A 57053-nucleotide genomic window follows, 5' to 3' on the forward strand; every position below is an offset into this window, starting at 1 on the left:
TTGTGAGGGGTATACCGTGCTCTTCCCTTTGCTAGCTTAAATCCCGTACGCCACAGACTTCATAGAGAAACAAGTATCCATTCTCTCCTCGGCGCCCCACCTGTGGATGAGTTCTTTCCATAGGGCATCAAAATCAATCTATGCAAGAAACGAGCAACATATTCCGGAGCAAACCTACCGTAGGATCAGTTTGTGGAGGAATGTGTTGCTCGTTTCCATTATTTCAAACGCCGAAAGAACTCATACACAGCAAGCGCCGCTTTTTTGTTCATTCCCTCAACACTTTCCAATTCTTCCAACTCCACCACTCGCATAGCATCCAAGTTCCCAAAATGCTTATACAGCGCTTTTCTTCGTTTCGGACCGATCCCCTCAATATGGTCGAGAACGGATTCTAAGTTCCGCTTTCCACGCAATCTACGATGGTAGGTAATAGCAAAGCGATGAGCTTCGTCACGTATTTGTTGGAGCAATTGTAATTCTGGCGTATGATGTTCTAAAATAATACTTTCTGACTCCCCTTCGACGAATACTTCTTCGATTCGTTTTGCCAAAGATATGACAGGTACATCAGTAACTCCCATAGCACGGATGACTGGTAATGCTGCATTTAACTGACCTTTACCACCATCAATAATAATCAAATCTGGCATAGGCCAATCTTTTTCATTACCGTAGCGTCGTTCCATAATCTCCGCCATGGAAGCAAAATCATCAGGCTTCCCTTGTACTGTTTTTAGCTTAAATCGACGATATTCTCGTTTCGCCGGCTTTCCACCTTCAAAGACCACCATGGATGCCACCGTTTCTGCCCCTTGCATATGAGAAATATCGTAACATTCCATACGCTCTGGCAATCTTGGCAAGTCGAGTACTTCTGCTAATTTTTTCACGGCCCCACCGGACTTATCTATTGTGTATTGCCACTGACGACGACGTTCTGCCAAGAAGTTCTGAGCATTTTCCTCTGCCATCTTGATAAGGTCTTTTTTATAGCCCCGTTGAGGTACAGATACGTCCACTTGTTGACCTTTCATAGAGGTGAACCATTCACTAAATAATTCACGGTCCACACTGTCCATAGGTAATAGCAATTCTTTAGGAATGAATGTAGATCCTCCATAATACTGTTTGATGAACTCCGTCATCACTAGCTCTGGGCTATCCCCTTCATGTTGGACAAAGTAATTTTCTCGTCCCAATAAACGACCACTGCGAATGAAAAACAGTTGAATACAAGCCATTGGACCATCGATGGCCATACCTAGTACATCCATATCGCCTCGCTGTGTGACCATGCGTTGCTTTTCTTGTACCTTTTGGATACTTAACAAGTCATCACGGTATTTTGCCGCTAACTCAAACTCCAGATCCTCTGAGGCTTGCTCCATCTTGGACGTAATCTCTTGGATCACTTGGACTTGTTTTCCTTCAAAAAGGGCTACAATGTCATCTATGTATTTGCGATAGGATTCTACCGTCACATAGTTCATGCAAGGACCTTCACAATAGTGCATATGATATTGCAAACAAGGTCGTTCTACTTTCATACTTTTACAAGTGCGCAATGGATAATAGGAACGCAAGATACGCAGTACATGATGTACCGCTGTAACGTCCGTGAAAGGTCCAAAATACTTGGCTCCGTCGCGTTCTAAGCGACGAGTCATAAACAAGCGGGGATACTCTTCTTGGACCGTCACTTTCACGTAAGGATATGTCTTGTCATCACGAAGCATAATATTATATTTCGGATGATGCTCCTTGATTAAAGTCGCCTCTAGGATAAGAGCTTCCATTTCTGTTTTCGTTTGGATCGTCTCCACATCCCACGCACGACGCATCATAGCGGTCACTTTCACGGAGCGATTCACATCTTGCTGCACATAAGATCTCACTCGATTGCGCAAGTTGATGGCCTTTCCCACATAGATGATGCGCTGGTACTTATCACGCCATAAGTAAACCCCTGGCGTGGTAGGTAGATGACTGACCTTTTCCAGTATATACGCTTGCTGTTCTAAATCTCCCATCATCATATCTTTCTGACTAGAGGCATTAAAATTCACTTCTTCTGCTTGCAACTGTGGATCTATGGGATTCATAGTATTTCCTCATCAACCAAAAGATGTTGTTCCATATAGTTCCTAGTTTTATCTAACACAGGACCTAAGAATTTACCCGTGTAACTTTCAGGCAAAGCAGCAATCTCCTCAGGTGTACCAGTACCCACAATGGTCCCCCCACGGAAACCACCTTCTGGACCTAAATCAATAATATGGTCTGCTGTTTTGATCACATCTAAATTATGCTCGATAACCACCACAGTATCCCCACCATCTGTGAGCTTTTGCAATACCTCTAAAAGCTTGCGGATATCTTCTACATGTAATCCAGTAGTCGGCTCATCCAGAATATATAAGGTTTTCCCTGTACTGCGCCGAGCCAGTTCAGTGGCTAGTTTAACCCGTTGTGCTTCCCCACCAGACAAGGTAGTCGCCGCTTGACCTAAGCGAATATAGCCTAAGCCCACCTCTTGTAAAGTTACCAATTTACGGTGAATTTTTGGGATAGCGCTAAAGAAATCTACCGCTTCATCCACGACCATGTCCAATACATCGGCAATGCTTTTACCTTTGTACTTCACTTCCATCGTCTCTCTATTGTATCGAGCTCCTTTACATACCTCACACGGTACATACACATCTGGTAAGAAATGCATTTCGATTTTGATGATACCATCACCACGACACGCTTCACAGCGACCGCCTTTGACATTAAAGCTAAAACGCCCTGCTTTATAGCCACGAATCTTCGCTTCATTGGTTTGACTATATAACTCACGGATGGCATCGAAGACCCCTGTATAGGTAGCAGGATTAGAACGTGGTGTTCTACCGATTGGACTTTGGTCAATGTTGATGATTTTATCCACATACTCTAAACCACGAATCTCCTTATGGGCTCCTACCTTATGATGACTTCTGTAGAGTGCATTGGCTACACCTTTATATAAAATTTCGTTGATCAATGTCGATTTACCGGATCCACTCACACCGGTCACAACAGTAAATAAACCGATAGGGAATTTCACATTCACTTGTTGTAGGTTGTTCTCTTTAGCTCCACGAATCTCTAAACAAGCTTTTGTTGGTTTTCTCCGTTCTTTTGGTAATGGAATATACTTTTGACCACTTAAATATTGACCAGTAATGGATTCTTTCACAGCCATTACCTCTGGTACTGTACCTTGCGCCACGATTTGGCCACCATGTTCACCTGCCGCAGGCCCAATATCTACCAAATAGTCCGCTGCTAGCATCGTATCTTCATCGTGCTCTACCACTAATAAGGTATTCCCTAAATCACGCAAACCTTTCAGTGTTTCAATTAAGCGGTCATTATCTCGTTGATGCAAGCCAATGGATGGTTCATCTAAAATATATAAGACCCCAACGAGTCCCGAACCAATTTGTGTGGCCAAACGAATTCGCTGTGCTTCCCCACCAGATAAGGTGCCGGCACTGCGGTTCATCGTCAAATAATCTAAGCCCACATTGTTCAGAAATCCTAGGCGAGCATTGATTTCTTTCAAAATTTGAGCCCCGATAAAAGCTTCTCGTTCCGTTAACTGTAGATTGCCAAAATAGTCCACCGCTTCACTAATGGTTAGCTGTGTCACTTCATCTATATTTTTATCCCCTACACGGATGGCAAGGGATTCTGGTTTCAAACGAGCACCCTTACAAGCTGTACATGGTTTAATAGACATATAGGATTCGAACTCTTCCCGCATGCTATCCGTAGTAGCCTCTGCATGACGGCGTTTCACCATTGGCAAAATACCTTCATATTCGGTATGGAATGTTTTTACCTCTCCACGCATATTTTCGTAGTCGAAAGTCACTTTCTCAGTACTACCATACATGATTTCTTTTTGTAAGGCTGTAGGTAGTTCTGAAAAACTTGCTTCTAGTGTATATCCATGCGCTTTCAACAAGCCCTCTAATTGACGCATGAACCACGCATTAGGATTCGAACTCAATGGGGCTACTCCCCCATCTATAAAAGGAACCGTTGGATCTGGAATGACACGATCTTCATCTACCTCCATGGTACTGCCTAATCCCAAACAGGATGGACAGGCACCAAAAGGACTGTTGAAAGAAAACATACGAGGTTCAATTTCTGGCAATGAAATGTGACCATTAGGACAGGTGAAATGAACACTGAATTGGTGGGCTGGGCCGTCTACCTCTTGAATGATAACAAAGCCTTCCCCATGATGAATGGCCGTTTCCAAAGAATCCGTTAAGCGGCTTTCTAAGCCTTCCTTAATAACAAGACGGTCCACAACAATTTCAATATTGTGTTTCTTATTTTTATCTAAATTAATTTCGTCCTCAAAGGTATGAATCTCTCCATTGATGCGAACGCGAGCAAATCCATTTTTACGAATTTGTTCCAACACTTTTTCATGGCGACCTTTTTTACCTCGCACCACTGGTGCCATCACCATAATCTTAGTACGTTCCGGCAATTTCATGACTAAGTCTGTTATTTGCTCAATAGTCTGTTGGGCAATCTCTTCTCCACAAGTAGGGCAGTAAGCTCGACCAATGCGAGCAAATAATAATCGCAAATAGTCATAAATTTCTGTCACCGTTCCCACCGTAGATCGAGGATTACGGCTCGTCGTTTTTTGGTCGATGGATATAGCCGGTGAAAGCCCCTCAATGTAATCTACATCAGGTTTATCCATTTGCCCTAAGAACTGGCGAGCATAAGCAGATAAGGACTCTACATATCTCCGTTGGCCTTCTGCATAAATCGTATCAAAGGCTAGGGATGATTTACCAGATCCACTTAATCCTGTTAATACGATGAATTGATTTCTTGGTAGAACCACGTCAATATTCTTCAAATTATGTTGACGGGCTCCTTTAATAATTAATTGATCTTTCAAAATAACTCCTATTCTTCATTCATGTCTGACCAAATTTGGCGCAATCTGCCCAATTCATCACGCAACTCTGCAGCTCGTTCAAACTCTAATTGTTTCGCCGCTGCTTTCATGAGGCGTGTAGTCTCTTCAATGGCATTGAATACATCTTCTTTCGTTTCGTACTGTATTTTCTGTGAAAGTTGCTCAACCGTTTCTGCCACCACTTCTGTCGGCGCTGTGCTGTCATACACCACAGGCGTTTCTACTTTAGGCTTGTGACCTTTTTTAGGTGCAGCAACTTCACCTTCTACTTTGGTCAACTCAATTAAGTCTTTTACTTCCTTGCACACTGTGCGTGGTGTAATACCATGTTCTGTATTGTAGGCCTCTTGCAAGGCACGACGACGTTCTGTTTCATCCATGGCGCGTTGCATAGAACCTGTAATACGGTCAGCATACATAATAACTTTCCCTTTTTCATTACGAGCCGCACGGCCTATGGTCTGAATCAAGGACGTATCACTGCGCAAGAAACCTTCCTTATCTGCATCTAGGATAGCCACTAAAGATACTTCTGGCATATCTAAGCCTTCCCGTAGTAAGTTAATTCCCACGAGAACATCAAAAACACCGGCCCGTAAATCACGGATAATATCGGCACGCTCAATGGTAGCAATGTCGGAGTGTAAATACCGTACACGAATACCCATTTCTTTTAGGTAATTCGTTAAGTCTTCCGCCATTTTTTTCGTCAATGTCGTTACTAACACACGTTCATCTGACTTGGCTCTATCTTTTATTTCCCCTAGTAAATCGTCCATCTGTCCTTTAATAGGTCGGATTTCGATAATAGGATCTAGCAAACCTGTTGGACGAATGATTTGTTCTGCCACATTCGTCTGTACTTCCATTTCATAGGGCCCTGGTGTAGCAGAAACATAGACAATTTGGTTGATTCTCTCCACAAACTCTTCAAATTTTAAAGGCCGATTATCCGCCGCCGATGGCAAGCGGAATCCGTAGTCGATCAAGTTATGTTTCCGAGCTTGGTCACCATTATACATGGCACGAATTTGTGGCAAGGTCACATGGGATTCATCAATGATGATAAGGAAATCATCTGTAAAATAGTCGATAAGGGTCATTGGCGCTTCTCCCGGTTGACGGTTAGACAACAGACGGGAGTAGTTTTCAATCCCCGAGCAATAACCCATTTCCTGCATCATTTCAATGTCATATCTTGTTCGTTGCTCCAATCTTTGCGCTTCTAAGAGACGGCCATTTTCATTAAAGTATGCCAAACGTTCAGCCAATTCTGTCTCGATGCGCCCAATGGCAAGGTCTAACTTTTCCTTCGTCGTTACATAGTGAGAAGCTGGATAGATAGCCACGTGTTTACGCTCTACAATCACATCACCTGTAAGCACATCAATTTCTACTAAACGATCGATTTCATCGCCAAACATTTCTACACGAATGGCTCTTTCACTGGTGCCAGCTGGGAAAATTTCCAACGTATCCCCTTGTACTCGGAAAGTACCTCGCACAAAGTTCATATCATTTCGGGTATATTGGATGGATACTAATTTACGAAGAATATCATCCCGGCTATATTCCTGACCTTGTCGCAGGGATACACAAAGCGTGCTATAGTCCTCTGGGTCCCCTAAGCCGTAGATACAGCTGACGGATGCGACGATGATTACATCTTTCCGCTCAAATAAGTTCATTGTCGCCGAGTGGCGCAATTTATCGATTTCTTCATTGATGGACGCATCTTTTTCAATATATGTATCTGTAGAGGCAATGTACGCCTCTGGTTGGTAATAATCGTAATAGGACACAAAGTATTCCACTGCATTCTTAGGGAAAAAACTTTTGAACTCACTAGCCAATTGGGCTGCTAATGTTTTATTGTGGGCAATGATCAAAGTCGGCTTTTGTACGGCCTCGATGAGTTTCGCCATGGTATATGTTTTTCCCGTACCTGTAGCACCTAGTAATACCTGTGCCCATTCCCCTCGTTCAATTCCCTCTGCCAAGGACTGGATGGCCTTTGGTTGGTCACCCATCGGTGAATAGGGGGCCTCTACTTGAAAAGGTATGCCTTCCTCAGGAAAATGATGCAATCCGCTCATAGTCCCTCCTTATATATCTATCTCTATAATCCTGAAAGTTCATTGTTAATTCTATATCTAGTAACTTCTATATTATATCACGAATGGTTATTTTATTGTACTGTATGTTCGATACAAATCAGACACAACGAGTAGACTGTACGCATCCCCTATATACAAAAAGAAAAGCTGAATCTAAGATCCAACTTTTCTCCATTGCTTATATAGTTTATCCTTTGCCACGAATCCGACGCAGTTCTTCTTCTGTGATAGGTGTATCCCCTTGTAAGGTTTGTGTCACGGTGTCATCCCCCTCTAACATTTCAATGAAGATGGCAATACCACAATCAGATAAATGATGAGTTTCATCACCATGATCATGTTCTAGAGAGTCCTTCATGTTCTCAGCAATACGATGGACAAAATTCCATTGCTCATCCGTATAACTTTCAATACGGCTAGCAATTTCTTTCCAATTACTTAAGAGTAAGCGTGTGAGAGGTCTGTACAAATCACCGCCTACAAATTCCATAATATCTACAGCACATTCAATACTGTCTCTATCGATACCATAACCATTCATCTCATTTTGGTCCACAACGTATTCATATAATTTATTTCTAGTCATGGTCCACTATTCTCCTTTGTCAAAAAGAGCATTAGCAAATTCTTTTGCATTGAAAGGACGCAAGTCATCCATTTGCTCACCCACGCCAATCCAACGCACAGGAACGCCCAACTCTTCTTTGATAGAGATAACTACACCACCTTTTGCGGTACCATCTAATTTGGTCACCACAATCCCTGTGACAGGTACTGCTTCACCAAATAGTTTTGCTTGACTCACCGCATTTTGACCTGTAGTGCCATCTAATACTAATAAGGTTTGATGCGGTGCACCTGGAATTTGTTTGTCTGCTACACGGCCGATTTTTTTCAATTCTTCCATAAGGTTCACTTTGGTGTGCAAGCGCCCTGCTGTATCTACAATGACTAAGTCTGCTTCTTTAGCAACTGCTGAGGCACAGGCATCGAATACCACTGCTGCTGGATCCGCACCTTCCTTATGTTTTACAATGGATACGCCTACACGGTCTGCCCAAATAGATAATTGTTCAGAGGCAGCTGCCCGGAATGTATCTCCTGCTGCAATAATTACTTTTTTACCTTGCTCTGCATAGTAATGAGCCAATTTAGCGATGGTTGTCGTTTTACCAACACCATTCACACCCACTACCAAGATTACTTCTGGTTTGTGGAGCTCCAATACTTCTTCTTGAGCTCCCAGCATTTCCGTAATGCGTTCTTCCATGAAAGGCATCACTTCGCCAGTATTATTGATAATCCCTTCCGTAACACCTCGGCGGATTTCTTTCATCAAATAGGCCGTTGTTTTAGGTCCTAAATCACCTACTAGCATAGTAGCTTCTAAATCATCTAAAAAATCATCATCGATTTCAGCATAACCAATAACGATGGTTTCTACTTTTTTTACAAAATTATTTTTTGTCTTTTCTAAACCTGCTTTCACACGGTCAAAAAAACTAAATGCCATAATCGTCATTCTCCTTTACTTCATCAAAGGCTACAGTTAATAAGCGAGACACACCTCGTTCCACCATAGTCACCCCTTGTAAGACATGGGCTGATTCCATGGTCCGCTTACGATGGGTTACCACGATAAATTGTGTGGCATTCCCCAAATTATGCAAATATTGGCTAAATCGTTCCACATTGGCATCATCTAAAGCGGCATCTACTTCGTCAAGTACACAGAATGGAGCTGGTCGATAATCCAGCAATGCAAACAATAAGGCAATGACCGTCAACGCTCGCTCCCCACCAGATAATAAGCTCAATTGTTGGCGCTTCTTTCCTGGCGGTTGGATATAAAAGTCAATGCCACTTTCTAAAATTAATTCTGGATTCGACACTACAATCTGCGCTGTACCGCCTCCAAACAATTGAGAGAATACATGCTGAAATTTCTCACGAATCTCTGTAAGAACTCCTTGTAGTTGCTCAGACATCGCCCCATCAATTTCAGCAATAACGCCTTCAAGTTGTTCTTTAGCTATCACTAAATCCTCTTTTTGTGCATGATAGAATGCTAGCTTTTCTTTCGCTTCTTCATATTCCACAATGGCATTAGGATTGATAGCTCCTAAGCTTTCAATCTGTTTTGCTAAGTTCGCCTGTTGTTGTTTCCACTCATGTACGGAGCCACCTAACTGTATATTCTGTGCCTCTTGTTTAGTATACCCTAAAGCGCCCAATTGTTCCAATGCTTGTTCGCCTTGTAGTTGATATTTTGTTAACCCTTCTTGTAGGTCCACTAGTTTTTTCTGCACAATTCGTTGACGCTGTTCTTGTTGATTTCGTTCTTCTTGCAATTGACTTAATTGCAATTCCCAAGTACGTACTTTTTCTTGTCCACCTTTACGAGCTTCTCCAATAGCTGCTACCCGTTTTTCTATTGCTTGTTTTTCTGATTCTAATGCTAAAGCTGGTTCACAACCTAAGCGTATGACGTCCTCACCTAATTGGCTTAACCGTCTATCTAAACTTGCAATATTTACTTCCTTATCTTTGATATATTGTTCTAATTGAGCTAATTCTTTTTTGCTTTGTTCTAACAACAATCTAGATTGTTCCCATCGTAAGCGTACTTCTTGCAATTCTTCATTTTGCTCACGTTCTAGGTCTTGTAAAGTTTGCTCTCGGGCAACCAAAGCTGTGACTTGCTCTTGATGTCCTTCTCGATTCTCTAACTGAGAAAGTTCATCTGCTAGCCTTTTAATATTCTCCCCTAAAGTTATTTGCTTATCTTGAACCTTTTGTACTTCCTCATGATAGGTCTGCACCATTCCACTTAAGTTAATTTGCTCTCCTTGGGAGCGTTGTTGCTCTTGCTGTAAGCTACGTAACTGCAATTCTTCTTGTTCATAAGTTTGACGTAATCCCTTACCAGACAGTGTTAAAGCTTCTATTTCTTTGTCTAGTCCTTGTAAAGTCTGTTGTAACACCTGTGCTGTATCTCGTAATACATGAATATCTTGCTGTAATGTGTCTTGCTCTTCTTTACGGGACAAGATAGACACTTTTTTTCGTTTTGTAGCACCACCTGTTAGAGCACCACCTGGTTGCAATTGCTCTCCTGTTAAGGTAACAATCCGCAATTGTTGATGATATTCTTTTTGCAATGCTAATCCATGGTCCAAGGTATCTACAATAAGAGTACGCCCTAATAGCTGATTAAATACGCCTGTATATTGTGTATCAAATTGAATGCAGTCTACACCTAATCCCAATACATAAGGCGATGTTAAGGCTTTATGATCGAGTCGTTTTCCTCGTACCATATCCATCGGTAAAAACGTAACTCGACCACCTTGTGTGCGTTTTAAGTATTGTACTGCTTCAGAAGCAATCTTTGCAGTCTCTGTGATAACTTGATGAATAGCACCACCTAAAGCAGTTTCAATGGCCACTAAGAATTTTTCTTCTACAGTGAATACATCACCAATAGCTCCACGAATATGAGAAGACCAAGTTTCTTTCGCTTGTAATACATTTTTTGTGCCTTCCAAATAACCTTCATGCAGCTCTTCCCAACTATGTAACAGTTCTAAACGACCTTCTTTAGCTTGCAGTGTTCTTTGTACTTCTACTAATTCCTGATTTTTTTGTCGGCGTGTATCCTCTAGCTGTTGTAATGATTGACGTGCTATCTCCAACGCTTCCTCTACTTTACTAACAACCTGTTGTTGCGCCTCTAATTGCCCTTGTGTTTCTTCTACAGATTGTTTTATATCTTGTAAAGTAGCCTTCAAACGTTGCGCATCATCTTTCTTTTGTGTTTCTAACTCTTCCGCTCTTGCTAATTGATGGCGAGCTTCTTCCAACTCACGAACAACACGAATATGACGCTCATGAGCATGTTGCTCCGCTATGCGCATACCATCTAAATTAGCCTTCACTTGACTAAGAGAGTCTCGAGTGCTTTGCAAATTAGATTCCGCTTGTTTTACATCTTGTCCAATGGATGTTAAGTTACTTTCTTGGTCTTTCAAAGATGTCAAGTCACAATCATATTGTTGTGCTTTAACTTTCAGTTCTTCCTTCCAAGTTCTTAACTGTTCTTCTCCACCTTTTAACTCTTCTACCATATTGGCTTCTTTTAAGCGAGCTACTTCAATTTGTCCAGTCAGTTCCCCTAATTTACCTTGTAAAGTGGCATATTCATCTTCCATACTTCGGTGGGTTTCACGAAATGATTGAAGCTCATTTTGTGTGGTTTTATAAGTCTCTTGAATTGTATCTAAGCTAGTTTCTAATTCTTCTTGCTCACGAAGGTAGGATAAGTTTTCATTTTCTTGGCGTGTAAATAAACGATCCGCCGTTTTATATTCATGAAAAGCAATAGCTCCATCATAGCTACGCTTATCCTGTGATAATGTATTGTACTCACGTGTTACATTAGCTTTCGCCTCTAATTCTACTAATTGATCTCCTAGCGTACTCATCACATCATCTAATCGTTCCATATTACGATCTGTACTATTGATACGCCGAATAGCATCTTCTTTATTCATTTTAAAGCGAGAGATACCCGCCACATCTTCAAATATTAAGCGACGTTCTTCTGGTTTACTATTCAAGATAGCATCGATACGATTCTGCCCGATGATGGCCATAGAATCTTTACCTAAGCCTGTATCAGCCAATAATAGATGAATATCTTTTAACCGGCAATTTCTCTTATTGATTTGGAATTCACTTTCACCATTGCGATACATACGGCGTGTGATAACAACTTCTGCTAATTCTTTGCCCAAAGTGCCATCACTGTTATCAAAAATTAAGTTTACCTCTGCCGTATTGTGAGGGCGACGAGCTTCTGTGCCAGAAAAAATAATATCTTCTGCTTTTTGTCCACGCAAATGGCGTACATTCGATTCCCCTAAAACCCAGCGAATCGCATCAGTAATATTACTTTTACCACTACCATTAGGGCCTACAATCCCAGTCATGCCTGGAGAAAAAGACACTACCGTTTTATCAGCAAAGGACTTGAATCCTTTCATTTCTAGTCGCAATAATTGCATGACTGCTTCCTTTCTATGTATACATAGGTATGTTTCAAATTTACACAATATAATATATTGTTCATACTATATCCTAACCTGACACCTATTTCCAACCTCTCATCACATACTCTCTCTACAGAATATTAGTTAATCCATTGTTGTATAACCATAACCCACTATTTAAAGAGGCAAGCTATATAGTATATGATCTATCATGACATGCAATACTCCAGTATTATTATTTTCCTGTTTTTCTTGCCAAGTCCATTCTATCTGCTTATATTCCTGTCCAAAATACTCTATATTTCTGTTCTTCAATCCACGTATCTTTGATGTGAAAGGTCTTGGATATTCTACAATGACCTTATGAATCACACCAAATACTTCTAGGTGTTCTTCTATGGTTTGCTGGATAGCTTGAAGCCATTCATAATTGACTACCAATTCTCCAAAGGCAGGAGCATAGGGTCCTCCTACAATACCACGACCAGCATCAAAATCTTCTGTACTTTGTAAACCTACACGTATGATCTGTGTACCTTTGCCTTCTAAATAGGATTTTAAAAAAGCACTATAGGCTACCGCTTGTTCTATTGTTAATGGTACATAACTACCTTCACGAACACGATCAGCTAGTTCTGTATCTTCAATGACAATCACAGGATAAATGCGACATAAGTCAGCCTGCAATTGACCGGCTTTCACCGCCGTTTTTACTAAAGTGGTCCAGGTTTCGCCAGGTAACCCAGGGAGTAATTGTATACCTAAAGTTATTCCTTCTTCACGTATCATTTTACACGCCTGTTCCACATCTTCTACCGTATGCCCTCGTTTAGCTTCTACTAGCATGGATTCCTCTAATGTTTGTACTCCTAATTCAATGGTTCTTACACCACTAGTAAAGAGCTCTTTCAATCGATCTTCTCTGATAGCATCAGGACGAGTAGACAAACGAATTCCTTGAACTATTCCTTGTTGAAATGCTTCTTTAGCTGGTTCCAATAATGTATCTTGCATTTCTTGTGGTATCGCCGTAAAGCTACCACCAAAGTAAGCTACTTCCCATTGTCCACTATATCCTTGTTCTGATACGGCTCTTTGTATGGAAGAACGAATGATTTCTGGACTGACCATCTCTTGTTGTCCTGATATACGTGGCTGATTACAAAATACACAAATATATGGGCAGCCAATATGAGGAATAAAAAATGGAAGTAATCTAGTTTTCTCTTTTTTGATAGTCCTCATGAAAGCCTCCTTTTATCTATACACCTACTATATGCATACCATCGTAACCTAAATACGTTTATTCGTCCTAGTACACCTCAATTTCTCGTACACGTGAAGGATATCCTCTATTGTACCATGAGAATGCCTACTCTCCTATGTATCACATAGAAAAAGGAGTGGTTCCCCACCCCTCAATCCTTACTATTGTATAAGCTTTTCATAAGCCTCTTTAGCTGCTGCTTGGGCTGCCACTTTTTTATTTCGCCCAGAACCTACACCTGATGGGACTCCATCGATGACTACTTCCATAGTAAAGAATTTATCATGATCCGGTCCCTCTTCATCGATAACATGATACCGTATCACACATTCCCCTTTTTGTTGTACTAACTCTTGGAGCAATGTTTTAAAATCTTTTCCTACTTTCCCGGAAAGTGCCATATTCATATATCCATGCAAATGACTCAAAACAAACTGTTTTCCCACATCATAACCACACTCTAGGTAGATAGCCCCTAAGACAGCCTCAAAAGTATCTGCCAAAATGGAGTTTCTATTGGCTCCACCACAATGCCGCTCGCCTCTACCTAAGCGTAAATATTTTCCTAAGTCTAGAGTACGACTACATTCTGCTAAAGAACCTTCACAGACGGTGCATGCTTTTAAACGGGTCAGTTCACCCTCAGTCATTTCTGGATATGTAGTAAATAAATATTCTCCTATAATAAGATCTAACACTGCATCCCCTAAAAACTCTAATCGTTCATTATGATATTCATGGGATAATTTATGTTCATTCGCATAGGAAGAATGTGTCAAAGCACGATTTAATGTACTTATATTGCGTAAAGGCAAATGTAAATTCGCAATAAGCTCGTGAAGTAATGCTTCACGAGCCTTGCTAGTTACTTTGCTACTTTTAGGAGCATTCACAATTACGCCTCGTAACGACGAACAACGATAGTTCCGTTGTGTCCACCAAAACCGAAGGAGTTAGAAAGAGCTACATCAACTTTCATATCACGAGCTCCATCAGATACATAATCTAAATCCAATTCTGGATCTGGATTATCAAGGTTAATTGTTGGATGCACTTTGCCAGTCTCAATAGCCATTGCCATAACAATTGCTTCAATAGCACCAGCAGCACCTAATAAGTGACCTGTCATAGATTTTGTGGAGTTTACTGCTAATTTACTAGCATGATCTCCAAATAATTGTTTGATTGCCAATGTTTCATTTGCATCATTGATGGATGTAGATGTACCATGGGCATTAATATAATCAACTTCTTCAGGTTTGATCCCTGCATCATTCAATGCTAATTCCATGCATTTGCGAGCTTGTGTACCACCTGGTGCTGGAGAAGAAATATGATATGCATCACCATTTGTACCATATCCCACTACTTCTGCGTAGATATGAGCACCACGTGCTTTTGCATGTTCTAATTCTTCTAATACAACGATACCAGAACCTTCGCCCATTACGAATCCATCGCGATCAGCTGCAAATGGACGAGATGCTTTTGTAGGTTCATCATTACGTGTAGACATAGCTTTCATAGATGCGAAACCAGCTACTGCTGCTGGAGAAACTGCCGCCTCTGTACCACCAGCAAACATTACGTCTGCTTGACCATGTGCAATCATGCGGAATGCTTCACCAATCGCATTTGTACCAGAAGTACACGCTGTAACAACAGTTTCTACTGGTCCTTTTAAGCCTAATTGAATAGATACACGACCAGATACCATGTTTGCAATCATCATAGGTACTGCAAATGGACTTACACGACCTGGACCTTTTTCAAATAAAGTCACATATACATCATGGATAGAATCAATACCACCAATACCAGTACCAACTACAGTACCACAACGATCTGCTTCTTCTTTGTCTAAATCTAAATCAGCATCTTTTTGCGCAAGCACTGCCGCTGCAATGGCAAATGCTGCAGAGCGGTCCATACGGCGCGCTTCTTTTTTATCAATTCCAAATTGTGTTGGATCGAAATCTTTAATTTCACCTGCAATACGAGTTGCATAATCACTTGCATCAAATCGAGTAATTGGACCGATACCAGATTCGCCACGTAGCAATGCATTGTAAAAGTCATCTTTACCGATTCCCACTGGTGTCACAGCACCTAAACCAGTAATAACAACACGTCTTTCCATTATTCCACCTCTTTATAATCTCATTTAATCAATGGCTGCTGCCTCTGAAACTAGGCGAGCAAAAATCTCTTTCACAGGTAATATGGAGTCTACTTTACGCATATTATTACCCGAGAACACTAATCCCGTTTCCACGTCACCTTGTTGAGCACGTGAAAGGGCTTTAATAATACAGAATTTGTGAGAACAATGCTTTAAGCATCGATGACACTCTGTAGGTGGCGGTACTGTACCGTCTAATACTGTTTCTGCAAACTTATTACGCAACGCTTGTCCTAGAAGTCCTACTGGACTTTGAATCAAGACAATATCATCTGGAGCATCTGCACGAACGTACATTTTTTTCAATTCATCAGAGGCATTACACTCCACACTAGCAGCAAAACGGCTTCCCATTTGCACTCCACTAGCACCGAGCTTAATCATCTCCACAATATCTGCTCCATCAAGAACCCCACCAGCACCGATGACTGGAATATTTTTCACAGCTACCACTACTTCAGGTACTAATTCACGAGAGGAGCGATCTGTACCTAAGTGACCACCTGCTTCACAACCTTCCACGATCACAGCGGAGGCTCCTAATCCTTCAGAAATACGAGCTAATTTAGGAGTGGATACGATTGGTACAATAGGTGTACCAGATTCACGACCTAAGGCAAACATATCTCTGGAAAATCCAGCGCCAGCTACTACGAGGTCAATACCCTCATCAATGGCCGTTTTTACAAGACCTAAAAATTCTGTAGCGGCTACCATTGCATTTATACCGATAATGCCCGTAGGCGATAATTTTCTTGCTAATTGTATTTCGTATCGTAATTCATCAAAAGGCATGCCAGATGCTGCAATCAGGCCGATACCACCTTCATTTGCAACTGCTGCAGCCAACCGAGCTGTAGACAATCGGATTGCCATTCCACCTTGAATTACCGGTACTTTGGCTACCAATTTCCCTATTTTAAGTTCAGGGAGTTTCACTATTATTCCTCCTATGTGCAAATCCACTCAGGGAGCCGAGGCCCCCTTTGTGGTGCATAAGTGCTTAGACTTATTTTGTAGAATCGATGTAATCAACTGTATCTTTTACAGTTTTGATTTTTTCAGCAACATCATCAGGGATTTCAATATTGAATTCCTCTTCAAATGCCATGATCAATTCAACGATGTCAAGAGAGTCAGCGCCCAAATCATCGATGAAAGTGGAATCGATAGCCACTTCAGATTCGTCAACGCCCAATTGTTCAACAACAATAGCTTTTACTTTGTCAAATGTGCTCATTACGTACACCTCCTTTCATGTAGTCTATGTATAGAATCTTGCGTTTACATCACCATTCCGCCGTCTACATTGAGAACTTGGCCAGTAATATAACTTGCAAAGTCAGACGCTAAAAACGTTACTACACTAGCAATTTCTTCCGGTTGACCCATGCGACCAAACGGCACAGTAGCTGCAATACCTTCTTTAATTTTTTCAGGTAACACATCTGTCATTGCTGTTTCAATAAATCCTGGTGCTACTGCATTTACAGTAATACCACGAGCTGCTAATTCTTTGGCACAAGTTTTGGTAAAGCCAATTACCCCTGCTTTAGCAGCAGCATAATTGGCCTGACCCACATTACCAGTAACACCAGATACAGATGTCATATTGATAATGCGACCAGCACGTTGTTTTACCATAAGCTTAGCAACTGCTTTAGTCACAAGGTATACACCTTTTAAGTTAATGTTTAATACTTCATCCCAATCGGAATCTTTCATGCGAATCAATAATCCGTCACGAGTGATGCCTGCATTATTTACAAGAATATCGATATGACCAAATGTCGCAATTGCTTCATCTACCATGGCTTGTACATCGTCTGCATCGCCTACATTAGCTTTAATTTTGATAGCCTTACGGCCCAATGCTTCAATTTTTTCAACAGTTTCTTGTGCTACTGCTTCATTACCAATAAAGTTTACAACTACATCTGCTCCAGCTTTTGCTAATTCAATAGCAGTGGCTTGTCCGATACCACGGGAAGCACCTGTAACTAAAGCTACTTTACCTGTTAAATTCATTTTATTCTCCTTGTAAGAATGCAATCGCTGCTGCTAAGGATGCTTCATCTTCAACATTGGCTAATTCCATTGCTTTGTTAATTTTTTTAGTGAATCCTGTTAACACTTTACCAGGACCTACTTCTACAAATCTTGTAGCACCAAAGTCTACCATTGTAGCTACACAATCTTCCCAAAGTACTGGTGCTGCCGCTTGTTTTACTAAGGCCGCTTTAATAGCAGCTCCATCTTTTAAGATTTCCCCAGTAATATTCGCTACAACTGGAATTTGAGCATCTTTCACTTCGATATTGTCTAATTCTTCTTGTAAACGTTTTGCTGCTGGTTCCATTAAACGACTGTGGAAAGGAGCGCTTACTGGCAACATAACAGCACGTTTAGCACCAGCTTCTTTCATTTTTTCAGCTGCTACTTCTACGGCTTTTGTAGCACCAGCAATCACGATTTGTCCTGGACAGTTGAAGTTAACCGCTTGCACAGAGCCTACAGTATCGTTTACTTCTCCACAGATGCGAACTACGTCTTCACGAGGTAATGCTAAGATCGCAGCCATTGCGCCTTCACCCAATGGTACAGCTTCTTGCATATATTCTCCACGTTTATGCACTACGTATACAGCATCTTTAAAATCAAGAACACCTGCTGCTACTAAGGCACTATATTCACCAAGGCTATGACCACCTACGATATCAGGTGTAAAGCCTTTTTCTTTTAAAATTTCATAGCACGCCACACTAGCTGTTAAAATCGCAGGTTGTGTGTTTGCTGTTTTTACTAATTCCGTATCTGGACCTTCAAAACATAATTGTGAAATAGAATATCCCAATGCTTCATCTGCTTGTGCAAAACGCTCTCTTACGATAGGATACGCTTCGTACAAGTCTTTCAACATACCCACTTTTTGAGACCCTTGACCAGGGAATACAAATGCTGTTTTCATAAGGTTTCCTCCTGCTTATCGGATAACAGATTTTAAGTTCAACATTACTTCTTCTGCTTCACGAACAATATCTTGAATGATTGTTGCGCAAGGTTTTACGTCTGTCAACATACCTGCAATTTGTCCAATCATAACGGAACCGTTTTTAGTTTCCCCTTCAATAGCAGCTTTTCTAAGTGTACCAGCACCTAGATTTTCAAGAGCTTCTTTTGGTGCTCCACTGAACTCAAGGGATTGATATTTACGAGCCAATAAGTTCTCAATAATACGAACTGGGTGACCTGTTGTCAAACCAGTCATTACTGTGGAACGATCTTTAGCTTTTAATACTGCGTCTTTATAATTTTCATGAGCAATACATTCTTCAGATACAACGAAACGAGAACCCATTTGGATAGCGCTAGCGCCCAATGCTAAGGCTGCTGCCATACCGCGACCATCAGCAATACCACCGGCTGCAATTACAGGTACATCCACTGCATCTACGATTTGAGGGATTAAACACATAGTAGTAATATCCCCTACGTGGCCGCCAGACTCAGTACCTTCTGCAATGACTGCATCAATACCGCCACGAAGTAAGCGTTTTGCTAGTAGCACAGATGCCACTACTGGAATAACTTTTGTACCGATTTCTTTGAAAGCTGGCACCCATGTAGATGGATTACCTGCCCCTGTTGTGATTACTGGAACACGTTCTTCTAAAGCAACTTCCATAACTTCGTTCACAAATGGAGACATTAACATAATGTTGCAACCATATGGTTTACTTGTACGTTCTTTTAATTTATGAATTTCAGCACGGAATACGTCTGGAGGCATATGTCCTGCACCGATAATTCCTAAACCGCCTGCCTCAGATACTGCAGCTGCTAATTCAGCTGTACCTAACCAAGCCATACCACCTTGAAGAACAGGATACTCTATCCCTAATAAATCACAAATATCAGTCTTAATCATCTTTTCCTCCTTAGCACCATTTCATTACTAGACTTGCCCAAGTTAATCCTGCACCAAATCCAGCAACGGCAAGATTATCTCCTTTGTGTAATTTTCCTGCACGCACTGCTTCATCTAAAGCAATCGCAATGGATGCTGCTGATGTGTTTCCATACTTAGGTAAATTAATAAATACTTTATCTTCTGTCAGATGCAAACGATCTGCTGCAGATTTGATAATGCGAGTATTCGCTTGATGTGGAATGAAGAAATCTAATTCTTCCAGTTCCATATTTGCCATTTCTAGAGCTTTTAATACAGTTTTACCCATAGTTTTTACAGCAAATTTATATACTTCTTGTCCATTCATATGAATGAAAGTTAACCCTTCTTCACGGCGCTCCGTAGTCGGTGGCAATGCAGTACCTCCAGATGGAATACATAAATGCATTCCACCACTTCCGTCAGCACCCATATCCATACCGAGCATACCATAGCCTTCTTCTACTGTAGACACTACAGCAGCTCCAGCGCCATCGCCGAAAAGAACACATGTATTTCTATCTTCCCAGTTTACTACTCGAGATAATACTTCAACGCCTACAACAAGGACATTTTTAAATAATCCTGCATTAATATAGGAACTAGCCGTAATCAAAGAGTATACATATCCTGAGCAAGCTGCCGATAAATCAAAGGCTGCCGCTTTTGTAGCTCCTAGATTCGCTTGTACTAAACATGCCGTAGATGGAATTGCCATATCGCCTGTTAAGGTAGCAACAATGATGCAATCGATATCTTCTGCTGTTAACTTAGCTGCTTCTAAGGCTTTTTTTGCCGCTTCTGTAGCCATATCTGAAGCATTTACACCTTCTGGTGCGATACGTCGTTCTTTAATACCTGTTCGTTCTTGAATCCAAGCATCGCTAGTATCTACCATTTTTTCTAAGTCTGCATTTCTAAGAACTTTTTCTGGCACATAGCTACCGGTACCAATAATTCCGACTGGCTTATTCAGCATTGTCATATGTTAGGGTCCCTTCTTCTTCAATACTTGAGGAAATATGTTCAATTAATTTCCGTTCTACTAGATCTCCAGCAATTTTAATTGCTGTCATAATTTCCTTAGATTTGGAGCTACCATGGCAAATGATAAATACACCATTTACCCCTAATAGAGGTGCTCCGCCATTTTCTGTGTGATCTAGTCGTTTTTTTATTTTCTTAAACACAGGAACAATCAATAAGGCTCCTAGTTTAGAGATAATGCTACTTTGTTTGATGCCTTCTTTTAGAATATCTTGTACCACAGATACAAGACCTTCTGCAAATTTAAGCACCACATTACCTACAAATCCATCACATACTACTACATCTACCGTTCCTTTTGGAATATCACGGCCTTCCACATTTCCTTTAAAAGGGATTGTTTTCAGTTTTTGTAGTAACGGATAGGTTTCTAAGACAACTTCATTTCCTTTAGTGGATTCTTCACCAATATTTAACAAGCCCACAGTTGGGTTAGGTTTACCAAGTAATAACTGCGCATAGTTATATCCCATGATAGCCCCTTGCACTAGATGTTTTGGCTTACTATTCGCATTAGCACCAGAATCTAGCATAATTGTCACGCCATTCGCTGTTGGTAATGGTGTAGCAATACAAGGGCGCTCAATCCCTTTGATTCTTCCCAAACCTAATAGAGCCGATGCTACAGCTGCTCCAGTACTACCTGGTGCAATCACCGCATCACATACCTTTTCACGAACTAAACGTGTAGCCACTGCAATGGACGCATCTTTCTTCTTGCGCAAGGCAATACTGGGATGCTCATGCATTTCTATGACTTCACTAGCATGATGAATGGAGATTCTTGGATTATCCAGTTCACCTTCTGCTTCCAAAATTTCTTTTATTTTATTTTTATCACCGACAAGCACGATATCCATAGTATCGTATTCGTGCACAGCGGCAATAGAGCCTAAGACTATTTCGAGGGGGGCAAAATCGCCACCCATAGCATCTACTGCAATCTTCATAATTCACCCTTATTCTATCACAGATTCCATAATAAATTTAGCGCGAAACACTTCTTTTATGGTATCTTTGATTGTTACTTTTATAAAGAATTTTTCTCCTCGTTGTCGCACTAATTCAGCTTTTGCTGCTAAATTAACATCGCTTTTAACGAGACTCTTATATTTAATATTTCCAACTCCAGCAATCATTGTAGGAACCCCTACAATAGCTCTTGCCAACGAGTTAGCCTGGGCGTATAAATATTGTGCCTCCACATAGCCTGATCGATCTAGCATCTCTTTTGTAGTGCGAAGAACACTGATGCCATATTGTCCTACTGCTAAATCAATGACATCTCCTACTACATCTGCCCGATCAATATGCTGTCTGTCATCAGAATGCTCCTGTGCCATTGCCTTAATCCGTTCACGTAACTCAGGAATGCCTAATGCCAAACGATCCAATCGAATGGTCGGAACACTAACTCCAAAATATGTGGCCAATTCCTCATCCGTCGTGAAGGGACTTATATTCAGTTTTTCGCGCAATAACTGTTGTCGTTCTTCCTTCTTTATACGACTCATATAACCACCTTTTATGACCAAGTAATAATACTTCCATACAATTATACTCTAAAATGATAATAGTATGCAAGCTTTTCTTGATTCCTATGCAAAATATGCATACTTATTTGAGAATGGTAAGTTGTCCTCTATTGCTTATCACTCGAATGGGCGCAGTTGTATTTGTTGCATTAGGCCTACGATCTACTATTTTTACATACCCCTGCAATACATCTACTACAATAGGTTCTGTATCTTCTTGGTAAATAATACCTGCCGTTTCTGGCGTATCACCGCCGATTAATGTTTGAATATGACTACCTGTAAAAGTATATCCTTTGCCAGTTGCTAGCAGTAATTCTTCATGTCCACTGCGATGTCGCTTAGCTCCCATCCATCGATTATGCCACGTTGCCTGATTTTTCAATTCTAGTGTAACGCCAGACTGGTAAGGGTTATTTCCACTTTCAGCAAATTCATTTAAAGCCCCACCAGTCCAATTGGAGTCCTTTGTGCCAAGATTCATCGCAATATAGGAGCCATGACGACCTGGATTAGGGTTCAACCCATAATTTTTGTTAAGCACACCAAGATTACCCGTCACTTGTACTGTCGGATACTGATCAACCTGCTCCACAGAAGAAATCGTTGTGCTTGTATAGGTATCAGCTAATCGGTTAGTACCAATGCCAATGCTACCTTCTTCGACAATAGCAGCATACACATCTGCCTGCTTAAATGGCACAGTTTCAATTTTCACAGGACCGTCCAACGTAATATAACTATCTTTATTAGCCTGCACGCCATTACCAACAGCACGAATCACCGTTGGACCATGAACCACAACTTTCGTATCGTACTTAGGATCATTAATCTGTTTTCGTCCAAAGCCTGCATAGATACCGCTCATGTAATAATGTGCCATTTCATCAGCTTGGTCATAAGGATGAGCATTACTTAGATCTACTTGCAAGCCCTTGTAGACAGTTAACTTAGTACCATCCAATACATAAATACCAGTTACATTATGGTGCTTTTGCTGCACCGTGTCATACCCTACACCATTTACCTTAATATGCAGTCCCTCTGGATAGTTGAGTACCTCATGGTATTTGCGCATCGCCACAGCTCGCCCCGCTGTGCTTACCTCAATGAGCTCTGGTTGCGTCACAACCTGTTGAAAGCCTACCTCTGCCGACGCTCCATACACAAATGGTACAGTGCTCAAACATGCCATAACAAGTCCTGCTAGTACATTTCGCTTATAATTCATACATACTCCCCTTACGAATCACTTGGACCTCTACTATGAATATCTTTATATCCTCTTTAGTATACCATTGGTAAGAGCCATTGCCTATGGTAGTGCTATTCCAATTGGTCATACAACATCTAGTAGGTAACAAAATGAGACGCCCCTCGTCGGAACGTCTCATATTATTAATATTATAGTTGTATTAGAATTTGAATTTCATACTTGCAGAATATGTGCGGCCTGCTGTGGCTTCATCATCAAAGAAAATGCGATCAAATACATTTTGTACTCCAAATTGGATCGTCGTTTCTTTTGATAATTTATAATTCACAGAGAGATTCGAGATAACATAGCTATCCCGTGAACCATATTGTCCCGTAATCTCATCCACTGATTGTCGACGGCTTATATATTGAGTATCGAAAAGAGCATTCCATTTTGAGCTCGTGTATTCAACCCCAGCATGGATGATATGTTTAGGAATATCAAAATTAGTTTCTTCATATGCCTTAGCATTAGTTTGCGGAATAGCATTATGATTTACCCGTCCTGTTTGCCATGTGTAATTGCCAAACACTGACCACTTTGGAGACAATTGATGACGAAGTTCTAGTTCCACGCCACGACGAGTTTCAGAGTCTACATTACTGTACATTTTGTAATCAACTTTTTTATTTTTATAATATGTTACAAATTTCACTTTATCTTTTGTGTTTACATAGAATCCTGTTATACCCAATGTAGTCTTCGTATCCCAAGATTTTTTCAATCCAACTTCAAAAGTATCTGACTTTTCTGGATTTAAATCTGGGTTCGCTTTCACAGTACCACTATAACGATAAACTTGACTTAATGGCGGTGGATTAAAGGAGTGTCCATAGGATGCATATATATTTAAAGAGTCTGTTACATAATGTTCTACACCAACTTTAGGGCTCCACTCTGTATATTTACCTTCTCCATGTTGTACTGTATCATATTGTTTCTTATCTTCATTATATGTAATATGCTGACCATCAAATTTTTTGAATTGATCCACACGAAGTCCCGTATACACAGCCCAATCATCATTTGGACGATACGTATCTTGTAAGAATAACGCTATATTACGAGTAGTCCCTTTATTCACTTCATAAACCCCATCTGGATACGTCGTAGAATCATAAGAACTATGGTCTCTCCAATTGGTTAAATCTCTACGTGTTTGATCAAAACTTTCTTGTTTCCAGTTAAGACCAGCTACAACAGTATGTTTTCCTATATGTTCCCATATTTTTTGAGTATCAAAGTTAATTGTTTTTCCTGGATAGAAGGAATCATCTCCAGGTCCGTTATAGTCCGCTGTCTTAGGGTTATTTGGACTAGAAAATCCATCTTTCTTACGATCTAATATATTGAAAGAGGCCTGTATTTTATTAGCGTCATTTTTATATTGTAAACCATGAGAATGATATTCTCGTAATCCATCATACCCTAAATATCTATATGTTTTTAGTTCTACTCCCTCATTGTCATTTACTTTTACAATACCAGCAAATACAGGTTTCCCCTTTTCTGTAATTGTACTCATAGGATTCTTATACACATATGTGTTATTAGTATATAAATAAGAATATGTTAGGGATTCCTTATCTCTCAATTTCACAGTTGCATAAACAGACAAGTTTTTATTATTGAAAGCTTTATCTCCACGACTACCTAACAAATAGTCACCATCCTTTGTTTGCGGAATAGGCGTATCTGGAGTAATTGTTTTATCACCCGCTTCTAACTCGTATGCACCTCCTACGATAAAGAATCCTGGGAATCCACCTGTCCTACGTTGTTCTGCAGAAACGCCTACAGATACACGATCAGTTACGCGCGCATCAAATCCTAATTCATTATTCCATGTGCCATGGGAGCTATGTCCTATTTGTCCATGCCAATGAATATCTCGTACAGATTCTTTAGGTGCTACTTGTTTTGTTTGAATGCTAATAACACCGGCTACACCTCTACCACCATAAAGTGAGGAACTAGCACCTCGCACCAATTCAATACGATCAATCGTATGTACTGGAATAGCTTCCCAATCTACGCCATTATTAAAAGTATTATTCATTGGTACACCATTAAGCAATACTAATATATTAGTAGAACCAAAGCCACGAATTTGTAAACCACCATTCCCAACTTGACTTTTATATACACCTGGTAATAGTTGTAACGCATCTGCTACAGTATCCACCCGTTTGGCTTCAATATCTTTTTGTGTCACTACAGATACTGAGCTAGGTGTTTTAGCAACGTCTTCCATCGTCCGTGTAGCTGTTACTGTCACTGTTGGCAATATAACGGTTTCCTCTGCTGCAGAAGTATCCACTGCCTGTACCGCTTGACTCGTCATAGCAGACAAAATCATGGACAATAACGCTAATTGTGCCTTACCTATTTTTGTTTTCATACGTACTCCCCTTGTCTATACTAAAAATAAAATATCCTATTTTATAGTATAGCACTAATTTTCATCATTGAAAGTCCTCACACAATGAATGTTAGTTATTTTTACACTTAATATTATGATATTCTCCCTTTTCTATGTCTTACACTTATGAACATACACCCTTTAAAAACTTATTATGAAAAATGAGACATTCATACAATGAATGTCTCATTTTACAGATTTCTATATTAGAATTTAAATTTCATGCCTACATTATACGTACGGCCGCCTGTTGCTTCTCTCGCATAGTATTCACGATTAAAGATATTTTGTACTCCGAATTGCAATGTCGCTTCTTTGGATACTTTATAATTTACGGACGCATTAGTCAAGAAGTACGCATCTTCTGACTCTGGCTCGCCACCTGCCGTATCTTTGCTGTTGCGGGATCTTACGTATTGCATATCCCACAACACATTCCACTTGCCACTATTGTATTCCAAACCACCATGGAATAGGTGCCTTGGAATTTCAAAGTTTTGTTCTTTTCCATCACTTTGATCTGTATTGGCCAAAGCTTTACTTTCTATATATCCCATTTGCCATGTATAGTTTCCAAAGACAGACCATTTGTTAGACAACTTGTGACGAAGTTCTAATTCTACACCACGACGTGTTTCTGATCCTATATTGATATACTTTTTGTAATCCTCAGTACCATCTGTCTTTTTAAATGTAACATATTGAATTTTATCCTTTGTATTCACATAAAAGGCTGCTACGTTTAATTTTGTACTTTCATTCCAAGATTTTTTCAAACCAAGTTCAAAGGTATCGGAATGTTCTGGATCTAACTCTGGATTTGCATGAATAGGAGTTTTAGATGTTTGACCGAAGCGGTACACTTGGTACAAGGTTGGCGGTGCAAAGGAGTGACCATAGGATGCATAGACGTTGGTAGAATCATCAAGGTATCTTTCTACGGACAACTTAGGACTCAACTCTGTGTAAGATCCATCATTATGATGTGCAACATCGTAGGACTTTGTTTTCTTATTGTACTCCCCGTGGGACCCATCGTACTTTTTAAAATGATCTAAACGAAGTCCGGCATAAATAGCCCAATCATCGTTAGGGCGATACGTATCTTGTACAAAAACTGCCATCGTGCGAGATGCCCCTGTATTCGTTTCACTCACACCGTTAGGGAATACCTTAGTATCTTTAGAGTTTTTATCTCGCCAATGTTGCAAAGAAATCTTTTCTTGATCAAACCGCTCTTGTTTCCAATTCAATCCCCCTACAATTTGATGTTTTCCTTCAGGTTTCCATGCTTTTTGCACATCTAGATTGTACGCTTTGCCTGGATAGAAGGAGTGCGTCCCTGGACCTTCATAATCTCCTGAAGTTGCTTTTGTTGGCACAGAATAGCCATCTTTCTTTTTATCTAAATAACCCAAGGAAATCTGTAATTTGTTCGCTTCATTTTTATATTGCAAACTATGAGAATGATATTCTCGCTCTGCATCATGACCTAAGAAACTATTGCCATTAAGAGATACATATTTTTTATCACTAACCTTGATATCTCCTGTAAAAACGGTCTTTCCATTTACTGTAACCGCACTAATTGGATTGTGGTAAGAGTACTTATGGTTCGCATATACATAGCGATAAGTTAGCGTTTCTTTGTCGCCTAGGTTCATCGTAATATAAGCAGACAAATTCTTATTATGCAAAGATTTATCCCCACGATTCCCTACCACATATTTACCACTTGTCAACTGTTTTAATGGCGTGTCAGGAGATACAGCTTTTACATCTTCTTTGATAGCCTTGCTTTTTTCCGTCACAAAAAATCCTGGGAATCCATTTGTGCGACGTTCTTCTGCAGATACACCAATGGCTACCTTATCCGACACGCGAGCATCAAAACCTAGCTCATTGTTCCAGGTGCCATAAGTCCCACCATTGACCTTACCATGCCAATGAATCCCTTGACGATTTGCCTTCGGTGCCACTTGTTTCGTTGTAATACTTAATACACCTGCTACCCCTTTACCACCATACAAGGAGGAACTAGCACCACGCACCAATTCAATTCGATCGATGGAATGCACGGGAATCACTTCCCAGTCCACCTTATTATTGAAAGAATTATTCATCGGCACGCCATCAACGAGTACCGATATATTTTTAGAATCGAATCCACGGATTTGTATTTCACCTGCCGAAGCTTGACTTTTATACACCCCTGGTAATAATTGTATCGCATCTGCAACCGTATCCACCTTGCGATTTTCAATATCCCTCGCTGTCACCACAGACACAGAACTAGGCGTTTTTGAAATATCTTGTAAGGTTCTCGTTGCCGTTACCGTTACATCTGGCAAGGTCACCGTTTCTTCTACCGCTTGCGCATCATGAGCATACCCTGTATAACTGCCCAACGCTACCGTAACCATAGATAATAATAGTAACCGCGTTGCATTTCGTTTCACTTGTTTCATTCGTACTTCCCTTCTTACTATAAAACAAACATCAAGTTTCCTATTAGTATACCATTCATTTTCAATATTGCAAATCATTTTGTGAAAATATCTTCATATATAACAAAAAAGCGGCCGAAGCCGCTTTTTGTAAGTACGTAAAATTATTTACGTAAGCCTAATTTTTCTAAGATCGCACGGTAGCGTTCGATGTCTTTACGACGAAGGTAGTCAAGCATGTTACGACGTTGACCAACTAATTTTAAAAGACCACGACGGGAATGATGATCTTTTTTGTGCTCTTTTAAATGCTCAGTTAAGTATACAATGCGGTTAGTTAAAATCGCGATTTGTACTTCTGGGGATCCAGTGTCACCTTCGTGAACAGCAAATTCTTTAATAATAGCTGCTTTAGCTTCTGTAGTTAACATATTTCATGTCCTCCTAAAAATTACAATTCCATAGGCCAAAGTAATGGGCGGAGACTCAATTACCTCGCCTAGGTTAATACATCGGTATCTATAATACTATACTTTCATATAAATGTAAAGTATTTATCCTAACATCATGCGGTCACTGAGGGTATTTTCGCTAGCTACTTCAAAGCGCTCTAATAAATCTTGTACCGTTAAGCTAGCCTTCTCTTCTCCTCGTACATCATAGATAACTTTACCATTATCCATCATGATCAAGCGATTGCCGAATCGCAAGGCATCACGCATATTATGGGTAATCATCAAGGTAGTCAAATGATGTTCTTTTACTAGTTCATCTGTGAGCTGCAATACTTTTTCTGCCGTTTTAGGATCTAAGGCTGCCGTATGTTCATCTAGTAACAGTACTTCTGGCTTCAACATAGTGGCCATCAACAAAGTAATAGATTGACGTTGACCACCACTTAATAACCCCATACTGGATGACAAACGATTTTCTAAGCCCAAATCCAAACGAGCTAATTGCTGTTTAAATAATTCTCTTTCATTTTCTTTGAATGCCCAAGACAATCCCATTTGTTTTCCGCGACGCAAGGCAAGAAGCATGTTCTCCTCAATTTGCATATTTCCTGCTGTGCCCAACATAGGATCTTGGAAGACACGACCAATGTATTTGGCCCGTTTGTATTCCGCCATGTGAGTGACGTCTACATCATTAATATGCAATGAACCTTCATCGACGGAGAATACACCGGCAATGGAGTTCAACAATGTACTTTTACCAGCTCCATTACCACCGATAACAGTCACGAAATCTCCATCTTCTAATCGTAAATCAATGCCACGAAGAGCAATTTTTTCATTCACAGTGCCTTTATGGAAGGCTTTCACAATTCCTTTTAATTCTAACATGTGCGCACCCTCCTCTTAACTACGACGAAATTTACCTTGCCACGTTGGTAAGGATAGAGCTAAGGCTACTAAGATAGCAGTAAATAATTTTAAATCATTTGGAGGCATACCTAGGTATAGTACAGTAGCAATAACAATACGGTAAATAATGGAACCGAATACAACGGCTACTAAGCTCAACACGAAGGAAGAATTACCAAATAGTTTGCGCACTACCGAAGAAGAAGCAAATAATACTTCTCCAATAATAACTGATGCCAGGCCGATAACGATAGTTCCTACGCCCATACCGATATCTGCAAAGCCTTGGGATTGAGCAATTAACGCCCCAGATACAGCTACAAAACCATTGGATAATAGTAATCCAAGAACAATCATGGAATCTGTGTTTACCCCTTGGGCACGAATCATTTGTGGATTTACCCCAGTAGCGCGGATAGATGTACCTAGTTCAGTACCAAAGAACCAGAATAAGAATAATCCCACTACCACAGTTACCACTACACCAATGATAGTCAATGCTACCGCATTGGAAATACCCATGCTATGAATGGCGGAGTACACCGTATCCATGCGCAATAAGGAGATATTTGCTTTCCCCATAATATGTAAGTTCACAGAATACAAGGCAATCATGGTTAAGATACCAGCTAGTAATGCAGGAATTTTTAATTTGGTGTGTATCCACCCTGTTACAGCTCCGGCAATCATACCACCAATACCTGCAACTATCACTGTGATCCAAGGGTTCACACCCATGGTAATCAATACTGCAGAAATAGCAGCTCCCATAGGGAAACTACCTTCTACTGTTAAATCAGCTACATCTAAAATTCTGAAAGTAATAAACACACCCAATGCCAACAATGCCCACAATAGGCCCTGTGCAATGGTACTAATAATTAAGTTTGTCATAGATCCTCCTACTCGGGGTTGCCCCCACTACTATACTACTGTTGTCGCAATGACTCTGGAATCTGGATATGCAAGCGATCCGCTTCGTCTTGATTGAATACAAATTTAATAGGCTCTTGCATCTCGATTGGCATGCTATCCGGTGTGCTTTCACCACGAAGCACACGGGCCGCCATATGTCCAGTTTGAACTCCTAATCTATAAAAGTCTACAGAGTAGGCTGCTAGTCCACCTGTTTTTAACCATGTCTCATCAGAGGGAAACACTGGTAAGTTAGCGCTACTAAATATAGTGACGATGTTCGCATAGGATGAAGCAATGATATTATCTGTTGGAAAGTATACTGCATCAATACCCATAATAGCTAATTGATTCGCCGCCTGCGGCACATCATTCACGTTGGAGACGGTTATTTCTACTAATTCCATACCGTATTTTTGTGCTTCTTTTCGAAAACTCTCTGCTTGTAATTGTGAATTCACTTCACTGGATGAATAAATAGTACCGATTTTTTTCGCATTCGGTAATAATTGATGCACTAATTCCACTCGTTTTTCCATAGGCACCATATCTGTGGTACCCGATACATTACCACCTGGATGTTCATCACTATCTACAAGTCGTGCTGTGGTAAAGCTCGTAACCGCAGTGCCTAATACAGGAATGTCCTTCGTAGCATTCGCCATAGCCTGTACCGCTGGAGTTGCAATGGCCACTACTAAATCGGAATTACGCGCCACAAATCGTTGGGCAATGGTGTTTAGATTGGATTGGTCTCCTTGAGCATTTTGGTGGTCAAGAATCACATTATCTACAAATCCCTCTTCCCGTAATCCATCTACGAAACCTTTATTTGCTGCATCTAGTGCGGGATGCTCCGCTAATTGCAAGATACCCACTCGGTACATCTTGCCTCCTCCTGGTGCTTCTAGTGAAGATTCATGCCATAGTAAGAATCCCACCAGACAGACCACCAACAGGGCCAGTCCTTTTTTCCACATAAAAATCTCCTTTCTACTATACTACATGGTAGCCACGCGCCACCGCCTACAGTCTTTCTATGGGAAAGATATAGAGATTATACCACATGTGAAAGTAATAGAAAATATATAAATTAAAATTTCTATAGAATCTAATACCGTCACGAGACATTATCCTCACAGATAAACAAAACGACTAGATTATTACAATCTAGTCGTTTATCTTTAATTCTACTATTTACGTACTAATGCGATATGCACCATACCGATAAGGAAACCGATAATGGACGGCACAATCCAGCCCATACCGATAGAAGCAAATGGAAGCATTCCGTAATATGGCAACGCCCATTGTACAAATCCAGATTGATTGATAAATGCTGGTGCTGTTGCCATAGCATCACCTAATGCCGCAAATAGGGCAAAGGCTGTTGTCCACGCATACACAGCTTGTCTGCCTTTGAAAATAGGTGCTGCAAAGGATAACAAGATGATTGTAATAGACAATGGATACAAGAACATCAACACAGGGATAGCTAATTCGATGATTTTTGTTAAGCCTACGTTAGCAATTAAGAAACCCACTGCTGTTGTTAAGTATGCATAACCACGGTAACCCAATGTGTTTGGGAACATTTCATCAAAAGTTTCACCACAAGCACCAATCAAACCTACGCAAGTTTTTAAACATGCTAGTGTAACAATGATGGCCAACAAGATAGCCCCTACATTGCCGAAGTAAAATGCATTCATTTGCGCCATGGTAATACCACCATTTTTAGCAAGGCCTAATGTTGTGACACTTGTAGCACCACTGTAGGCTAAGAAACCGTAGATAACAGCCATAATAGAGCATGCCACGAAGCCTGCTTTCACAAGTCCCATAGCAATGTCCTTAGGTTCTGTGACCCCCACACCTTGTAAGGCACGGATAACGATGATACCAAAGGCTAACGATGCCAATACGTCAAGTGTATTATAGCCTTCTGTAAAACCTTTGAAGAACGCATGGGTAGCATATTCCCCTTGTGGTGCTACTGATGCGTAATCTCCCATTGGCATAACCACTACAGTGATTAATAAAATGCTTAGGAATACTAAGAATAATGGCGTTAACACTTTACCAATGTATGTCATCAATTTTCCTGGATTCAAGGAGAACAAGATGGCAATAATAAAGAACACTGCAGAAAATACACCTAAGGCAAGATCAGGATTGACACTGCCAAGGAATGGTTCAAATCCGATTGTATAGGATACTGTACTCGTTCTTGGGATAGCAAATGCTGGCCCAATCGTGATGTACAATAACAAGGTGAAAATTTTACCATAGGTCGGGTGTACACGACTTACCAAGTCTTGTAAGCCATTACTACGAGACACACCCATAGCGACAATACCCAAGAATGGTAGTCCAATAGCTGTCGCTAAAAAGCCTAAGATAGCTGGCCACAACGCTTGACCTGCTTCTTGTCCTAAGTGAACAGGGAAAATTAAGTTTCCTGCTCCGAAGAACATCCCGAATAACATAGTTCCAATAAAGGCTACAGAGCCCCAAGATAATGTTTGATTCATCACTATTCCCCCTTACATAATGATTTTTAATACATCTAGTACTTCATTTGGCAACTCATCTTTTGTTCCTTTTAATTTTTCAATGTAATCGTAGCGGAACTCAAATGCTTTGTGCAAAATATGATGGTACTCACGAACTGTAAAATCTGGTTCAAAACCTTCAACTTTTACATATTCTAAGTTTTCATATTTATAGAACGGTTCAAAGTTAAGGCTACCCTCAACCAAACCTTCTAACAAGCCTAATGTTACTTCTTTTGGAATTTTTTTGTCCAAGAAGAAGCCCGTATTCATAATGTAGCAATCTACACCAGATTGAGTGAATAGTTTTTTGTAACTTTCATAATCGGTACGTAAAGAATAGGTACGGAATGGATTAGCATAAGGTTCGATCACCAATGCATTAGGATCTACGTGAGCATCCAATTTCTCTGCTGTAGAACGACGTGTTGCCAAAGTAGCACCCATAGTAGCCGCTAAAATTGGATCATCCACTTTTAAAATTGGTGGCAATGTTTTATCTTTCATCAACCACACGATAGCATTCACTGGATCTTTTACAAAGTTCACACGATTATCTGTCCAGAATTGTGATTTAATAGCACGACCATTGTTATTGCGCACATCTTCTGCTAACACAACTTTGTTACCATCTTCATCTAAAGTAACACCCACATTTTGCAATGTTAATAGGTATTTATTAGCAGGATGTTCCACTGGATAGTCTTGCATTTTATCAAAATATGTTGGTTCTAAGGCAATGGAAGACAAATCTTCTGTATGAATGATATAGGCATCATCATGTAATACAGAAATATCATATCGTCCACCATGCTGTTCATGAGTCAATGTAGATTTACCAGACCCTGATAACCCAAATACGCCAATCGTATAAGAAGAACCATCTTTTAAATTGTATCGTTTCATGCCACCATGGCATGCCACATAACCATAACGATTTGCCAAGGACCATCCTAATGTAAGAGTACCTTTTTTATGCTCCCCAAAATAACGCATACCTAAAATCATAGCACAGTTATGAGCAGGGTCAAAAATAGCCAGTCCACCTGGATGACCTTCTACCACATAATCTGGGTCAGAGTAAATAAAAATATCCCCTTCTGGAATCTCTTTACTACCTCTATAAAAGGCTTTTACTTCCTCATTGAAAAATTGGAAATTAATAGCCCAAGAATATAGGATCGATGCGTGCTCTTTAGGAATCATCAAGTGCGCACGAGCAGTAAAAGCTTCATCCAAACCTACGATAGCTTGCGCTGAAATCCATTCTTTATGACGGCTATCATATACTGCATCCCGCGCAATATCACATAATTCTACTTCATTAATACCTTCATCGCCAATAATACGGCGAGCTTTTGCATAACGACCTGTTGTTTTACCATTATTTGTAACTAATACTTTGGCATCTTGCGGTAAACCTTGCTCTTCCGCACGGTATACGGGCATATCTAATACAACGACCCCAGGTTCTTTCGTGGCTAACTCATAAGCCTGTGCAATAGACTTCACCGGTGTTACATTATTTCCATAAAAAGCAGTTTCTATGGTACTTCTTAATTTGGAAAAGAGCGGATTCTCTTTAATTTCGGAATGTTTCCATTTTAATCTTGTTGCCATATGTTCCTCATTAATTCTAACTTACTATACTTATGCATATTCTTATATTCTAACATTTAATTAAGTATTTCACAATATGAGACCAATCATATATACTGCATCAGTCTAGCAAATACAGGCCTCTGTGATATGTATCACAGTGTATTTTTACTATGCGATGAATAGTTATGAAAAAACGGATATCACAAGGCATTCACCTCACAATATCCGTTGATTCTATACAACTAAGATCTATGATTCATAATATAATCAATATCTAAGTCTTGCAAATACAATTTAAATGCCTCAGCCAACTGTGGATTTCGTAAGCCGTATTCTACAGTCGCTTTTAAATATCCTAATCGATCGCCTATATCATAGCGCACCCCTTCATAAGAGTAAGCTAAAATTCTTGAGGAAAGTCTAGCAATCGCGTCGGTCAATTGAATTTCATTGCCCGCCCCTTGGGGAGTTTTTTCTAATTCATCAAATATATCTGGCGTCAAAATATAACGACCTAATACCGCCAAGTTCGATGGGGCATACTCAAGTGGTGGCTTCTCCACCAAACCTGCTACTTCGTACACATTCGGTTCGATTTCACTACCTGACACAATACCATAGGAGCTAACTTTTTCTGGAGCTACAAATTGAGTTCCTAAAATTGTTACGCCATCATGGGCATAATGACAATCAATTAATTGCTTCAAGCACGGTCTTTGTGGGTTATAGACCACATCATCCCCTAATAGAACAGCAAATGGCTCATCCCCTATAAAAGACTTCGCACAATAGATAGCATCACCCAATCCACGGGCTGTTTTCTGACGAATGTAATGAACTTTAATATTCGCCAAATTTCTCACCATATCAAGATGTTGTTGCTTACCTTGTTGTTGCAATAATTGCTCTAACTCCACACTAGTATCAAAATGATCTTCAATCGCACGCTTATTGCGTCCCGTAATAATTAGAATATCTTCAATACCTGAATCGATAGCCTCTTGCACAATATATTGTATTGTTGGTGTATCCACAATAGGCAACATCTCTTTCGGCTGTGCCTTAGTGGCTGGTAAAAAGCGTGTACCAAAGCCTGCCGCTGGAATCACTGCTTTTCTAACTTTTTTCATGGTTTCCCCTTAGATTAAAAATCTTTCGCTACCAATGTATATTCCCATTTCTTTTGTTTTGTACGATATGTCAAGGATCCTTCAAAGGAATGTAAATCACGATGCCATGTAAGATCTACATACCGTAACTCATGAGTCTGCATATCTCGTTGTATCTGTACACTAAAGCGATCTAATCGAGTAGCTTGTACACTTAGCCCATAGTATAAATTATACTTCACATCAATTTGATCAAATGGATATGGAGAGTCGGCTGAGACAGATACATTACTTTGACGATATCCAGCCCAAGCTTTCACACGAGGTCCTAGGTTGGTGTTGGCAGCTACACCCCAATATGGCATAGAACGAACCGACGAATTATATCCGTAGTAGTCACGTTGGTAACCACCATAGAAGGTAACCTCTGTATTAGGCCCTATATGAACTGGGTCATGAGATACTTCACCATACATCTTAGCATGAGTTCCCTTGATATGACCTTCATACCATTTACCATAGCTAACACCACCACGAATAGTCACAGGAGTGCTACCAAGATGATACGCATGCGTATCTACCGATAATTCAGGCTTCTTCTCGACCCATACTTTTTTCGCATTTAATGTAGCTGACTCGCGACTATACGCTATTTTTGCTTCCCCCCAAGGCAAGAAATGAACATATCCAAAGGATGGTTTAAACCCAATATGAGTTCCCCAAGTATAATGTAAGAAAAGTTCCCCATGTTTAGATACTGGATAATCAATTTTACCATTTAAACTCAATCCATCAGAAGAATTATATTTCGGTCTTGGTACAAAGGAAAATACGCTCACTTGTCCTTGTTTATCTTGACGCAAAGACACCGTATATTTATTTACAGAAATAATCCGTTTATTTTTAATATAAAAACTTGCATTATGAATGACTGCTTTATCTCCAGGGAATACCTCTATATAGTCCCCTTCCACACGATAATCAGGTGCCCCTTTAAAAGCAATGGCATGTTTTGTCGTTAACCAACCTTTTTCAATGCGCCCTGTTTTACCATCAAAGTCGCCCACTTCTGCTTTTACCCAATAGGGATCGGCATAGCCAAATACATTTTTTGTATGAGCTGCTCCAGTAGTAGCATTATAGGTAATATGAGAACCTTTTAAGTCCTTTGTATCCCCTTTATCTTCTAAAAAGTGATAGTCCGATACACTTTCATATTGCTGGGTCTTCGTATTACCTTCTAGTCTTTCTGACAATAGTTGTTGATTGCCCCGTTCTACTTCTACAGCGCCATTGGCCCATACACGACCAGTAGTATCGTTATAATACATTTTATCTGCATCAATACGAACTGGTACAGCCGGTTTTTCTACCACTTGTTTGCCTTTTTTTTCAATTGCTTTAACCTGCAAATTGGGCGCATACTGTGTATCTGTAGATACTGTGGAAGTCTTAGGCATTTGCACATACTGAGTTTCGGCAACCTTTGGAGCGGCTTCGAATACTGGGGTCGTAGCATCTACTGTTTGGGCATGACCTTGTGTACATGCCAATGCCGTCAAAATAGCAGCGGCTGTTACAGAATATCTTTTCATGCTCATCTCCTAGTCTTTCTCACGTTTTACAATGATGACAGGTTTTTCAGTTAAAGAATCATCTGATACCACTTGTACAGGTTCTTCTTTTGCTTTTACAGCCGGAGCTGGCGTTGATTCAGCTACTACTTTTGATGCTGCTACTGGTTCAGCTGCTGCTTTTGGTGCTACCACTGGCTCCACAGGAGCTTTTTGCACAGCTCCCGTATCTACACCATGCACTTCCACCCCAGAAATAGTAACAGAAGATTCAGGCTGTACATACACAAGAGTTCCTACTGGTAAATCAATAGATTTACCTTTTACAAAGAAGCCCCCTACAAGGCCTACAGGTCCTAATAAAACAGCCCCTGCTACAGACGCACCAGCCGCTTTTAGTTCTCCTTTTGTTTTAGACTTAGCTTCTTCACCTTGGATGGCTGTGAAAACTGTACCATCAATACCTTGTAATTTATCAAATACAATATTTAATTTTGCATTACGTCCAAAAGATCTTGCTTTTGTAATTTCCGTAATATGGCCAGTACCTACTGTTCCTTTAGGAATCAACAGAGTTTCCCCATCCATTACATCTTCTGCTACTTTGACATGAACTACATCATCTTTCACATTTTTTTGAGATGTTACTGGTTCTGTTAATTCTAGAGTAAATACTTGATCAGCCCCAATAGTTCCTAGTTTTGTTCGCAATGCTACTTGTGTTCCAAAAATAGATTGCTTTAATTTTTGTACACGACTTTGTAAAGAACCTTTTGCTTCTAGTCCATTCACACTGCGTTCCATTTCGCCAATGCGTTCTACGAGAGAGCCACTATGAACTTCATCATAATACATCCATTCCAAAGCATTGACTTCTTGATGCAATGTTACCTTTGTTCCTTGACCTTCCACAGATGTATACAAAGATTCCACTTGCCCTGTAATACTACCTTGTTGTTTTGTACCATAAATAGTATCTTGTAATTGATGTACTCGATCTGTTAATGCACCTACTTGTACTTTACCATACACAGTACTTTCCAAAGCTTCTGTTTTTTCTAATACTGTGTCTGGTGCAGCCCATACACTTGTTGCTAAAAGAGCAAATACAGCTCCTAATACAGCAGAACGTTTCATAGTATCTCCTCATCTCTACTAACACATAGATAGCACGGGCAAGCCCGTGCTAATCCATTAAATCTTCAAATCTATAATTGCGGATACGCCAACCCCTTGAATGCGGTTTGCAGTCGTTGGGTTCGTACTGTCAATCGGTACTAGTCCTTTTACGCGAGCTACGGAATTAAAACTAGCCTCAATTTGTGCTACCGCTTCCACACGTTCCACTTCACTACTAGGTCCTGTTATCTGTGCTGCACCAATATGGCCGCCTTTACCAAGACTAACAATAGGAACTACTTTTGTTGAATAGGTAGTACTCAAATTATTTTGCTTTAATAAATTGTTCAAAAAATTATTAATGGAGTCTCCATATTTATCTACTAGAAAGCCCACGCCTCCCACTTTCAAGGCGCCTCCTAATAAACTTCCTAAATTGAACGCCTGAGCTTGTTGCACTCCAACAACACCCACAGTGGCTACTGAGAATGCTACCATAGCAGCTACGATTTGTTTTTTCATCGTAATATCCTCCTTTTCCTTTCCATTGTATCAAAAAATAAATTTTTATTCTATACAAAGTATATGAGATATCCATGATTTTTTCATGAAATCTTATATTTTTTAGCAAATCCGTGGAACTTGGTCTTCTCCGAGCATATCTAACAAACGAATTCCGCCTACTGCCGTTTGTAAACCTACTTTACCAGCATTACCATTCACTATATCACCAATGATGACAGCATCACAACCTTCTGTAAAAGTCCGCATCATCTGCACTACATCATCTGCCACATCAGCACGTACAATGGCAATCATTTTACCTTCATTGGCTAAATACAATGGGTCATACCCTAATACTTGGCATACGGCTTGCACTTCCTCACGGACAGGAATGGCAGACTCTTGCAATCGAATCCCTTTTTGAGCAGAATTTGCAATTTCTTGTAATGTGGTAGCCAATCCACCGCGAGTAGGATCTCTAAAAAAAGCAATATTTTTTCCAAATGTTTCCAATAAGGCATGGGACATAGTATGTAAGGGAGCACAATCTGTCTGAATTGTGTCTGGCAAATCTAATCCATACCGAGTTCCCATAACAGCAATGGCATGGTCACCCAAGGTGCCGGATACAATAACTTTCATACCACTTTCAATATAGGGAGTACCTAACTGTACATAGTCCGGTACAATACCTACACCGGCTGTATTGATGTAGATTCCGTCAACAGAACCCTTTTCTACCACCTTCGTGTCTCCTGTAATGATAGAAACACCCGCTTGTTGTGCCATATCAGACATGGTTTGTAGCACCACTTCTAACGTAGGGATAGGCAACCCTTCCTCTAAAATGAGTCCACAAGACAAATACTGAGGAATAGCACCCATCATAGCTAAGTCATTCACTGTACCACATACAGCTAACTTACCAATGTTACCACCAGGAAATATATGCGGCGTCACTACATAGGAATCTGTGCTCATAGCCATACGCCCATTAGTAACGGAAAATACAGCCCCATCATGTAATTCATTTAATATTGGATTAGAAAAATATTTCACAATATATTTGTCCACTAGTTCGTGGCTAAATTTACCACCATTACCATGGACTAACCGAATCCGTTCCATTTATTCCTCCCAGGTCATTCCACCGCTGGAAAAACCGTATTTATACCAAGCTGAACAACTACCTTCTACGGATACCATACAAGCTCCTACTGGATGCTCTGGCGTACAAAGTTTGCCAAATAAAGGGCATGCATCAGGATGAATCATCCCTTGGATAACAGACCCACATTGGCAACCTTTCGGTCCATCACTAGTGGTAAACGGAGGCAATGGTAATTGTACTAATGCATCATAAGCAGACCATTCACCTCGCAACTTTAATCCTGATGCAGGTAAGGTACCAATACCACGCCAACCATCATCAGACGGCTCATACAAGGTATCCATTAATTGTTGTGCTACTGGATTTCCCGTTTTTGCCACCACAGACCGATATGTATTTCCTACATAAAATTTCTTTTCTTTACGTTGTTCTAAGAGATTTACAATGGCTGCTAAAATTTCCACACCATCAAAGCCAGCAATACAACTTGGCATATGATATTCATCAGCTAAGAATTGATACGGCTGTTCTCCAATGATAACGCTTACATGACCTGGCAACAAGAATCCATCAATTTGATGATCTGGATTACTTAATAAAGCGCGTAATGCAGGAGGCACCAATTTATGAGAAATCAGGAAAAATACATTTTTTAGTCCCTTTGCATGAACCGCCTGTATTGTAGCTGCTATGACAGCTATAGTTGTTTCAAAGCCAATGCCTAAAAAGATAATCTTCTTATCTGGATATTGTTCACTTAAGGAAAGCACTTCCATTGGGCTATAGATAATCTCAATGTGGGCACCCTCTTCTTTAGATTGCCATAAATTACCTGTCGTACCAGGTACTTTTAGCATATCTCCAAAGGTGGCAATCACTACGTCATCTTGAGCTGCATACGCCAAAGCTTGGTCCATGTATTGTTGATCTGTCACACACACAGGACATCCAGGACCACTAATCAGCTCGATGCCTTTTGGTAGCATTTGACGGATGCCTTCACGGAAGATAGCCACGGTATGGGTCCCGCAGACTTCCATAAACCGCACCCTTTCTTCCGGATTATGTAATTCACGAATGCGCTCTAGTAGACTAGCAGCGACCTTCGATTTTTCTGTTAAAGTAATCTTGTTCAAGTTCTTCTAACTCGCGGAATGCCTCAAGGGTCAAACGAGCTTCCTCCTCATCTACAATTTGTACGGCACAGCCCGCATGGACTAATAGCCAATCTCCAATTTTTGCTTCCGGCACCAATAACAGGCTACACTCCCGTTGCACTCCTGTTAATTCTACGGTACCGATGGATTCATTAATATGCACCAACTGTGCAGGTACTGCTAAACACATAGTATCTCCTATCTATTCATATAATTTCCCAACCATAATTGTCCTAAAGCGATACCACCATCATTCAAAGGGCTTTGGTTAGGAATGTGGATATGGTACTCTTCTAATTCCCGTATCACTCCTTCTAGGAGAATGCGATTTTGGAATACTCCTCCACACAAGACAATATGCGAAATTTGTCGCTCCTTACAACATTGTTTCGCCATCTGTCCTATATAATATATCAAAGTTCTGTGAAAGTTTGCTGAGATTTTTGCTACACTTTCACCACATTCTAATTGTTCTATCACAGATCGTACTAAACTCATTGTATCTAATACCGTTCCGTCCAGCTTCATGTCTAGGATAGTGCCCCTCTCTGAAAGCGCCAGTTGTTCTAACTCGATAGCAAGTTGCGCATCATAGAGATGCTCATGGCCTACACCTAACAAAGACGCTACTGTATCGAATAAGCGTCCACCGCTCGAAGATCGTATCATCTGCATATGAGGCATCATTTTCTCTAATAGTTCCCATCCCTTTGGCAGTGTTTTCTTCCACTCTTCTATAACTGTGGGTCCCCCTGATGGATAGGTCTGATTCACATACCATAATGCTTGACGCCACGGTTCTCGTACTGCCACTTCACCACCTGGCAAAGGGGCATAACTCAAATGTGCCATACGTTCCATATGCTCTTGATGACAATATAAAAACTCACCGCCCCATAGAGTGCCATCTGTGCCATATCCTGTCCCATCAAAGCAAATACCTAACACTGGTTCCTGAATATTATACTCTGCCAGTACCGCTGCCACATGGGCATGATGATGCTGCACTTCTATGACAGGTAATTGATATTTCTCTGCATAGATTCTACCACACTGTGATGTGTAGTAATTCGGGTGGGCATCCACGATGACCTCTGTTGGTTGTAATTGAAATAAGTCTTCATAGCGCTTCGTTGTGGACCATAGCAAATCCTGTACTCGCTGATGCTCCATATCTCCCATGTAGGGGCTAAGGATAGCATGAGAACCTCGATTCATCGCAAATGCTGCCTTCATATCTGCACCCATAGCTAGCATAGTTGACCTCTTCTCTAATGCTACTACAGGAATGGATACAGGTACGTATCCTCGGCTACGGCGAATCATGATTGATGTATCATGCACCACTTGTACCACAGAATCGTCTACAGGAGAGATAATCTCCCGATTGTGAGTCAATATATAGTCTGCTATCCCCTGTAATTCTTCCAATGCCTGGGCATCATTATATAATACAGGATCACCACTTCGATTCGCACTAGTCATGACCCATAGAGCATTAAACGGTACTAAACTGTAGTGATACGGAGCATAGGGCAGCAAAATGCCTAAGGTTTCCATACCAGGAGCTACACTTGGTGCCACCGTATTATGCTCTGTTACCTTTCGCAACAACACAATAGGCCTTGCTGGGCTCAACAATAGTTCTTCTTCCTTTTCAGATATGTATACATACTGTTTTGCCGTTTCCAAGGATCCTGCCATGACCGCTAAGGGTTTTCTAGGCCGTCCTTTACGCTGACGCAAGGTTTGTACTGCATTTTCTTGTAACGCATCACAGACCAAATGATAGCCGCCTACACCTTTTAATGCCACAATGGCACCTTGTTGTATGTACTCTTTGGCTTGCTCTATGGCATCCTGTCCAGTAGCCAACACCATCCCATCTGTACCTTGTAATGTAAACATCGGTCCACACTGCTCGCAAGCATTAGGCTCTGCATGATACCGTCGCCCTTCTAGATCCTCATATTCCCCTTGGCACTCCTCGCACATAGGGAATGCTTTCATCGATGTTTTATGACGGTCGTAAGGAGTACTTTCAATAATCGTATACCGAGGACCACAGTTCGTACAATTTGTAAACCCATAGTGAAAGCGTCGATTCACAGGGTCTTGTATATCTTGCAAGCATGCCTCGCAAGGTGCCATATCGGCGCCAATAAAGGCATTGCCCTTAGCACCTTGGGAAAGGATTATCGTAAACGAGTGCAATGATTGTACTGTGCTTGGTTCTACACGCAAAGTATCAATGCGTCCATGCATAGGTAACTCAGATTGCAATCGTTCTACAAATAGTTGGCAATCTGCATCTACACCTTGTATGTGTATTTCCACACCGCTCGTGTCATTTCTCACTGTCCCCACTAGTCTTAATTCATGGGCTAGTTTAGACACAAAGGGGCGGAATCCTATGCCCTGTACAATGCCTGTTACATGTATGGTGTATGCTTTCATAGAACCCGCCTCCCTTCAGTTATAAAATTTTAGTGATTTTCTTGTCGGATCCCCGCTGCATCCAGTTCAGCTTGGATCATAATAGCACATTCAATACGTTTTTTCTGTAATTTACATCCCATTTCGTATGGTGTGCTAAGGTCTCCACCTAATGTTTCATTATTTGCATGGCAACCGCCAGAGCAGAAGAATTTTGCCCAACAGTTAGCACATGTTTCTTTCGTAAATACGTGAGTGTTTCTGAACTGCGTTGGTATGTCATAATTTTTCAAACCATCAAAGACCGTACCAATCACATAGCCATCCTTACCTACGTATTGGTGACATGGGTAAATATCTCCATTTGGTACAACAGCCATATACTCATGACCAGCTCCGCAACCACGTAAGCGTTTCGCCATACATGGTCCACGGTATAAATCCATACGGAAGTGGAAGAAGTTAAATTTCTCCCCCCAACCTGCTAGTTGACGTTCTAAATATAAGTCTGCCAATTTTTCATATTCTTTTTCGATGATCGGCATATCCTCAGGACGTAACACATAAGCTCCATCTTCGCCAACCACTGGTTCCATAGACAAATGTTCAAACCCTAAATCTGACATAGCTTCTACATCTTTGCAGAAGTCCAAGTTATTATGTGTATAGGTACCACGTACATAATATTCACGGCCCTCACGCTGTTTAACAGCATTCACTAAGTTCTTCGCTACTGTATTGTAAGTGTCTTTGCCACCAGAACTTGGGCGCATACTATTATGCACATCTTCACGACCATCTAGGGACAGCACCAAACTCATGTTATGCTCATTCACATAATCGATTTTATCCTGTGTCAATAACATGCCGTTAGTGGTCAATGTCAATTTAAAGATTTTTCCATGTTTTTCTTGAATGGATTCAATGTATTCTACGGTTTGTTTCACTACATCCCAGTTCAACAATGGCTCACCACCAAAGAAATCGATTTCACAATGCTGGCGTGGACCACTCATAGAAATCAAGAAATCTACAGCACGTTTCGCCACGTCAAAACTCATTAATTCTCGTTTTACTCCGCCGTAATCACCTTGACTAGCGAAACAATACTTACAAGCTAAGTTGCAATCATGAGCAATGTTTAAGCAAAGAGCTTTTACAATTGGTTTTTCATCTACCACTAGTTTGAACTCTGCAGACATAGGAGCAAAGAGCATTTCCTCTTTGATGAGTTCATCTAACTCATCCATAATTTCATCTAACTCCGCTGCATCCTCTGTAGCATCTAATACACTATGTACAGTATCACGGTTGGTACCGTTATAGATATCTAATACACGATCAATGAGCTCATCGATCACATGGATAATTCCACTATTTACATCCAATAGAAAGAACTTATCTTTCATTTTAAATTTATGAATCATCGGTTGTAATTCTAACATTCATACCTCCATTAACTTACTAAAGTCTACCGTATATTATATCACTTTATACTCGTAACGTATAGAAAGCTATCAATATAGAGTATACTTTTTCTAAAATTATAGTATGCAAAAAATTGTACTTTTGAAGTACAGATATTATAATTTAGACAAGCTAAAGACATAAAAGGGTTAGCATACAGAATCCCCCTAGATCTGGTACATCTAGGGGGATTTTTGTATGTTTTATAGTAACACTTTTAGTATAATCCTAGAAGTAATATAAAGCAAATAAGCTGCCCACCATATGGTGAACAGCTTATTGCTAATCGAATGATTATTTTTGTTTGCACACTTGGTTACCTACTGTACAGCTAGTTTTGCAAGCAGATTGGCAAGATGTTTGACATTCGCCGCAGCCGCCTGTTTTAGCAGTTTTTTGTAGGGATTCAGTGTTAATTGTACGAATACGTTTAGACATCTTCATTCCTCCTAAGCACAAACTTACTCTATTATATTATCATCTAATACCGTTTCAAGCAAGCAAAAGGCATAGGAATTAGTGAGCTAACGCTTCTTTCAATGTTTTAAGGTTTTCTTCCATGATGTCAAGGTATGTCACATTTTTTTGTGCTTGTTCTTCTGTTAAACCTTCTGCAGGGTTTAATACATACACTTTTACGCCAGTTTCAGCAGCGATAGCATTAGCCAATTTAGGGCTTACCAATTCTTCACTGAAGATTGCTTTTACATTATGTTCTTTGATGAAAGCCACGATATCTGCCATGCGTTCTGGTGTTGGTTCAGCATCTGGAGATACTCCCATAATACCCAATTGTTCAAAACCGTATGCGTTTGCTAAGTACCCAAATGCCATATGGCTAACTACTAAATGTTTGTCGTGTTGTGTTTTACCAAATTCTTCATATTTAGCATGCAAAGCTTGTAATTTTTCTTTGTATGCTTTGCCGTTAGCTTCATAGTATTTTGCATTCGTAGGGTCTGCTTTAGAGAAGGCTTCTACAACGGCATCTACTTCTTTAGCAACATTCATTGGATCTAACCATACATGTGGATCAAACTCGCCATGTTCATGTTCGTGCTCATGTTTATCTTCTTTTTGAGCTTTATTATGGTCATCTTTGTCGTCTTTATGATCTTTGTCATCTTTATGATCTTTGTCATGATCATGTTCGTCTTCATCTTCATCTGGAGCTGGCAACAAAGTAACAGATTTAGACAATTCTACAGGTTGCGCTTTTTGTAGCACATCTTTTTCTAAAATCTTTTCTGTTGGTTCCAAACCTGCACCGCTATATAAGAACACTTTAGCAGTACCAATTTCTTTTAAATCTTTTGCAGTTGGATCCCAATCATGTGGTTCTGCTCCTGGAGGTACTAATAAAGTCACATCAACTTTGTCTCCCCCTACTTGTTTCGCTACATCATATACAGGGAACACGGTAGTAACGACCTTCATTTTTTCAGCTGGTGCTGCTTGTTTTGTATCACTGCCACACCCAGCAATACCTACTGCAGTAGCCACCATAGTAGCTCCTAGTACAAAATAGGTTAATCGTTTTTTCCAATTCATGAGTATACTCCTCCTAACACATAAAAAAACAAGAAGTGATCAGTCTTTGCTAATTCACTTCTTGATTATATCCGATTTAAAAAATCCGTACTTGAATGCATGAGCAGTCTATACACTCAATATCATTATCATTTAAACTTCTTGATCACCGCAATTGCCACTGGTGTTACAACAGCTACTGCTAACAAGGCTTCTGGAATACCATGAGACCATACGATACCCATCACAACATTAAATACTGCCTCTTGTGAAATATGTGTAGCTTTTGCAAATTCTACACCATAAATTGTGTAAATACCAGTCATCACAAGGATTGTATTAGTAGCTGTTCCCAAGAATGCAGCTAAGCCGATACGGATGGCTTTCACCTTAATTGGTACATACATATATACCAACGCTGCCACTAAACCGATCAACATTCTTGGCAATACAGAAATAATAGGATTCATAAATGCAAAGGATAAAATATTAGGCGCCATGTAAGCTTGTACCATACTGTACGCACCGAATAAGAAACCTACTGACATACCTACTTTAGGCCCTTCCACAACACCACCTAAGATAGTTGGGATGTGCAAGATAGTAGCACTAATTGGTGGAATTGGCACAAAGCCCCAACCTGTCATACCAAGTACAATGGTAATCCCTGCCAATAAACCAATAATCGTTAATTGACGTACCGTAAATTTTTGCGATGGTTGTGTTTGCAACGCTGTTTCTTTTTCCATGTTTTCCTCCGTTCTTATTCCCTTAGGATATAAGTCGAACCAATACTAAAAAATGGAACTCAGTTCTGTTCTTCTTGATACAGACTATACAGTTAGTTCCTCGTATAGAGTAGTACAAATCAGCGGTTCTGTCAATCATAAAATGTAATTTTTCTTACAGTTATAAAAAGGCTCTTTGTCAAATGTAGCGACTACTTGTCCCAACATGTATTAATAGATCCTATAAAAAACGAACACCTTATGAGACTCTCATAAAAGTGTTCGTTGTTAATTTACAAACCCAACAATTTTCTGCCTTCTTCCCAAGCAAAGATAGGTGTTAAGAATGTCATTAAATTTTCTTCTTCAAATGGATACGCACGCATGCCAATCGCTTCAGCAGCCTGTACATCAGAAGGTTTATCACCCACAAAGTAGATTAATCGTTTTTCCAATTCATGAGTATACTCCTCCTAACACATAAAAAAACAAGAAGTGATCAGTCTTTGCTAATTCACTTCTTGATTATATCCGATTTAAAAAATCCGTACTTGAATGCATGAGCAGTCTATACACTCAATTTCATTATCATTTAAATTTTTTGATGACAGCTAGTGCCACAGGTGTTACAACGGCTACTCCTAATAGTGCTTCTGGAATACCATGAGACCATGCAATACCCATCACCACATCAAATACAGCTTCTTGTGAAATGTGTGTTGCCTTTGCAAATTCTACACCATAGATTGTATAAATACCAGTCAATACAAGGATAGTACTTGTGACTTTTCCTAAGAAAGCGGCTACACCAATACGGATAGCTCTTACCTTAACTGGCAAGTACATATATACCAACGCTGCTACTAAACCAATCAACATTCTTGGTAATATAGAAATGATTGGATTCATAAACACGAAAGATAAAACATTCGGTGACATATACGCTCGTACCATACTGTAAGCACCAAATAAGAACCCTACTGACATCCCCACTTTAGGACCTTCTACGATACCACCTAAAAGGGTTGGAATATGCAAGATGGTCCCACTAATTGGTGGGATTGGCACAAAGCCCCATCCTGTCATGCCAAGTACAATCGTAATCCCTGCCAATAAGCCAATAATCGTTAATTGACGTACCGTAAATTTTTGCGATGGTTGTGTTTGCAACGCTGTTTCTTTTTCCATGTTTTCCTCCGTTCTTATTCCCTTAGGATATAAGTCGAACCAATACTAAAAAATGGAACTCAGTTCTGTTCTTCTTGATACAGACTATACAGTTAGTTCCTCGTATAGAGTAGTACAAATCAGCTATTCCGTCAATCATAAAATGTAACTTTTCTTACACTACAAGAAAACGAACACCTTATGAGGTGCCTCATACAAGTGTTCGTTCTACCATTACAGCCCCAATAGCTTTCTGCCTTCTTCCCAGGCAAAAATAGGCTCTAAGAATGTCATTAAGTTGTCTTCTTCAAATGGGTACGCACGCATGCCAATGGACTCAGCAGCCTGCGCATCAGATGGTTTATCACCGACTAGGAAGCTACCATCCACATCTACATTCCAGTCCTGAATTGCTTTCGTCAACATACCAGGATTTGGTTTGCGGCAATCACAGTCTTTCGTGTACTCTGCCACAGATCCTTCTGGATGATGTGGGCAGTAATAGTAGGCCAATACTTTCACACCTTCTGCTTCTAAACGACGGGACATTTCAGCATGTAACGCTTGCACATCTTCCTCTGTATAGTAGCCTCGTGCAACCCCACTTTGGTTTGTGACCACAATGATATCATACCCACGTGTTTGGGCTTCTTTCATAGCTTCAATAGCACCAGGAATAAATTGTAATTGTGCAGGATTACTCAAATATCCTACATCCACGTTAATAACCCCATCACGATCTAAAAATAATACATTTCTAGTTTCCATTATTTTACATACCCTTCATTATCACGTAATAACGCACAATACTCATGGACTGCTTGTTCTAATGGTGTAAATCCTTTATCATAGCCAGCAGCTAACAATTTTGTTGTATCTGCTTGCGTATAGCTTTGGTATTTACCCTTTAATACTTCTGGGAAATCGATATAACGAATCTCGCCTTTTCCAGCGAAGGAAATAACAGCTTTCATAAACTCATTAAATGTATGTGCATGACCTGTACCACAGTTGAATACACCACTAATTTCAGGGTGTTCCCAGAAATAGAAATTCACATTTACCACATCGTTTACATAGATAAAATCACGGGTTTGCTCACCGTCACCATATCCATCGATGCCTTTAAAGAGTGTAATTTCACCAGTTTCCATCAATTTATAATACATTTGACGCACCAAAGATGCCATCTTATCTTTATGTGTTTCATTCGGTCCAAAGACATTGAAATAGCGTAAGCCCACACATTGAGATTGTAATTGGTTTCTAAATTTTGCTACATAGCGGTCAAATAGTAGTTTAGAATACGCATATGGATTTAAAGCTTGTTCGCAAGATGGGTCTTCGCGGAATCCATTAGTCCCATGTCCATAGGTGGATGCAGAAGATGCATAGATGAAAGGAACTCGACGTTCTTGGCAATAATGAAAGAGATTTTTAGATCCTTCATAGTTATTTTTCATCATATATCTACCATCATAATTCATAGTGTCTGCACAAGCACCTTCGTGGAATACCACTTCGATAGGTCCACAATCAAAGGTATTTTGTTCTACCGCAGTATCAAAATCTTCATAATCGATATAATCTGCAAAATCCAACATTTCAATGTTGCGGATTTTACGACCATCCGTTAAATCATCAACAATCAAAATATCATTGCGACCTTTATTATTCAACTGTTTTACAATATTGGAGCCGATAAAGCCAGCACCACCAGTAACAATAATCATAGTTTTCCTTCCTCTATTAATCCTTGAATACGTTCAATGATTCCTGTTGTGGAATATCCCTCTTGGAACGGCAAGATTTGTACTTCCTCTACAAACTCCTTGCCAATGACGTCTTCTGGCTTATAATCTCCACCTTTAACCAATATATTTGGTCGCAACTGTGAAAGCACCTCTGCTGGCGTATCTTCTTCAAATAGAACCACACCATCTACAAAGCCTAAAGAGCTCATCAATAAGGCTCTATCTAGTTCATGATTGATAGGACGACTATCCCCTTTTAAACGGCGCACAGAGCTATCTGAATTGAGGGCCACCACCAAATGATCACCCAGTGTAGCTGCCTCTTTTAAATAGGTCAAATGACCACGATGTAAAATATCAAAGCATCCATTCGTAAAGACAACCACTTCGCCCCGGTCTTGCCATAATCGGATTTTTTGGGCTAATGCTTCTACAGAATAGACACTTTCTTTATCTTCTTTTTTAGCTTTCATAAAAGACAGTAAATCTAATAGTTCTTGACGATGGATCGGATAGGTACCAACCTTAGACACCACTACACCTGCTGCTGCATTGGCAGCTACTAAAGCTGCTCGGATAGATAAGCCTGAAATTAATGTAGTAAGCATCATAGCCACTACCGTATCCCCGGCACCGCTCACATCGAATACATCTTGCTGTTTCGTTTCTGCATTGTGCCACACATTGCCATCTTTACGAACTAAGGTAATCCCTTTAGCAGAACGCGTAACAATGATAAAGTCTAGCTCCATGTTATCCAAAATATGACGTGCTGCTTCAACAACTGCTTCATCTGTGTTGGGCACTTCATAGCCTACAGCTTCACTGAGTTCCTTCACATTAGGAGTAATACAAGTAGCACCGTTATATTTTGACCAGTCAGAACCTTTCGGATCCACAATAGTCATAATGCCAGCAGCACGAGTTTTACTGAATACTTGACTTAACAAGGATGGTTGGCAAATACCTTTACCATAGTCAGAAATCACAAGGCCTTGCAATCCTTTGTGCAACAACTCATCTAGCCAAGTAAGGATAGCTGTTTCACTGGCACTAGACACAGGCTGATTCACTTCATAATCTAAGCGAATCATTTGCTGTTGTCCACCTAAGATGCGTGTTTTCGTGGTAGTCGGAATAGAATCTTCAGTAAAGACGCCAGTACTTTGGATACCATTATCTTCTAATAATTGGCGTACTATCTTACCATGTGCATCATCGCCAATACGAGATGCCATATGCACTTGGCAATCTAATTGAGCTAAGTTATTTGCTACATTGGCGGCACCGCCTAACACTTCCGTTTCACGTTGCACTAAATTCACAGGCACTGGAGATTCTGGAGAAATGCGACTTACATCGCCAAAAATATAGCGATCTAACATGCAGTCACCAATAACCCCTACTTGTAATTGTGGTAAATCACGAAGCAAAAAGGATTGTAATGTACGATTAGGCATAGTCTTCTTCCACCAATTCACATAAAATATGACCAGCTAAAATATGCATTTCTTGAATACGGGCTGTCACTTTAGATGGCACTGCAAAAGTTAAATCGCATAACTCTGCCATCTTTCCGCCACCTTCACCAGTAAAAGCAAAGGTATGCATACCAATATTACGAGCAGATTCTACGGCTTTTACCACATTTTTACTATTTCCAGATGTAGAAATACCAATCAAAATATCTCCAGATCGGCCTAAGCCATCTACTTGTCGGGCAAATACTTCATCATACCCATAATCATTACCTACAGCTGTCAAAATAGATGTATCTGTGGTCAGCGCAATGGATGCTAAGGAACGACGTTCTTTTTGAAAGCGTCCCACTAATTCCGCTGCTAAATGCTGAGAATCTGCTGCGGAACCACCATTACCGCAAAATAAAATTTTATTGCCTGCTGCTAGCGCTGCCTTACAACGCTCCGCCATAGCTTCGATAACACCCATTACTTCATAAGTAGCACTCAATGTATCTACATGATCTGAAAAACGGGCACTAACAATTGGATGTAACTCACTCATGTGTTGTATCCTTTCCATGATTGTCCAATAATTCGTGTAATTCTTTTAAAAAACTTTCTACATTATTAAATTGTCGGTAGACAGAGGCAAATCGCACATAGGCAACTTGGTCTACATCTTTCAACAAGGACAATACAATTTCACCAATTCGCTCCGTAGTCACTTCTTGCTCTACTTCCATGCGAATTTGTTTTTCTGTTTCATTTACAATCGATTCCAATTGATCTGTGGAAATGCCTCGTTTACTACAAGATCTCCACAAGCCATTCATCAATTTAGATCGATCAAATAATTCTTTTTTCTGATCTCGTTTAATCACCATGATTGGTAAATCTTCAATGACTTCATAGGTCGTAAAGCGTTTTCCGCAGCTCATACATTCTCGACGGCGACGAATATTATTATCATCCGTAGACCGTGAATCTGTCACTTTAATTTCATCATGATGACAATAAGGACATTTCATACCGTATCCTCCTATTGGTTGCGCAAGAAGGTCTTTCCTTGCTGTTGAATTTCTTCTATAAAAGTATCTAACATTTCATAGCGTTTACGATACATATTTCGTTTATGTGTTTTCGCTGTTTCGTAGGTTTTCCGTTCCTCTTCTAAAGGAATCACAAAGAATCGAGAGTCTTGTTCCCATACGTGACCGCCTAATTCTTCCCAAAAGTCATCAAATTTCACTAATTTATGGCGATTAAAACGAATTAAATGCGTATTTGTATAGAATCCTTCATCGGACACTGCATACAAGATCTCAATACCTAAGCAAGTGGCTAATTGACGTAATAGAAAGAACATAAAGTTTTTAGGGCGATAGCCATGCATTTTTTTCGTCAGCTTCTTTGCCTTATCTAGACCCTCTTTATATCCCTGAATAGTACCAATCCAAATACATGGTTGTCCCGATGGATCCACACCTAATCGGAAGTTGATATGATAGATTCCATCCCCTTCGTAGGTTAAGAGCAAACTTAGCAGTCCTTCTTTACGTTGTCCTGGCATATATTGTAAGGTAGCTTCTAAAGCTAATTCTTCAGAATGCCATAATTGAATGCCGCTTTCAGAGAGACTGTACAAGGATCGAATCGCATCGTCTGTCACATATTTCGGTAGCATATCAAAATGTTGTGTAATACAGGTTAATCGTTCTTGGGCTGTAGATTCTTTGTAGAAGAATACACGATTAATAATCTCCCAGATTCCTTCTTGCTCTTGTAACAAATTTGGATAGCTATAGTAGTGTTCAAAATAGGCTTCCAATTGTTTCAACTGAGATTTATTTTTATAGGAACGGGCAGTAAATAAAAAAATACGTCGTTTTTCACGCCAGCTATGGTATCCATATATTCTTTTACCTAATTCCCATTGTTGCTTTGCATATGTAAACACGGTACATCCTCCTTAGGATAGACTATATCAAACTATATTATACTCCATTTTAACAACGAAATTCAATGATATGCAAAAAACTAGAGAGTTCTAAGACTAAGCCTTAAAACTCTCTAGTGAAAGAAATGTGGTTACATTCCTTAGTATATGTTGTTATTTACTGCCTGTGCTACCGATACCACCAGTACGAATACCGCGCGCATCGTCATCATTTGTGAGTAAGTATTTAGAGAAGATACCTTGTGCTACTCGTTCTCCTTTTTCTAAGGCAACGGGAGCGTCTGTAATGTTATACACAGCAATCATAATATGACCTTCGTTATCTTCATTATTATAGTAATCAGAGTCAATAATCCCTGTACTATTAGTGAGCATCAAACCTCGTTTGATAGCCATGCTTGAGCGAACGTGGATCGCTAAATATTCATCATAATGCATGAACGCTTTCAATCCTGTAGGAATCAATACTGTTTCCTTAGGGCCTACTACAACAGATTCTGCACATTCAATATCATAGCCTGCACTTTCAGAAGTCTTACGCTTCGGTAAATTGATACCTTGTCCTTCAAAGGCAGAAACTACTTCAAATCCACGAATATCCATAGTGCACCTCAATTATTTTAATAGCTCTTTGCGGGACAAATTGATACGACCTTTGTCATCGATTTCGATAACTTTAACCATAATTTCATCGCCTACATTGACTACATCTTCTACTTTTTCTACACGTTCTCTTGCTAATTGAGAAATATGAACTAAGCCTTCTTTACCTGGCAATACTTCTACAAAAGCACCAAAATTCATCAAACGAGTGACTTTACCCATGTACACTTCGCCTGCTTCTACTTCTTTTGTCAAGTTCGTAATGATTTGGATTGCTTTTTCAGCCGCTTCTGCTTCTACTGCAGCAATAGAGATAGTGCCATCATCTTCAATGTCAATTTTAGCACCAGTTTCTTCAATAATGCCACGGATAACTTTACCACCTGTACCGATAACGTCACGGATTTTATCTGGATCAATTTTCATCGTTACGATGCGAGGAGCCCATTTAGACATTTCTTCACGTGGTGCTTGAATAGCTTCCATCATTTTACCCATGATGTGCATACGACCTTTGTGAGCTTGCGCTAATGCTTCTTCTAAGATTTCACGAGATAAACCGGAAATTTTAATATCCATTTGGATGGCAGTCACACCTTTTGTAGTACCTGCTACTTTAAAGTCCATATCACCTAAAGCATCTTCCATACCTTGGATATCTGTTAGGATTGTATAATGTTCATCTTGTGTTACAAGACCCATTGCTACCCCAGCTACTGGCGCTGTAATAGGCACCCCTGCATCCATCAAGGATAAAGTAGAACCACATACGCTGGCCATGGAGCTAGAACCATTGGATTCTAATACTTCAGATACTAAACGCATAGCATATGGGAATTCTGCTTCTGTTGGAAGAACTGCTAATAATGCTCTTTCAGCCAACGCACCATGACCAATTTCACGACGTCCAGGACCACGAGAGGAACGAGTTTCCCCTACGGAGAAGGATGGGAAATTGTAATGGTGAATATATCGTTTTTCTGTATCTAGACCAATGCCATCGATGGTTTGTTTTTCAGACAATGGAGCCAAGGTACAGATATTTAATACTTGTGTTTGACCACGTGTGAACAAGCCAGAACCATGCGTACGTGGCAATGCGCTAACGCGACAAGAAATAGGGCGAACTTCATCTAATTGACGGCCATCTGGACGGATTTTTTCTACCGTAATCATATGACGTACAATTTCTTTCACCATTTTTTCTAATGTAGCGTAAATATCGCCTGCTTGTTCTGGGAATTGTTCCGCAAAATGAGCCAATACCTCTTCGAACACAGCTTGTTGTTGCTCTTCCCGTTGTACTTTATCTGCACAGCGTACTGCTGCATCTAATTTGGCATGTGCATAAGCACGAACTGCTTCTGCCACTACTGGATCTACTTCTTTAATTGGGAATGTGCGTTTTTCATGACCAATTTCAGCTACCATAGTTTCTTGGAAAGCTACAATTTTTTTGATTTCTTCGTGAGCCGTCATGATCACTTCTAAGATGATATCTTCAGGAATTTCATTCGCTTCCCCTTCTACCATCAAGATCGCGTCTTTTGTACCAGCTACTACCATATTTAATGTAGTTGCTTCTAATTGTGCTTTAGTTGGGTTCACCACAATATTGCCATCTACAAGACCCATGCGCACACCAGCGATAGGACCTGCCCATGGAATATCGGAAATGGATAATGCTGCAGAAGCACCAATCAATGCACAGATTTCAGGTGCATGGTCATGATCAACAGATAATACAGTAGCTACTACATGTACTTCATTACGGCTACCTTTATCGAATAAAGGACGGATTGGACGGTCAATCAAACGGCTATTCAAAATAGCAGACTCTGGTGGACGTGCTTCACGTTTAATAAACCCACCTGGGAATCTACCAACAGCATACATTTTTTCTTCGTAATCTACTGTTAATGGGAAAAAGTCAATATCTTTTGCCTCTTTAGATGCCGTTGCTGTAACCAATACAACCGTATCACCATATTGTACTAATGCAGAACCACTTGCTTGTTTTGCTAACTCGCCAGTTTCGATTGATAACGTGCGACCAGCAAGTTCCATTTGGAATCGATTCATTCCATGCCTCCTGTTTAATTCTTTATCCTTAAAAATCTTTATAGTTGTTATTATACACGAGTGGAGAGGGAAATACAATTTACTGATAATGGTTCGTGAAAGTTTTAAAAAAAGATTAGACTGTGTAATCCCAGTCTAATCTAGCCTCTCATATATTCAAACGTATCATTTTCATAAAAAGCATGTTTGGCATTCTTTCTATTATAAACATACTATTAATTTAACCTTTATACATGCACAAGTTACATGTGGTTACTCACATAATTAAAAGATTGAGATATTTACAGAATCACACTACTCTCAAACCACACTTTCAGCTAAAGTTTAGAAGCTTACTATATCGCAAAGCACGTAAACTTTATATGTATTTAGTTGATACCTTTTGAAAATATATATCAGCTACTGATAGTATATCATATTTTGAAAAATATTTGATAGTTATTATTAACATTTAATTACTTATAAGTAAAGAATATGGCTATATACCAAACGTTTTAGCTTGAAATATTTACGGAATCACACTACTCTCAAACATAACTGATTACCATTAATGGCTTTTTTAGGTTTGAGACATTTACAGAATCACACTAC

General features: G+C 40.1%; 48 protein-coding genes. All 48 read right to left on the reverse strand.

Annotation, left to right across the window (positions count from 1 at the left end; all coding sequences use genetic code 11):
- Window positions 1-218: 218 nt before the first annotated feature.
- Window positions 219-2033, reverse strand: a complete 1815-nt coding sequence (gene uvrC, locus HMPREF3032_RS03210; RefSeq protein WP_062402144.1) for an excinuclease ABC subunit UvrC — start codon at window positions 2031-2033, stop codon at window positions 219-221.
- A gap of 68 nt (window positions 2034-2101) precedes the next feature.
- Window positions 2102-4966 (reverse strand): excinuclease ABC subunit UvrA, encoded by a 2865-nt coding sequence (gene uvrA, locus HMPREF3032_RS03215; RefSeq protein WP_062401814.1) that lies wholly within the window; start codon window positions 4964-4966, stop codon window positions 2102-2104.
- A gap of 8 nt (window positions 4967-4974) precedes the next feature.
- The gene (uvrB, locus tag HMPREF3032_RS03220; protein ID WP_062401817.1) at window positions 4975-7083 is read right to left on the reverse strand and encodes an excinuclease ABC subunit UvrB; all 2109 of its coding nucleotides are present in this window, start codon (window positions 7081-7083) and stop codon (window positions 4975-4977) included.
- 208 nt (window positions 7084-7291) lie between these two features.
- Complete coding sequence (locus tag HMPREF3032_RS03225) at window positions 7292-7690, reverse strand: hypothetical protein (RefSeq protein WP_062401819.1); 399 nt, start codon at window positions 7688-7690, stop codon at window positions 7292-7294.
- Window positions 7691-7696: 6 nt separating this feature from the next.
- Window positions 7697-8617, reverse strand: a complete 921-nt coding sequence (gene ftsY, locus HMPREF3032_RS03230) for a signal recognition particle-docking protein FtsY (RefSeq protein WP_009353136.1) — start codon at window positions 8615-8617, stop codon at window positions 7697-7699.
- Window positions 8607-12170 (reverse strand): chromosome segregation protein SMC, encoded by a 3564-nt coding sequence (gene smc, locus HMPREF3032_RS03235; RefSeq protein ID WP_062401822.1) that lies wholly within the window; start codon window positions 12168-12170, stop codon window positions 8607-8609. Before smc ends, ftsY begins: the two co-directional genes overlap by 11 nt.
- A gap of 162 nt (window positions 12171-12332) precedes the next feature.
- Entirely contained in the window at window positions 12333-13400 is a 1068-nt protein-coding gene (locus tag HMPREF3032_RS03240; protein ID WP_062401825.1) for an elongator complex protein 3, read from the reverse strand.
- Window positions 13401-13583: 183 nt separating this feature from the next.
- Window positions 13584-14315, reverse strand: coding sequence for a ribonuclease III (gene rnc, locus HMPREF3032_RS03245; RefSeq protein ID WP_009353573.1), 732 nt, complete (start codon window positions 14313-14315; stop codon window positions 13584-13586).
- A 2-nt stretch (window positions 14316-14317) separates the two neighbouring features.
- Window positions 14318-15562: a beta-ketoacyl-ACP synthase II gene (fabF, locus tag HMPREF3032_RS03250; protein ID WP_009353559.1), complete on the reverse strand. Its 1245-nt coding sequence runs from the start codon at window positions 15560-15562 to the stop codon at window positions 14318-14320.
- Window positions 15563-15586: 24 nt separating this feature from the next.
- A complete protein-coding gene (locus HMPREF3032_RS03255; RefSeq protein WP_062401828.1) occupies window positions 15587-16543 on the reverse strand; it encodes an NAD(P)H-dependent flavin oxidoreductase in 957 nt (318 codons plus the stop codon).
- A gap of 70 nt (window positions 16544-16613) precedes the next feature.
- Window positions 16614-16844, reverse strand: a complete 231-nt coding sequence (locus tag HMPREF3032_RS03260; RefSeq protein ID WP_009353552.1) for an acyl carrier protein — start codon at window positions 16842-16844, stop codon at window positions 16614-16616.
- Window positions 16845-16888: 44 nt separating this feature from the next.
- Window positions 16889-17632 (reverse strand): 3-oxoacyl-[acyl-carrier-protein] reductase, encoded by a 744-nt coding sequence (gene fabG, locus HMPREF3032_RS03265; protein ID WP_009353560.1) that lies wholly within the window; start codon window positions 17630-17632, stop codon window positions 16889-16891.
- A gap of 1 nt (window position 17633) precedes the next feature.
- Window positions 17634-18572 (reverse strand): ACP S-malonyltransferase, encoded by a 939-nt coding sequence (fabD, locus tag HMPREF3032_RS03270; protein WP_062401831.1) that lies wholly within the window; start codon window positions 18570-18572, stop codon window positions 17634-17636.
- A 15-nt stretch (window positions 18573-18587) separates the two neighbouring features.
- The gene (gene fabK / locus HMPREF3032_RS03275; RefSeq protein ID WP_062401833.1) at window positions 18588-19532 is read right to left on the reverse strand and encodes an enoyl-[acyl-carrier-protein] reductase FabK; all 945 of its coding nucleotides are present in this window, start codon (window positions 19530-19532) and stop codon (window positions 18588-18590) included.
- A gap of 10 nt (window positions 19533-19542) precedes the next feature.
- Window positions 19543-20538 carry a beta-ketoacyl-ACP synthase III gene (locus HMPREF3032_RS03280; protein ID WP_062401837.1) on the reverse strand — a complete coding sequence of 332 codons (996 nt, stop codon included), beginning with the start codon at window positions 20536-20538 and terminating at the stop codon, window positions 19543-19545.
- Window positions 20522-21550, reverse strand: a complete 1029-nt coding sequence (gene plsX, locus HMPREF3032_RS03285; protein WP_062401840.1) for a phosphate acyltransferase PlsX — start codon at window positions 21548-21550, stop codon at window positions 20522-20524. The genes HMPREF3032_RS03280 and plsX overlap by 17 nt, the downstream gene beginning before the upstream one ends.
- A gap of 9 nt (window positions 21551-21559) precedes the next feature.
- Window positions 21560-22114 carry a transcription factor FapR gene (fapR, locus tag HMPREF3032_RS03290; RefSeq protein WP_009353554.1) on the reverse strand — a complete coding sequence of 185 codons (555 nt, stop codon included), beginning with the start codon at window positions 22112-22114 and terminating at the stop codon, window positions 21560-21562.
- Window positions 22115-22217: 103 nt separating this feature from the next.
- A complete protein-coding gene (locus tag HMPREF3032_RS03295) occupies window positions 22218-23366 on the reverse strand; it encodes a hypothetical protein (protein WP_062401843.1) in 1149 nt (382 codons plus the stop codon).
- A 184-nt stretch (window positions 23367-23550) separates the two neighbouring features.
- Entirely contained in the window at window positions 23551-25794 is a 2244-nt protein-coding gene (locus tag HMPREF3032_RS03300; RefSeq protein WP_062401846.1) for a TonB-dependent receptor, read from the reverse strand.
- A 227-nt stretch (window positions 25795-26021) separates the two neighbouring features.
- On the reverse strand, window positions 26022-28283 hold the full coding sequence (locus tag HMPREF3032_RS03305) for a TonB-dependent receptor (protein WP_062401850.1): 2262 nt from the start codon (window positions 28281-28283) through the stop codon (window positions 26022-26024).
- Window positions 28284-28426: 143 nt separating this feature from the next.
- A complete protein-coding gene (gene rpsO, locus HMPREF3032_RS03310) occupies window positions 28427-28693 on the reverse strand; it encodes a 30S ribosomal protein S15 (RefSeq protein ID WP_009353572.1) in 267 nt (88 codons plus the stop codon).
- A 123-nt stretch (window positions 28694-28816) separates the two neighbouring features.
- Complete coding sequence (locus tag HMPREF3032_RS03315; RefSeq protein WP_009353555.1) at window positions 28817-29608, reverse strand: ABC transporter ATP-binding protein; 792 nt, start codon at window positions 29606-29608, stop codon at window positions 28817-28819.
- Window positions 29609-29623: 15 nt separating this feature from the next.
- On the reverse strand, window positions 29624-30523 hold the full coding sequence (locus HMPREF3032_RS03320) for an ABC transporter permease (RefSeq protein WP_009353558.1): 900 nt from the start codon (window positions 30521-30523) through the stop codon (window positions 29624-29626).
- A gap of 35 nt (window positions 30524-30558) precedes the next feature.
- Window positions 30559-31524 carry an ABC transporter substrate-binding protein gene (locus HMPREF3032_RS03325; protein WP_009353575.1) on the reverse strand — a complete coding sequence of 322 codons (966 nt, stop codon included), beginning with the start codon at window positions 31522-31524 and terminating at the stop codon, window positions 30559-30561.
- Window positions 31525-31737: 213 nt separating this feature from the next.
- Window positions 31738-33078 carry a branched-chain amino acid transport system II carrier protein gene (brnQ, locus tag HMPREF3032_RS03330; protein WP_062401853.1) on the reverse strand — a complete coding sequence of 447 codons (1341 nt, stop codon included), beginning with the start codon at window positions 33076-33078 and terminating at the stop codon, window positions 31738-31740.
- Between the two features lie 12 nt (window positions 33079-33090).
- The gene (locus tag HMPREF3032_RS03335) at window positions 33091-34719 is read right to left on the reverse strand and encodes a phosphoenolpyruvate carboxykinase (ATP) (RefSeq protein WP_062401856.1); all 1629 of its coding nucleotides are present in this window, start codon (window positions 34717-34719) and stop codon (window positions 33091-33093) included.
- 224 nt (window positions 34720-34943) lie between these two features.
- A complete protein-coding gene (gene galU / locus HMPREF3032_RS03340) occupies window positions 34944-35831 on the reverse strand; it encodes a UTP--glucose-1-phosphate uridylyltransferase GalU (RefSeq protein WP_009353569.1) in 888 nt (295 codons plus the stop codon).
- 14 nt (window positions 35832-35845) lie between these two features.
- Window positions 35846-37405 carry an LPS-assembly protein LptD gene (locus HMPREF3032_RS03345; protein ID WP_062401859.1) on the reverse strand — a complete coding sequence of 520 codons (1560 nt, stop codon included), beginning with the start codon at window positions 37403-37405 and terminating at the stop codon, window positions 35846-35848.
- 9 nt (window positions 37406-37414) lie between these two features.
- Complete coding sequence (locus tag HMPREF3032_RS03350) at window positions 37415-38521, reverse strand: hypothetical protein (protein WP_062401862.1); 1107 nt, start codon at window positions 38519-38521, stop codon at window positions 37415-37417.
- Window positions 38522-38578: 57 nt separating this feature from the next.
- Window positions 38579-39025: a hypothetical protein gene (locus HMPREF3032_RS03355; RefSeq protein ID WP_062401864.1), complete on the reverse strand. Its 447-nt coding sequence runs from the start codon at window positions 39023-39025 to the stop codon at window positions 38579-38581.
- A gap of 102 nt (window positions 39026-39127) precedes the next feature.
- Window positions 39128-40135, reverse strand: coding sequence for a hydrogenase expression/formation protein HypE (gene hypE, locus HMPREF3032_RS03360; protein ID WP_062401866.1), 1008 nt, complete (start codon window positions 40133-40135; stop codon window positions 39128-39130).
- Window positions 40136-41254, reverse strand: a complete 1119-nt coding sequence (gene hypD, locus HMPREF3032_RS03365) for a hydrogenase formation protein HypD (RefSeq protein ID WP_009353561.1) — start codon at window positions 41252-41254, stop codon at window positions 40136-40138.
- Window positions 41211-41465 (reverse strand): HypC/HybG/HupF family hydrogenase formation chaperone, encoded by a 255-nt coding sequence (locus tag HMPREF3032_RS03370; protein ID WP_009353557.1) that lies wholly within the window; start codon window positions 41463-41465, stop codon window positions 41211-41213. The genes hypD and HMPREF3032_RS03370 overlap by 44 nt, the downstream gene beginning before the upstream one ends.
- Window positions 41466-41473: 8 nt before the next feature.
- Window positions 41474-43732, reverse strand: a complete 2259-nt coding sequence (hypF, locus tag HMPREF3032_RS03375; protein WP_062401868.1) for a carbamoyltransferase HypF — start codon at window positions 43730-43732, stop codon at window positions 41474-41476.
- 29 nt (window positions 43733-43761) lie between these two features.
- Window positions 43762-45156, reverse strand: coding sequence for a thioether cross-link-forming SCIFF peptide maturase (scfB, locus tag HMPREF3032_RS03380; RefSeq protein WP_062401871.1), 1395 nt, complete (start codon window positions 45154-45156; stop codon window positions 43762-43764).
- A gap of 316 nt (window positions 45157-45472) precedes the next feature.
- A complete protein-coding gene (gene scfA / locus HMPREF3032_RS03385) occupies window positions 45473-45616 on the reverse strand; it encodes a six-cysteine ranthipeptide SCIFF (RefSeq protein WP_009353042.1) in 144 nt (47 codons plus the stop codon).
- A 78-nt stretch (window positions 45617-45694) separates the two neighbouring features.
- Window positions 45695-46729, reverse strand: a complete 1035-nt coding sequence (locus tag HMPREF3032_RS03390) for a metal ABC transporter solute-binding protein, Zn/Mn family (RefSeq protein WP_009353031.1) — start codon at window positions 46727-46729, stop codon at window positions 45695-45697.
- Between the two features lie 128 nt (window positions 46730-46857).
- Window positions 46858-47457: an ECF transporter S component gene (locus HMPREF3032_RS03395; protein WP_009353027.1), complete on the reverse strand. Its 600-nt coding sequence runs from the start codon at window positions 47455-47457 to the stop codon at window positions 46858-46860.
- A gap of 272 nt (window positions 47458-47729) precedes the next feature.
- Window positions 47730-47891, reverse strand: coding sequence for a hypothetical protein (locus HMPREF3032_RS07575; protein ID WP_009353045.1), 162 nt, complete (start codon window positions 47889-47891; stop codon window positions 47730-47732).
- A 133-nt stretch (window positions 47892-48024) separates the two neighbouring features.
- Window positions 48025-48624, reverse strand: coding sequence for an ECF transporter S component (locus HMPREF3032_RS03400; protein ID WP_062401874.1), 600 nt, complete (start codon window positions 48622-48624; stop codon window positions 48025-48027).
- 213 nt (window positions 48625-48837) lie between these two features.
- On the reverse strand, window positions 48838-49371 hold the full coding sequence (locus HMPREF3032_RS03405; protein ID WP_062401876.1) for a D-glycero-alpha-D-manno-heptose-1,7-bisphosphate 7-phosphatase: 534 nt from the start codon (window positions 49369-49371) through the stop codon (window positions 48838-48840).
- Window positions 49371-50336, reverse strand: coding sequence for an ADP-glyceromanno-heptose 6-epimerase (gene rfaD, locus HMPREF3032_RS03410; protein ID WP_062401879.1), 966 nt, complete (start codon window positions 50334-50336; stop codon window positions 49371-49373). The genes HMPREF3032_RS03405 and rfaD overlap by 1 nt, the downstream gene beginning before the upstream one ends.
- Window positions 50333-51817, reverse strand: a complete 1485-nt coding sequence (locus HMPREF3032_RS03415; RefSeq protein WP_062401882.1) for a PfkB family carbohydrate kinase — start codon at window positions 51815-51817, stop codon at window positions 50333-50335. The genes rfaD and HMPREF3032_RS03415 overlap by 4 nt, the downstream gene beginning before the upstream one ends.
- Window positions 51810-52382, reverse strand: a complete 573-nt coding sequence (gmhA, locus tag HMPREF3032_RS03420; protein ID WP_062401886.1) for a D-sedoheptulose 7-phosphate isomerase — start codon at window positions 52380-52382, stop codon at window positions 51810-51812. The genes HMPREF3032_RS03415 and gmhA overlap by 8 nt, the downstream gene beginning before the upstream one ends.
- On the reverse strand, window positions 52375-52848 hold the full coding sequence (nrdR, locus tag HMPREF3032_RS03425; protein WP_062401889.1) for a transcriptional regulator NrdR: 474 nt from the start codon (window positions 52846-52848) through the stop codon (window positions 52375-52377). Before nrdR ends, gmhA begins: the two co-directional genes overlap by 8 nt.
- Window positions 52849-52859: 11 nt before the next feature.
- Window positions 52860-53777 carry a VirK/YbjX family protein gene (locus HMPREF3032_RS03430; protein WP_062401892.1) on the reverse strand — a complete coding sequence of 306 codons (918 nt, stop codon included), beginning with the start codon at window positions 53775-53777 and terminating at the stop codon, window positions 52860-52862.
- Between the two features lie 153 nt (window positions 53778-53930).
- Window positions 53931-54380 (reverse strand): dCTP deaminase domain-containing protein, encoded by a 450-nt coding sequence (locus HMPREF3032_RS03435; protein ID WP_009353037.1) that lies wholly within the window; start codon window positions 54378-54380, stop codon window positions 53931-53933.
- Between the two features lie 12 nt (window positions 54381-54392).
- On the reverse strand, window positions 54393-56462 hold the full coding sequence (locus HMPREF3032_RS03440; protein WP_062401894.1) for a polyribonucleotide nucleotidyltransferase: 2070 nt from the start codon (window positions 56460-56462) through the stop codon (window positions 54393-54395).
- Between the last annotated feature and the right edge of the window lie 591 nt (window positions 56463-57053).

Source organism: Veillonella sp. DNF00869 (assembly GCF_001553345.1).
Taxonomy (GTDB): Bacteria; Bacillota; Negativicutes; order Veillonellales; family Veillonellaceae; genus F0422.

Excerpts from the sequence above, each read along its gene's own strand:
- uvrC (WP_062402144.1), bottom strand. The coding sequence starts at position 2,033 with ATGGGAGATTTAGAACAGCAAGCGTATATACTGGAAAAGGTCAGTCAT.
- uvrB (WP_062401817.1), bottom strand. The coding sequence starts at position 7,083 with ATGAGCGGATTGCATCATTTTCCTGAGGAAGGCATACCTTTTCAAGTA.
- HMPREF3032_RS03225 (WP_062401819.1), bottom strand. The coding sequence starts at position 7,690 with ATGACTAGAAATAAATTATATGAATACGTTGTGGACCAAAATGAGATG.
- ftsY (WP_009353136.1), bottom strand. The coding sequence starts at position 8,617 with ATGGCATTTAGTTTTTTTGACCGTGTGAAAGCAGGTTTAGAAAAGACA.
- smc (WP_062401822.1), bottom strand. The coding sequence starts at position 12,170 with ATGCAATTATTGCGACTAGAAATGAAAGGATTCAAGTCCTTTGCTGAT.
- HMPREF3032_RS03240 (WP_062401825.1), bottom strand. The coding sequence starts at position 13,400 with ATGAGGACTATCAAAAAAGAGAAAACTAGATTACTTCCATTTTTTATT.
- fabF (WP_009353559.1), bottom strand. The coding sequence starts at position 15,562 with ATGGAAAGACGTGTTGTTATTACTGGTTTAGGTGCTGTGACACCAGTG.
- HMPREF3032_RS03260 (WP_009353552.1), bottom strand. The coding sequence starts at position 16,844 with ATGAGCACATTTGACAAAGTAAAAGCTATTGTTGTTGAACAATTGGGC.
- fabG (WP_009353560.1), bottom strand. The coding sequence starts at position 17,632 with ATGAATTTAACAGGTAAAGTAGCTTTAGTTACAGGTGCTTCCCGTGGT.
- fabD (WP_062401831.1), bottom strand. The coding sequence starts at position 18,572 with ATGAAAACAGCATTTGTATTCCCTGGTCAAGGGTCTCAAAAAGTGGGT.
- fabK (WP_062401833.1), bottom strand. The coding sequence starts at position 19,532 with ATGATTAAGACTGATATTTGTGATTTATTAGGGATAGAGTATCCTGTT.
- HMPREF3032_RS03280 (WP_062401837.1), bottom strand. The coding sequence starts at position 20,538 with ATGACAATGCTGAATAAGCCAGTCGGAATTATTGGTACCGGTAGCTAT.
- plsX (WP_062401840.1), bottom strand. The coding sequence starts at position 21,550 with ATGAAGATTGCAGTAGATGCTATGGGTGGCGATTTTGCCCCCCTCGAA.
- fapR (WP_009353554.1), bottom strand. The coding sequence starts at position 22,114 with ATGAGTCGTATAAAGAAGGAAGAACGACAACAGTTATTGCGCGAAAAA.
- HMPREF3032_RS03295 (WP_062401843.1), bottom strand. The coding sequence starts at position 23,366 with ATGAATTATAAGCGAAATGTACTAGCAGGACTTGTTATGGCATGTTTG.
- HMPREF3032_RS03300 (WP_062401846.1), bottom strand. The coding sequence starts at position 25,794 with ATGAAAACAAAAATAGGTAAGGCACAATTAGCGTTATTGTCCATGATT.
- HMPREF3032_RS03305 (WP_062401850.1), bottom strand. The coding sequence starts at position 28,283 with ATGAAACAAGTGAAACGAAATGCAACGCGGTTACTATTATTATCTATG.
- rpsO (WP_009353572.1), bottom strand. The coding sequence starts at position 28,693 with ATGTTAACTACAGAAGCTAAAGCAGCTATTATTAAAGAATTTGCTGTT.
- HMPREF3032_RS03315 (WP_009353555.1), bottom strand. The coding sequence starts at position 29,608 with ATGTTAGAATTAAAAGGAATTGTGAAAGCCTTCCATAAAGGCACTGTG.
- HMPREF3032_RS03320 (WP_009353558.1), bottom strand. The coding sequence starts at position 30,523 with ATGACAAACTTAATTATTAGTACCATTGCACAGGGCCTATTGTGGGCA.
- HMPREF3032_RS03325 (WP_009353575.1), bottom strand. The coding sequence starts at position 31,524 with ATGTGGAAAAAAGGACTGGCCCTGTTGGTGGTCTGTCTGGTGGGATTC.
- brnQ (WP_062401853.1), bottom strand. The coding sequence starts at position 33,078 with ATGAATCAAACATTATCTTGGGGCTCTGTAGCCTTTATTGGAACTATG.
- HMPREF3032_RS03335 (WP_062401856.1), bottom strand. The coding sequence starts at position 34,719 with ATGGCAACAAGATTAAAATGGAAACATTCCGAAATTAAAGAGAATCCG.
- galU (WP_009353569.1), bottom strand. The coding sequence starts at position 35,831 with ATGAAAAAAGTTAGAAAAGCAGTGATTCCAGCGGCAGGCTTTGGTACA.
- HMPREF3032_RS03345 (WP_062401859.1), bottom strand. The coding sequence starts at position 37,405 with ATGAAAAGATATTCTGTAACAGCCGCTGCTATTTTGACGGCATTGGCA.
- HMPREF3032_RS03350 (WP_062401862.1), bottom strand. The coding sequence starts at position 38,521 with ATGAAACGTTCTGCTGTATTAGGAGCTGTATTTGCTCTTTTAGCAACA.
- HMPREF3032_RS03355 (WP_062401864.1), bottom strand. The coding sequence starts at position 39,025 with ATGAAAAAACAAATCGTAGCTGCTATGGTAGCATTCTCAGTAGCCACT.
- hypE (WP_062401866.1), bottom strand. The coding sequence starts at position 40,135 with ATGGAACGGATTCGGTTAGTCCATGGTAATGGTGGTAAATTTAGCCAC.
- HMPREF3032_RS03370 (WP_009353557.1), bottom strand. The coding sequence starts at position 41,465 with ATGTGTTTAGCAGTACCTGCACAGTTGGTGCATATTAATGAATCCATC.
- hypF (WP_062401868.1), bottom strand. The coding sequence starts at position 43,732 with ATGAAAGCATACACCATACATGTAACAGGCATTGTACAGGGCATAGGA.
- scfB (WP_062401871.1), bottom strand. The coding sequence starts at position 45,156 with ATGTTAGAATTACAACCGATGATTCATAAATTTAAAATGAAAGATAAG.
- scfA (WP_009353042.1), bottom strand. The coding sequence starts at position 45,616 with ATGTCTAAACGTATTCGTACAATTAACACTGAATCCCTACAAAAAACT.
- HMPREF3032_RS03390 (WP_009353031.1), bottom strand. The coding sequence starts at position 46,729 with ATGAATTGGAAAAAACGATTAACCTATTTTGTACTAGGAGCTACTATG.
- HMPREF3032_RS03395 (WP_009353027.1), bottom strand. The coding sequence starts at position 47,457 with ATGGAAAAAGAAACAGCGTTGCAAACACAACCATCGCAAAAATTTACG.
- HMPREF3032_RS03400 (WP_062401874.1), bottom strand. The coding sequence starts at position 48,624 with ATGGAAAAAGAAACAGCGTTGCAAACACAACCATCGCAAAAATTTACG.
- HMPREF3032_RS03405 (WP_062401876.1), bottom strand. The coding sequence starts at position 49,371 with ATGGAAACTAGAAATGTATTATTTTTAGATCGTGATGGGGTTATTAAC.
- rfaD (WP_062401879.1), bottom strand. The coding sequence starts at position 50,336 with ATGATTATTGTTACTGGTGGTGCTGGCTTTATCGGCTCCAATATTGTA.
- HMPREF3032_RS03415 (WP_062401882.1), bottom strand. The coding sequence starts at position 51,817 with ATGCCTAATCGTACATTACAATCCTTTTTGCTTCGTGATTTACCACAA.
- gmhA (WP_062401886.1), bottom strand. The coding sequence starts at position 52,382 with ATGAGTGAGTTACATCCAATTGTTAGTGCCCGTTTTTCAGATCATGTA.
- nrdR (WP_062401889.1), bottom strand. The coding sequence starts at position 52,848 with ATGAAATGTCCTTATTGTCATCATGATGAAATTAAAGTGACAGATTCA.
- HMPREF3032_RS03435 (WP_009353037.1), bottom strand. The coding sequence starts at position 54,380 with ATGGATATTCGTGGATTTGAAGTAGTTTCTGCCTTTGAAGGACAAGGT.
- HMPREF3032_RS03440 (WP_062401894.1), bottom strand. The coding sequence starts at position 56,462 with ATGAATCGATTCCAAATGGAACTTGCTGGTCGCACGTTATCAATCGAA.